The 54149-nt window shown below is 69.4% G+C and carries 60 protein-coding genes (2 of these 60 cut by a window edge); 42 read left to right on the top strand and 18 right to left on the bottom strand.

The features are described 5' to 3' along the window. From atpB to LY13_RS14270, 9 genes are all read left to right on the top strand, one after another. A protein-coding gene (atpB, locus tag LY13_RS14310; protein ID WP_253828917.1) for a F0F1 ATP synthase subunit A crosses the window boundary here: on the top strand, positions 1–747 show its 3' portion. It extends 36 nt beyond the left edge of the window; 747 of the gene's 783 nt are visible here — the last part of the coding sequence; its start codon lies off the left edge, out of view; its stop codon occupies positions 745–747. A 130-nt stretch (positions 748–877) separates the two neighbouring features. Next, on the top strand, positions 878–1114 hold the full coding sequence (locus LY13_RS14305; protein ID WP_308216334.1) for an ATP synthase subunit C-like protein: 237 nt from the start codon (positions 878–880) through the stop codon (positions 1112–1114). A 49-nt stretch (positions 1115–1163) separates the two neighbouring features. Continuing rightward, positions 1164–1703: a F0F1 ATP synthase subunit B gene (locus tag LY13_RS14300; RefSeq protein WP_253828916.1), complete on the top strand. Its 540-nt coding sequence runs from the start codon at positions 1164–1166 to the stop codon at positions 1701–1703. A gap of 12 nt (positions 1704–1715) precedes the next feature. Beyond that, entirely contained in the window at positions 1716–2537 is an 822-nt protein-coding gene (locus tag LY13_RS14295; RefSeq protein WP_253828915.1) for a F0F1 ATP synthase subunit delta, read from the top strand. A 61-nt stretch (positions 2538–2598) separates the two neighbouring features. Beyond that, positions 2599–4239 carry a F0F1 ATP synthase subunit alpha gene (gene atpA, locus LY13_RS14290; protein WP_253828914.1) on the top strand — a complete coding sequence of 547 codons (1641 nt, stop codon included), beginning with the start codon at positions 2599–2601 and terminating at the stop codon, positions 4237–4239. A gap of 12 nt (positions 4240–4251) precedes the next feature. After that, positions 4252–5163, top strand: a complete 912-nt coding sequence (locus LY13_RS14285; protein WP_253828913.1) for a F0F1 ATP synthase subunit gamma — start codon at positions 4252–4254, stop codon at positions 5161–5163. A 3-nt stretch (positions 5164–5166) separates the two neighbouring features. Further along, entirely contained in the window at positions 5167–6591 is a 1425-nt protein-coding gene (gene atpD / locus LY13_RS14280; protein ID WP_253828912.1) for a F0F1 ATP synthase subunit beta, read from the top strand. Between the two features lie 135 nt (positions 6592–6726). Beyond that, positions 6727–7092: a F0F1 ATP synthase subunit epsilon gene (locus LY13_RS14275; protein WP_183656760.1), complete on the top strand. Its 366-nt coding sequence runs from the start codon at positions 6727–6729 to the stop codon at positions 7090–7092. Positions 7093–7120: 28 nt separating this feature from the next. Then, entirely contained in the window at positions 7121–7555 is a 435-nt protein-coding gene (locus tag LY13_RS14270; RefSeq protein ID WP_253828911.1) for a DUF2550 domain-containing protein, read from the top strand. A 72-nt stretch (positions 7556–7627) separates the two neighbouring features. Here the strand turns inward: LY13_RS14270 and LY13_RS14265 are convergent, their stop codons facing one another. Next, entirely contained in the window at positions 7628–8200 is a 573-nt protein-coding gene (locus tag LY13_RS14265) for a cob(I)yrinic acid a,c-diamide adenosyltransferase (protein ID WP_253828910.1), read from the bottom strand. A 142-nt stretch (positions 8201–8342) separates the two neighbouring features. On the opposite strand from LY13_RS14265, the gene murA reads away from it, so the two are divergent. After that, the gene (gene murA / locus LY13_RS14260; protein WP_253828909.1) at positions 8343–9620 is read left to right on the top strand and encodes a UDP-N-acetylglucosamine 1-carboxyvinyltransferase; all 1278 of its coding nucleotides are present in this window, start codon (positions 8343–8345) and stop codon (positions 9618–9620) included. A 16-nt stretch (positions 9621–9636) separates the two neighbouring features. Here the strand turns inward: murA and LY13_RS14255 are convergent, their stop codons facing one another. Further along, positions 9637–10260: a LysE family translocator gene (locus LY13_RS14255; RefSeq protein WP_253828908.1), complete on the bottom strand. Its 624-nt coding sequence runs from the start codon at positions 10258–10260 to the stop codon at positions 9637–9639. A gap of 184 nt (positions 10261–10444) precedes the next feature. Here LY13_RS14255 and ehuA point away from each other — a divergent pair, with 184 nt between their 5' ends. Both ehuA and LY13_RS14245 read left to right on the top strand, forming a co-directional pair. Then, positions 10445–11215 carry an ectoine/hydroxyectoine ABC transporter ATP-binding protein EhuA gene (gene ehuA, locus LY13_RS14250; RefSeq protein WP_253828907.1) on the top strand — a complete coding sequence of 257 codons (771 nt, stop codon included), beginning with the start codon at positions 10445–10447 and terminating at the stop codon, positions 11213–11215. Positions 11216–11363: 148 nt separating this feature from the next. Beyond that, a complete protein-coding gene (locus LY13_RS14245; RefSeq protein ID WP_253828906.1) occupies positions 11364–12137 on the top strand; it encodes an enoyl-CoA hydratase-related protein in 774 nt (257 codons plus the stop codon). 7 nt (positions 12138–12144) lie between these two features. Here the strand turns inward: LY13_RS14245 and LY13_RS14240 are convergent, their stop codons facing one another. Beyond that, on the bottom strand, positions 12145–12687 hold the full coding sequence (locus LY13_RS14240; RefSeq protein ID WP_253828905.1) for an NUDIX domain-containing protein: 543 nt from the start codon (positions 12685–12687) through the stop codon (positions 12145–12147). Positions 12688–12759: 72 nt separating this feature from the next. Between LY13_RS14240 and ehuB the strand changes: the two genes are divergently transcribed. Then, entirely contained in the window at positions 12760–13662 is a 903-nt protein-coding gene (gene ehuB, locus LY13_RS14235) for an ectoine/hydroxyectoine ABC transporter substrate-binding protein EhuB (protein WP_253828904.1), read from the top strand. Between the two features lie 55 nt (positions 13663–13717). Here ehuB and ehuD read toward each other — a convergent pair whose 3' ends face one another. Together ehuD and LY13_RS14225 are read right to left on the bottom strand one after the other, a co-directional pair. Further along, entirely contained in the window at positions 13718–14374 is a 657-nt protein-coding gene (ehuD, locus tag LY13_RS14230) for an ectoine/hydroxyectoine ABC transporter permease subunit EhuD (protein WP_253828903.1), read from the bottom strand. Next, on the bottom strand, positions 14371–15135 hold the full coding sequence (locus tag LY13_RS14225; protein WP_253828902.1) for an amino acid ABC transporter permease: 765 nt from the start codon (positions 15133–15135) through the stop codon (positions 14371–14373). Before LY13_RS14225 ends, ehuD begins: the two co-directional genes overlap by 4 nt. A gap of 277 nt (positions 15136–15412) precedes the next feature. Here LY13_RS14225 and nucS point away from each other — a divergent pair, with 277 nt between their 5' ends. The 7 genes from nucS to LY13_RS14190 all read left to right on the top strand — a co-directional run bounded on the left by nucS (position 15413) and on the right by LY13_RS14190 (position 22142). Next, a complete protein-coding gene (nucS, locus tag LY13_RS14220) occupies positions 15413–16072 on the top strand; it encodes an endonuclease NucS (RefSeq protein ID WP_253828901.1) in 660 nt (219 codons plus the stop codon). A 252-nt stretch (positions 16073–16324) separates the two neighbouring features. Further along, complete coding sequence (locus LY13_RS14215; RefSeq protein ID WP_253828900.1) at positions 16325–18022, top strand: sodium:solute symporter family protein; 1698 nt, start codon at positions 16325–16327, stop codon at positions 18020–18022. Positions 18023–18031: 9 nt separating this feature from the next. Then, positions 18032–18316 (top strand): hypothetical protein, encoded by a 285-nt coding sequence (locus tag LY13_RS14210; RefSeq protein WP_253828899.1) that lies wholly within the window; start codon positions 18032–18034, stop codon positions 18314–18316. Between the two features lie 142 nt (positions 18317–18458). Beyond that, entirely contained in the window at positions 18459–19460 is a 1002-nt protein-coding gene (gene dhaK / locus LY13_RS14205; RefSeq protein WP_253828898.1) for a dihydroxyacetone kinase subunit DhaK, read from the top strand. Beyond that, entirely contained in the window at positions 19460–20089 is a 630-nt protein-coding gene (gene dhaL, locus LY13_RS14200) for a dihydroxyacetone kinase subunit DhaL (RefSeq protein WP_253828940.1), read from the top strand. The genes dhaK and dhaL overlap by 1 nt, the downstream gene beginning before the upstream one ends. After that, on the top strand, positions 20086–20835 hold the full coding sequence (dhaM, locus tag LY13_RS14195; protein ID WP_253828897.1) for a dihydroxyacetone kinase phosphoryl donor subunit DhaM: 750 nt from the start codon (positions 20086–20088) through the stop codon (positions 20833–20835). Before dhaL ends, dhaM begins: the two co-directional genes overlap by 4 nt. Before the next feature lie 176 nt (positions 20836–21011). Then, positions 21012–22142, top strand: coding sequence for an alkaline phosphatase family protein (locus tag LY13_RS14190; RefSeq protein WP_253828896.1), 1131 nt, complete (start codon positions 21012–21014; stop codon positions 22140–22142). A gap of 88 nt (positions 22143–22230) precedes the next feature. On the opposite strand, the gene soxR is transcribed toward LY13_RS14190, so the two are convergent. From soxR to LY13_RS14175, 3 genes are all read right to left on the bottom strand, one after another. After that, a complete protein-coding gene (gene soxR / locus LY13_RS14185) occupies positions 22231–22698 on the bottom strand; it encodes a redox-sensitive transcriptional activator SoxR (RefSeq protein ID WP_253828895.1) in 468 nt (155 codons plus the stop codon). 168 nt (positions 22699–22866) lie between these two features. Continuing rightward, the gene (locus LY13_RS14180) at positions 22867–23682 is read right to left on the bottom strand and encodes a sugar phosphate isomerase/epimerase family protein (RefSeq protein ID WP_253828894.1); all 816 of its coding nucleotides are present in this window, start codon (positions 23680–23682) and stop codon (positions 22867–22869) included. Further along, the gene (locus tag LY13_RS14175; protein ID WP_253828893.1) at positions 23679–24842 is read right to left on the bottom strand and encodes a DUF993 family protein; all 1164 of its coding nucleotides are present in this window, start codon (positions 24840–24842) and stop codon (positions 23679–23681) included. The genes LY13_RS14180 and LY13_RS14175 overlap by 4 nt, the downstream gene beginning before the upstream one ends. A 12-nt stretch (positions 24843–24854) precedes the next feature. Between LY13_RS14175 and LY13_RS25680 the strand changes: the two genes are divergently transcribed. Continuing rightward, a complete protein-coding gene (locus LY13_RS25680; RefSeq protein WP_301298950.1) occupies positions 24855–24983 on the top strand; it encodes a hypothetical protein in 129 nt (42 codons plus the stop codon). A 110-nt stretch (positions 24984–25093) separates the two neighbouring features. Here the strand turns inward: LY13_RS25680 and LY13_RS14170 are convergent, their stop codons facing one another. Beyond that, positions 25094–26131: a LacI family DNA-binding transcriptional regulator gene (locus tag LY13_RS14170; protein ID WP_253828892.1), complete on the bottom strand. Its 1038-nt coding sequence runs from the start codon at positions 26129–26131 to the stop codon at positions 25094–25096. 202 nt (positions 26132–26333) lie between these two features. Between LY13_RS14170 and LY13_RS14165 the strand changes: the two genes are divergently transcribed. From LY13_RS14165 to lpdA, 7 genes are all read left to right on the top strand, one after another. Beyond that, a complete protein-coding gene (locus tag LY13_RS14165; protein WP_253828891.1) occupies positions 26334–27215 on the top strand; it encodes an ABC transporter permease in 882 nt (293 codons plus the stop codon). Between the two features lie 39 nt (positions 27216–27254). Then, positions 27255–28277 carry an ABC transporter substrate-binding protein gene (locus LY13_RS14160; protein ID WP_253828890.1) on the top strand — a complete coding sequence of 341 codons (1023 nt, stop codon included), beginning with the start codon at positions 27255–27257 and terminating at the stop codon, positions 28275–28277. Positions 28278–28367: 90 nt separating this feature from the next. Beyond that, positions 28368–29144 (top strand): ABC transporter ATP-binding protein, encoded by a 777-nt coding sequence (locus LY13_RS14155; protein ID WP_253828889.1) that lies wholly within the window; start codon positions 28368–28370, stop codon positions 29142–29144. A 100-nt stretch (positions 29145–29244) separates the two neighbouring features. Then, positions 29245–30399 (top strand): Gfo/Idh/MocA family protein, encoded by a 1155-nt coding sequence (locus LY13_RS14150; protein ID WP_253828888.1) that lies wholly within the window; start codon positions 29245–29247, stop codon positions 30397–30399. 24 nt (positions 30400–30423) lie between these two features. After that, complete coding sequence (locus LY13_RS14145; protein WP_253828887.1) at positions 30424–31374, top strand: threonine ammonia-lyase; 951 nt, start codon at positions 30424–30426, stop codon at positions 31372–31374. A 51-nt stretch (positions 31375–31425) separates the two neighbouring features. Next, positions 31426–31830 carry a nitroreductase family deazaflavin-dependent oxidoreductase gene (locus LY13_RS14140; RefSeq protein WP_253828939.1) on the top strand — a complete coding sequence of 135 codons (405 nt, stop codon included), beginning with the start codon at positions 31426–31428 and terminating at the stop codon, positions 31828–31830. Positions 31831–31939: 109 nt separating this feature from the next. Continuing rightward, positions 31940–33340, top strand: coding sequence for a dihydrolipoyl dehydrogenase (lpdA, locus tag LY13_RS14135; RefSeq protein WP_253828886.1), 1401 nt, complete (start codon positions 31940–31942; stop codon positions 33338–33340). 230 nt (positions 33341–33570) lie between these two features. Here lpdA and LY13_RS14130 read toward each other — a convergent pair whose 3' ends face one another. Next, positions 33571–34011 (bottom strand): pyridoxamine 5'-phosphate oxidase family protein, encoded by a 441-nt coding sequence (locus LY13_RS14130; RefSeq protein WP_253828885.1) that lies wholly within the window; start codon positions 34009–34011, stop codon positions 33571–33573. Positions 34012–34093: 82 nt separating this feature from the next. On the opposite strand from LY13_RS14130, the gene LY13_RS14125 reads away from it, so the two are divergent. The 5 genes from LY13_RS14125 (at position 34094) to LY13_RS14105 (ending at position 40189) form a co-directional block, all read left to right on the top strand. Beyond that, positions 34094–35017, top strand: a complete 924-nt coding sequence (locus LY13_RS14125) for an AraC family transcriptional regulator (protein WP_253828884.1) — start codon at positions 34094–34096, stop codon at positions 35015–35017. Positions 35018–35399: 382 nt separating this feature from the next. Further along, on the top strand, positions 35400–37991 hold the full coding sequence (locus LY13_RS14120) for an ATP-dependent Clp protease ATP-binding subunit (RefSeq protein ID WP_253828883.1): 2592 nt from the start codon (positions 35400–35402) through the stop codon (positions 37989–37991). Positions 37992–38142: 151 nt separating this feature from the next. After that, the gene (locus LY13_RS14115) at positions 38143–38295 is read left to right on the top strand and encodes a hypothetical protein (RefSeq protein WP_253828882.1); all 153 of its coding nucleotides are present in this window, start codon (positions 38143–38145) and stop codon (positions 38293–38295) included. A 12-nt stretch (positions 38296–38307) separates the two neighbouring features. Continuing rightward, complete coding sequence (locus LY13_RS14110) at positions 38308–39543, top strand: aminotransferase-like domain-containing protein (RefSeq protein WP_253828881.1); 1236 nt, start codon at positions 38308–38310, stop codon at positions 39541–39543. A gap of 247 nt (positions 39544–39790) precedes the next feature. Further along, positions 39791–40189, top strand: coding sequence for a hypothetical protein (locus LY13_RS14105; protein WP_253828880.1), 399 nt, complete (start codon positions 39791–39793; stop codon positions 40187–40189). A gap of 56 nt (positions 40190–40245) precedes the next feature. Here the strand turns inward: LY13_RS14105 and LY13_RS14100 are convergent, their stop codons facing one another. Then, positions 40246–40548 carry a Rho termination factor N-terminal domain-containing protein gene (locus LY13_RS14100; RefSeq protein WP_253828879.1) on the bottom strand — a complete coding sequence of 101 codons (303 nt, stop codon included), beginning with the start codon at positions 40546–40548 and terminating at the stop codon, positions 40246–40248. Between the two features lie 197 nt (positions 40549–40745). After that, positions 40746–41186 (bottom strand): Hsp20/alpha crystallin family protein, encoded by a 441-nt coding sequence (locus tag LY13_RS14095; protein ID WP_253828878.1) that lies wholly within the window; start codon positions 41184–41186, stop codon positions 40746–40748. Between the two features lie 196 nt (positions 41187–41382). Between LY13_RS14095 and LY13_RS14090 the strand changes: the two genes are divergently transcribed. From LY13_RS14090 to LY13_RS14080, 3 genes are all read left to right on the top strand, one after another. Beyond that, positions 41383–41664: a metal-sensitive transcriptional regulator gene (locus LY13_RS14090; protein ID WP_183656871.1), complete on the top strand. Its 282-nt coding sequence runs from the start codon at positions 41383–41385 to the stop codon at positions 41662–41664. A 42-nt stretch (positions 41665–41706) separates the two neighbouring features. Further along, positions 41707–41913, top strand: a complete 207-nt coding sequence (locus LY13_RS14085) for a heavy-metal-associated domain-containing protein (RefSeq protein ID WP_253828877.1) — start codon at positions 41707–41709, stop codon at positions 41911–41913. 131 nt (positions 41914–42044) lie between these two features. Next, positions 42045–44258, top strand: a complete 2214-nt coding sequence (locus LY13_RS14080; RefSeq protein ID WP_253828938.1) for a heavy metal translocating P-type ATPase — start codon at positions 42045–42047, stop codon at positions 44256–44258. Between the two features lie 79 nt (positions 44259–44337). On the opposite strand, the gene LY13_RS14075 is transcribed toward LY13_RS14080, so the two are convergent. Further along, positions 44338–44955 carry a TetR family transcriptional regulator gene (locus LY13_RS14075; protein ID WP_253828876.1) on the bottom strand — a complete coding sequence of 206 codons (618 nt, stop codon included), beginning with the start codon at positions 44953–44955 and terminating at the stop codon, positions 44338–44340. Positions 44956–45078: 123 nt separating this feature from the next. Between LY13_RS14075 and LY13_RS14070 the strand changes: the two genes are divergently transcribed. The 5 genes from LY13_RS14070 (at position 45079) to LY13_RS14050 (ending at position 49296) form a co-directional block, all read left to right on the top strand. Further along, entirely contained in the window at positions 45079–46176 is a 1098-nt protein-coding gene (locus LY13_RS14070) for a ferredoxin reductase (RefSeq protein WP_253828875.1), read from the top strand. Positions 46177–46186: 10 nt separating this feature from the next. Further along, positions 46187–47305: a fatty acid desaturase family protein gene (locus tag LY13_RS14065; protein ID WP_253828874.1), complete on the top strand. Its 1119-nt coding sequence runs from the start codon at positions 46187–46189 to the stop codon at positions 47303–47305. Between the two features lie 30 nt (positions 47306–47335). Beyond that, positions 47336–47545: a hypothetical protein gene (locus tag LY13_RS14060; protein WP_253828873.1), complete on the top strand. Its 210-nt coding sequence runs from the start codon at positions 47336–47338 to the stop codon at positions 47543–47545. A gap of 128 nt (positions 47546–47673) precedes the next feature. Further along, complete coding sequence (rraA, locus tag LY13_RS14055) at positions 47674–48153, top strand: ribonuclease E activity regulator RraA (protein WP_253828872.1); 480 nt, start codon at positions 47674–47676, stop codon at positions 48151–48153. 93 nt (positions 48154–48246) lie between these two features. Then, positions 48247–49296 carry a zinc-dependent alcohol dehydrogenase family protein gene (locus LY13_RS14050; protein ID WP_253828871.1) on the top strand — a complete coding sequence of 350 codons (1050 nt, stop codon included), beginning with the start codon at positions 48247–48249 and terminating at the stop codon, positions 49294–49296. Positions 49297–49327: 31 nt separating this feature from the next. Here LY13_RS14050 and LY13_RS14045 read toward each other — a convergent pair whose 3' ends face one another. Next, a complete protein-coding gene (locus tag LY13_RS14045; protein ID WP_253828870.1) occupies positions 49328–49825 on the bottom strand; it encodes a winged helix-turn-helix transcriptional regulator in 498 nt (165 codons plus the stop codon). A gap of 97 nt (positions 49826–49922) precedes the next feature. Here LY13_RS14045 and LY13_RS14040 point away from each other — a divergent pair, with 97 nt between their 5' ends. Beyond that, the gene (locus LY13_RS14040; RefSeq protein ID WP_253828869.1) at positions 49923–50459 is read left to right on the top strand and encodes a pyridoxamine 5'-phosphate oxidase family protein; all 537 of its coding nucleotides are present in this window, start codon (positions 49923–49925) and stop codon (positions 50457–50459) included. A gap of 11 nt (positions 50460–50470) precedes the next feature. On the opposite strand, the gene LY13_RS14035 is transcribed toward LY13_RS14040, so the two are convergent. The 4 genes from LY13_RS14035 to LY13_RS14020 form a co-directional block, all read right to left on the bottom strand. Continuing rightward, positions 50471–51670 carry an acyl-CoA dehydrogenase family protein gene (locus LY13_RS14035; RefSeq protein WP_253828868.1) on the bottom strand — a complete coding sequence of 400 codons (1200 nt, stop codon included), beginning with the start codon at positions 51668–51670 and terminating at the stop codon, positions 50471–50473. Positions 51671–51761: 91 nt separating this feature from the next. Continuing rightward, positions 51762–52991, bottom strand: coding sequence for an acetyl-CoA C-acetyltransferase (locus tag LY13_RS14030; RefSeq protein ID WP_253828867.1), 1230 nt, complete (start codon positions 52989–52991; stop codon positions 51762–51764). After that, on the bottom strand, positions 52991–53731 hold the full coding sequence (fabG, locus tag LY13_RS14025) for a 3-oxoacyl-ACP reductase FabG (RefSeq protein ID WP_253828866.1): 741 nt from the start codon (positions 53729–53731) through the stop codon (positions 52991–52993). The genes LY13_RS14030 and fabG overlap by 1 nt, the downstream gene beginning before the upstream one ends. 41 nt (positions 53732–53772) lie before the next feature. After that, on the bottom strand, positions 53773–54149 hold the 3' portion of the coding sequence (locus LY13_RS14020) for a CoA transferase (protein ID WP_253828865.1). 850 nt of this gene lie beyond the right edge of the window; the window shows 377 of its 1227 coding nt (coding positions 851–1227); the start codon falls outside the window, past its right edge — the gene reads right to left on this strand; it ends in the stop codon at positions 53773–53775.

The following is a 54149-nucleotide window of genomic DNA, read 5'->3' as shown; positions in this document are numbered from 1 at the left end:
ACGCCGCCGACGGCCGAGGCGTTTAATCTGCCTCCCATTTTCGGCTGGGTCACCAAACCCATGCTGCTGATTGTGCTGTCGGTCGTCCTGATCATCGGGTTCTTCCTGCTCTCCAGCAGGAAGCTGAGCGTCGTGCCTGGCAAGGGACAGTTCCTGGTCGAGTCGTTCTACGACTTCGGGCGCAACAACATCGCCCGGGAGCAGATCGGTTCCAGGGACTTCCTGCGCTTTTTACCGCTGATTCTGGCTCTGTTCAGCTTCGTCCTCGTGAACAACCTGTTCGGGATCATTCCGATCCTGCAGTTCCCGACGATGTCGCACATCGGCTTCCCGCTCGCACTCTCCGTGCTGGTGGTCTACCCCGTGTACCACTACGCGGGCATCCGCCGGCACGGCCTCGGTGGCTACCTGAAGCACCAGCTGGTTCCGCCGGGTGCGCCGAAGCCGGTGTACCTCCTGCTGACACCGATCGAGTTCTTCACGAAGTTCATCATGAACCCGCTGACGCTCGCGATCCGAGTTTTCGCGGCGATGTTCGCGGGTCACCTGCTGATCATGCTGTTCGGCATCTCAGCGGAGTTCCTGCTGCTCCACGGTGACGGCATCACGAAGATCTTCTCCCTCTTCTCGTTCGGAGGAGCGCTCGCGATGACGTTCATCGAGGTCCTGATCATGTCGATCCAGGCCTTCATCTTCGCGCTGCTGTCCGCCAACTACATCGGCGCAGCGATGGCCGAAGAGCACTAGGAACGACCGCACCGACCCTCAGATCCCGGACGGCTCACGCGCGAGCGACGAGAACGTCCGTCCGAACCCACAGACAAGACATCCGTTACCGAATACGGACGAAGTTGGAAAGGGAAAACACGTGAGCTCCATTGTTCTCGCCCAGCAGGCCGCAGAGACCAGCATCAACTCGGGCCTCGCCGTCGTCGGCTACGGCCTCGGTGCCATCGGTGGTGGTATCGGCGTCGGCATGATCTTCTCCTCCGTCATCAGCGGCACCGCCCGCCAGCCGGAGGCCCAGGGCAAGCTGATGAACATCGGCTTCACCACCTTCGCCCTGGTCGAGGTTCTGGCGCTGCTCGGCTTCGTTCTCTTCTTCCTCGCCTGACGTCGGCGACCGCCGACGCCGGTAATGACAGGACGAAGTGGAGACGACGATGATTCTGGCGGCTGAAGAGTACAACCCGGTGATGCCGCACGTTGCCGAGGTCATCATCGGTCTGATCGCGTTCCTGCTTCTGCTGTGGGTGCTGCGCAAGTTCGTGGTGCCGCGCTTCGAGAAGCTGTACGAGGAGCGGACCGCGAAGATCGAAGGCGGCATCGAGAAGGCGGAGAAGGCTCAGGCCGAGGCCGAGCAGGCGCTGGAGCAGTACAAGGCGCAGCTGGCCGAAGCCCGCACCGAGGCCGCCAAGATCCGCGACGACGCACGGCTCGAAGCCGAGACGATCAAGGCGGAACTGCGTGCCGAGGCCGAGCAGGAGGCCGGCCGGATCGTCGCCCAGGGCGAGGCGCAGCTGCAGCAGCAGCGTGCGCAGCTCGTCGCTGAGCTGCGAGCCGACCTCGGCCGGAACTCGGTGGCGTTGGCCAGCCGGATCGTCGGTGAGTCGCTGGAGGACGAGGCCCGCAGGCGCGGCACCGTCGACCGGTTCCTCACCGAACTCGACGCCGGTGCCGACGGTGCCGGAGCCAGGAACTAGGAGTAGGCGCACATGACGCTGCATGCTGCGAGCCGGGACGCTCTTGGCTTCGCCGAGACCCGTCTCGACGAGGTGCTCGGCGATGCGGGCACGAATCCGTCCGCCGTCGGGGAAGAGCTGCTCTCCGTGGTGGAACTGCTCACCAGGGAGGTGGGGTTGCGGCGGGCCGTCGGCGACGGCTCGTCCGATCCCGAGGCCCGCAAGCGGCTCGTCAGGTCGTTGCTGCAAGGCAAGGTGTCCGAACCCGCCCTCGGCGTGCTCGACACCGTGGTGGGCAGCCGCTGGTCCAGCCCGCGTGAGCTGCTGGACGGCCTGGAGACCGTCGCCCGCAAGGCGCTGCTGGTCAGCGCCGACAAGGCCGGGAAGCTCGGCACGGTCGAGGGGGAACTGTTCCACCTCGCCCGTATCGTCGAGGCGGAACCGGAACTCGAGCGGGCCCTGGGTGACCAGGTCCGTCCCGCCTCCGGACGACGGTCGCTGTTGCGCGGTCTCGTCGGCGAGAAGGTCGACGCGGTCACGCTCGTGCTGGTCGAACAGGTCGTGGCCCGTCCCCGTGGACGTGGTGTCACGGCCGGTATCGACGCGCTGGTCGAGCAGGCCGCGGCGTACCGCTCGAAGTCGGTCGCGTACGTCAAGAGTGCGACCGAGCTGACCGGCGGTCAGCGTGACCAGCTGGCCGCGCGCCTCGAGCAGATCTACGGGCGCAGCCTGGCACTGCACGTCCAGGTCGACGACAAGGTGGGTGCCGGGCTCGTCATCCGGGTCGGTGACGAGGTCATCGACGGAAGCGTCGCGGGTCGGATCGAGGCGTTGCGCAGGCAGCTCGCGAGCTGACGACGCGCACCCAACACAAACTTTGCACAGTGGCAAGACACGAAGTGAGAGCGGGAACGACATGACGGAGCTGACGATCTCCTCGGATGAGATCCGCAGTGCGATCGAGAACTACGTCTCGAGTTACTCCCCGGAGGTAAACCGGGAAGAGGTCGGCGTCGTCGTCGACACCGGTGACGGTGTCGCCCACGTCGAGGGCCTGCCGTCGACCATGGCCAACGAGCTGCTGGAGTTCCCCGGCGGCGTCTACGGCGTTGCGCAGAACCTGGAGCCGCGTGAGATCGGCGTCGTGCTCCTCGGCGACTTCGAGAAGGTCGAGGAGGGCCAGGAGGTCAAGCGCACCGGGCGGATCCTGTCGGTGCCGGTCGGTGAGAACTTCCTCGGTCGCGTCATCGACCCGCTCGGCACCCCGATCGACGGCCTCGGTGACATCGAGTCGGACGAGCGTCGCGCGCTGGAACTGCAGGCCGCGTCGGTGGTCGAGCGCCAGCCGGTCGACGAGCCGCTGGCGACCGGCATCACCGCCATCGACGCGATGACGCCGATCGGCCGTGGTCAGCGTCAGCTGATCATCGGTGACCGCAAGACCGGTAAGACGGCGGTCTGCATCGACACGATCATCAACCAGAAGGCCAACTGGGAGAGCGGCGACCCGAACCAGCAGGTCCGCTGCATCTACGTCGCCATCGGCCAGAAGGGCTCGACGGTCGCCGCGGTGCGCAAGTCCCTCGAGGACGCGGGCGCCCTGGAGTACACGACCATCGTCGCCGCCCCGGCGTCCGACCCGGCCGGCTTCAAGTGGCTGGCGCCGTACTCCGGTTCCGCGCTCGGCCAGCACTGGATGTACCAGGGCAAGCACGTCCTGATCGTCTTCGACGACCTGACCAAGCAGGCCGAGGCCTACCGAGCGATCTCGCTGCTGCTGCGTCGTCCGCCGGGCCGCGAAGCGTTCCCCGGTGACGTCTTCTACTTGCACTCGCGCCTGCTCGAGCGCTGCGCCAAGCTCTCGGACGAGCTCGGCGGCGGTTCGCTGACGGGCCTGCCGGTCATCGAGACGAAGGCCAACGACATCTCGGCCTACATCCCGACGAACGTCATCTCGATCACCGACGGGCAGTGCTTCTTCCAGTCGGACAAGTTCAACTCGGGCCAGCGCCCCGCCGTCGACACGACGACCTCGGTGTCGCGAGTCGGTGGTGACGCGCAGACCAAGGCCATGAAGAAGGTCGCCGGTACGCTGCGTATCGACCTGTCGCAGTACGAGGAGCTGAAGGCGTTCTCCGCGTTCGCCTCGGACCTCGACGCGGCGTCGAAGGCCCAGCTGGACCGTGGTGTCCGCCTGTACGAGCTGCTCAAGCAGCCGCAGTACTCGCCGGTCCCGGTCGAGCAGCAGGTCGTCACCGTGTACCTCGGTACCAACGGGCACTTCGACGACATCCCGGTCGAGGACACCGCGCGGTTCAACACCGAGCTGCTCGAGAACATGCGTCACAAGCACGCGGACGTCCTGACGGAGATCCGCGAGACGGGCAAGTGGAGCGACGAGCTGGCCGAGAAGGTCGCCGCCGCGGCCACGGAGTTCAAGAAGGGCTTCACCACCTCGGAGGGCAAGCAGCTCGACGAGGCCGAGGCCGAACCGATGGACGCCGAGAAGGTCGGACAGGAATCCGTGAAGGTGAACCGTTCGGCTCCGAAGAAGTAGTGGGCGGTAGCCATGGCACAGCTTCGTGAGCTCCGGTCGAAGATCCGGTCAACCAAGAACATCGGCAAGATCACCAAGGCGATGGAGCTCATCGCCACCTCGCGCATCAGCAAGGCGCAGGCGAGGGTCGAGGCCGCGCGTCCGTACGCGTCGGAGATCACCGAGGTGCTCTCCGCGATGGCGACGGCCTCGTCGAACCTCGACCATCCGCTCCTGGTCGAGCGTGAGCAGGTTCGTCGGGTCGCGGTCCTCGTCGTGACCAGTGACAAGGGACTGTGCGGTGGCTACAACGCCAACGTTCTGCGGGCCACCGAGGAGCTCCTGTCGCTCCTGCGTGAGCAGGGCAAGGATCCGCAGCTCTACGTCATCGGCGGCAAGGGTATGAACTACTACTCGTTCCGCGGCCGGGAGCTGTCCGGCAGCTGGACCGGGTTCTCCCAGCAGCCGCACTACGAGAACGCCGCCGAGGTCGGCGAGACCCTGGTCGAGGCGTTCCTCGCGGGTGGCGAGGACACCACTTCGGACGGGGCGCTCGGGGTCGACGAACTCCACATCGTCTACACCGAGTTCCGGTCGATGCTGACGCAGACACCGGTCGCCAAGCGGATGGCCCCGCTGGAGGTCGAGTACACCGAGAGCGAGGTCGCACCGGCGTACGACTTCGAGCCGAACGCGGACACGCTGCTCGGTGCCCTGCTGCCGAAGTACATCAACACGCGGATCTTCGCGGCGTTGCTGGAATCGGCGGCCTCCGAGCTGGCCGCCCAGCGGAACGCGATGAAGGCGGCGTCGGACAACGCGAGTGAGCTGGTGGAGACCTACACCCGGCAGGCGAACCAGGCCCGCCAGGCCCAGATCACCCAGGAGATCAGCGAAATCGTCGGCGGAGTGGATGCGCTCGCCGCAGTAGGAAGTGATGACTGAGCTATGACTAGCACTGAAGCTGCCGTCAAGGGGCGCATCGTCTCGGTGACCGGTCCGGTCGTCGACGTGGAATTCCCGCGCGGCCACATCCCCGAGCTCAACAACGCGCTCAAGGTCGACATCGAGTTCGCCGCGCTCAGCAAGACGGTGACGCTCGAGGTCGCACAGCACCTGGGCGACAACCTGGTCCGTGCGATCTCGCTGGCCCCGCAGGACGGCCTCGTCCGCGGTGCCGAGGTCACCGACACCGGTGCGGCGATCTCCGTGCCGGTCGGCGACAAGGTCAAGGGCCACGTCTACAACGCGCTCGGTGAGTGCCTCGACGAGCCGGGCTACGGCTCGGACATGGAGCACTGGACCATCCACCGCAACCCGCCTGCGTTCGACCAGCTCGAAGGCCGTACGCAGGTGCTGCAGACGGGCCTGAAGGTCATCGACCTGCTCACCCCGTACGTGCAGGGTGGCAAGATCGGCCTGTTCGGCGGTGCCGGCGTCGGCAAGACGGTGCTGATCAAGGAGATGATCACCCGTATCGCCAAGAACTTCGGTGGTAGCTCGGTGTTCGCCGGTGTCGGCGAGCGCACGCGTGAGGGCACCGACATGTTCCTCGAGCTGAGCGAGGACGGCACCATCGACAACACGGCCCTCGTGTTCGGTCAGATGGACGAGCCGCCGGGCACCCGTATGCGGGTCGCGCTGTCCGCGCTGACGATGGCCGAGTACTTCCGCGACGTCCAGAACCAGGACGTGCTGCTGTTCATCGACAACATCTTCCGGTTCACGCAGGCGGGCCAGGAGGTCTCGACGCTGCTGGGCCGGATGCCCTCGGCCGTGGGTTACCAGCCCACGCTGGCCGACGAGATGGGTGTGCTGCAGGAGCGGATCACCTCGACCAAGGGCCGTTCGATCACCTCGATGCAGGCGGTCTACGTGCCGGCGGACGACTACACCGACCCGGCACCGGCGGCCACGTTCGCCCACCTCGACGCCACGACCGAGCTGTCGCGTGGCGTGTTCCAGAAGGGCATCTTCCCGGCGGTGGACCCGCTGGCGTCGAGCTCCACGATCCTCGACCCGGCGATCGTCGGTGAGGACCACTACCGCGTGGCCTCCGAGGTCATCCGGATCCTGCAGAAGTACAAGGAGCTGCAGGACATCATCGCGATCCTCGGTATGGACGAGCTGTCCGAAGAGGACAAGCTCACGGTGCAGCGGGCCCGCCGCATCGAGCGCTTCCTCTCGCAGAACATGCTCGTGGCCGAGGTCTTCACGGGGCAGCCCGGTTCGACCGTGCCTGTGACCGAGACCGTCGAGGCGTTCGACAAGATCGCGCAGGGCGAGTTCGACCACTACCCGGAGCAGGCGTTCCTGGGTATCGGTGGCCTCGAGGACCTCGAGAAGAAGTACCACGAGCTCACCGGCAAGTGACCGGCTGAACTCGAGTGACACATGCGGCAGTGACGGGACCGGGCCTCCCGGTCCCGTCACTGCCGTACTCACCCCCTGCCAAGGACAGCGTGGCGGTTACACTGGCGCCAGCGCTGATGGAGAAGGAGACCCCACGTGGCTGAGATGTCCGTCGAGTTGGTCGCCGTCGAACGGCGGCTGTGGTCCGGCCAGGCCTCGTTCGTCGTCGCGCAGACCACCGAAGGCGAGATCGGCATCATGCCGAGCCACGAACCGATGCTCGGCCAGCTGGTCGAAGGCGGCGTGGTCAAGGTGACGACGACGGCCGGTGACACCGTCACGGCCGCGGTACACGGCGGCTTCCTCTCGGTGACCGCCGAGCGCGTCAGCGTGCTCGCCGAATCCGCGGAGCTGGGCGAGGAGGTCGACGTCGCCGCCGCGCGTGCCGCGCTCACCGACGCCGACGAGGTCGAGCGCGAGAGAGCGACCGCGAAACTCCGCGCAGCCGGCCAGACGGTCTGACAGGCGAGACCAGCAGAGGCGGGTGGCCGTGGACGCAGCGATCGTGGTCTTCGCCCTCCTGCTGGTGCTGCTCGTCTTCGCGAGCTGGTACGGCCTGCGCTGGGTCGCGATGCGCCGCCGCGGCGGCGTGAGCGTGGCGCTGCGCTGGGACCCGGATCGCGAACGTTCCGGCTGGCACCTGGGGATCGCCCGCTACCACGGTGAGAAGTTCCTCTGGTACCGCGTGTGGAGCCTCCGTTCCGGCCCGGACCGCGTGCTCGGCAGGGACGGTCTCGAAATCGCGGATCGCCGTGAGCCCATCGGCACCGAGTCGTACGCCGTGCCGTCCGGTTCGACCGTGCTGCGCTGCCAACCGGCGCGCGGCGAACCCATCGAGGTGGCGATGGGGCCGGACGCGCTCACCGGATTCCTGTCCTGGCTCGAATCGGCACCTCCCGGCAGGCGCATGCGCCGCGCCTCCTGACCGAGCCCGTCCCACCGTGATGTCGAAGCCCCCTGCCGACGGCAGGGGGCTTCGACATGTTCGCGGCAGTGCTCAGCGGCCGCCGCCGGGTTGCCACAGGACGTCACCGTCCGGGTTGGCCAACCGGGCGAGGATGAACAGCAGGTCCGACAGGCGGTTCAGATACTTCACGGCGAGGGTGTTGGTGCGGTCCGGGTCCGCCTCCGCGAGCTCCCACGCCGACCGCTCCGCGCGCCGGGCGACGGTGCGTGCCTGGTGCAGCAGGGCCGCGCCCGCGGTGCCGCCGGGCAGGATGAACGATGTCAGCTTGCCGAGCCGCTCGTTGAACGCGTCGCACCAGCCTTCGAGCCGCTCGATGTAGGGCTCGGTGACGCGCAACGGCGGGTACTCGGGGTCGGCCACGATGGGCGAGCACAGGTCCGCGCCGACGTCGAACAGGTCGTTCTGCACGCCCCGGAGCACGTCGGCGATCTCGTCGGACAGGTCGCCGAGGGCGATCGCGACACCGATGACGGAGTTCGTCTCGTCGACGTCAGCGTACGCGCCGAGGCGGGGGTCGGTCTTGGCGACCCGCGATCCGTCGCCGAGAGCGGTGGTGCCGCTGTCGCCGACCTTGGTGTACACGCGGTTGATCCGGACAGACATGCGACGAGGCTACGTCAGGTCCCGGCGGCGCGGACATCGTCGGACGGAGATCGTGCGTTTCGGCCGTGGCCGAATTGTGACCACCCTTGCCGTAAGCATGCCCCTGCGTAGAGTGCGCGGATCGGACGGGCAAGATGTCCGCATGAGCGAGCACTTCGACGTACATGGCGGGGCGCGCCTCACCGGCGAGGTCGAGGTCGTCGGGGCCAAGAACAGCGTGCTGAAGCTGATGGCGGCGGCGTTGCTCGCCGAGGGCACCACGACGATCACGAACTGCCCCCGGATCCTCGACGTCCCGCTGATGGCCGATGTGCTGCGCAGCGTCGGCTGCCACGTCGAGATCGACGACGATGTGGTGCGGATCACCACGCCGGCGGAGCTGTCGCACGAGGCGTCGTCGAGCGCCATGAGCAAGCTGCGCGCGTCGGTGTGTGTGCTGGGCCCGCTGGTCGGCAAGCTGAAGAAGGCCGTCGTGGCCCTGCCCGGTGGCGACGCGATCGGCTCGCGGCCACTGGACATGCACCAGAACGGGTTGCGCAAGCTCGGCGCGACGAGCGCCATCGAACACGGCTGTGTCGTCGCCGAGGCCGACGGGCTGCACGGGGCGCAGATCTGGCTCGACTTCCCGAGCGTCGGCGCCACCGAGAACATCCTCATGGCCGCCGTCCTCGCCGAGGGCACGACGGTGATCGACAACGCCGCGCGGGAGCCGGAGATCGCCGACATCGCGGCGATGCTGGGCGAGATGGGCGCGAAGATCTCGGGGGTCGGCACGTCGACCCTCACCGTCGAGGGCGTGGCCGAGCTCAAGCCGACCGAACACCGGGTCATCGGTGACCGCATCGTCGGCGCGACCTGGGCGTTCGCCGCGGCCATGACCCGCGGCGACGTCACCGTCACGGGCGTCGACCCGCACCACCTCGAACTGGTGCTGGAGAAGCTGCGCCTGGCGGGCGCCGAGGTGACGACCTACGACGGCAAGGGCTTTCGCGTCCGGCAGCCCGAACGTCCGGAATCGGTCGACTTCGTCACCCTCCCGTACCCCGGTTTCGCAACCGATCTGCAGCCGTTCGCGGTGGCCCTGTCGTCGGTGTCCGACGGCACGTCGATGATCACGGAGAACGTCTACGAGGCGCGGTTCCGCTTCATCGAGGAGATGGTGCGGCTCGGCGCGGACGCGCGCACGGACGGCCATCACGCGGTCGTCCGGGGTGTGGAGGCACTGTCGAGCGCGCCCGTGTGGGCGTCCGACATCCGTGCGGGTGCGGGCCTCGTGCTCGCGGGACTGTGCGCCGACGGTGTGACCGAGGTGTGGGACGTCTTCCACATCGACCGCGGCTACCCGCACTTCGTGGAGAATCTCAACCGCCTGGGTGCGCGCATCGACCGGGTCGGCACCCCCGGCCCGGAAACCGACTGACGATCCGTGTCCGGCCTCAGCCGCCCGCCGCGAGCGACACGCCGAAGCCGATGAGCGTGCCGCCGGTGGCGACGTCCAGCCCGCGGCGTACGCGGCGTCGCTGCAGCCAGCCGCGGACGCGGTGCACGAACAGCAGGAGCAGCACCAGCCACAGCGCACCGAGGACGGCCACGGTGTACGCGAGCAGCAGTGCGTGCAGCGGCGTGCTCGTCACGGGGTCGAGGAACTGCGGCAGCACCGACAGGTACAGCGCCAGCACCTTGGGGTTGGTGACGTTGGAGATGAAACCCTCGCGCCACCGGCGGAACGCGCCGACGTCGGCTCCCTGCGCGTCCATGGCCGCGTAGTCACCGCGCCAGGCCGACCGCAGCGCCTGGATGCCCAGGTAGCAGAGGTAGACGACGCCTGCCCAGCGGATCGTCGTGAACACCGGCTGCGACTGGACGATGAGCGTGCCCAGGCCGAGTGCGACGAGCGTGCCCTGGACGAGGTTGCCGACGGCGATGCCGAAGGTGGCCGTCATGCCGCCCCGGAGTCCGCCCGCGAACGCGTTCTTGAGCGTCACGACCGTGTCGGGGCCGGGTGCGATCACGACCAGGATCGTCAGAACCAGATAGCTGCTGTAGGCACTCCACGTCACGACGTTCCACGGTAGGTCATGGCGGGGCCGTCGAGTACGTTGATCGGATCACCGTCATGAGCGTGACGGTTCGTGCGTGTGAGTTACCCTACGGCTTTGCTCGCCATGCCCTTGCTCGTCCGACTGTTGGAGCGTCGTTTTGTGCCCCCAGAGTGAGACATCGACCGGTCTTGGCTCGGATGTGATGATCAGGTTCGAGGATGTCGTCAAGAAGTTCGACGACAACGTCGTGCTGCGCGACCTGAGCTTCTCCGTGAGCCCCGGCGAGTTCGTCTCGCTGATCGGGCCCAGCGGGTCCGGGAAGACGACGATCCTGCGCCTGTTGATGACGTTGGAGCGCATCAACGGCGGCACGATCCAGGTCGGCGACGAGTACCTCAGCCACATGGAACGCGGCGGCAAACTCGTCCCCGCCGACGAGCGGCACCTGCGCCAGGTCCGCAAGCGCATCGGCATGGTGTTCCAGCAGTTCAACCTGTTCCCGAACATGAAGGTGCTGCAGAACATCACCGAGGCGCCGATCAGGGTGCTCGGCAAGTCGCGCGACGAAGCCGAGCAGCGCGGCAAGGAACTGCTGGACATGGTGGGCCTCTCCGACAAGGTCGATGAGCATCCCTCGCGCCTCTCGGGCGGCCAGCAGCAGCGCGTCGCGATCGCGCGGGCGCTGGCGATGGAGCCGGAGATCCTGCTGCTCGACGAGGTGACCTCGGCGCTGGACCCGGAACTGGTCGCGGGGGTGCTGGCGGTGCTGCGTGAGATCGCCCGAACCACCGACATCACGTTCCTGTGCGTCACGCACGAGATGCAGTTCGCGCGGGACGTCTCCGATCGCGTGATGATGTTCGACGCCGGCCAGATCGTGGAGGACGCGGCGCCGGACAAGCTGTTCACCGATCCCGACGAGGAACGTACGAAGGAGTTCCTGCACGCCGTCATCGACAGGGAAGCGTCGTAGCGCACCACGCCCCACGCCCACGCGCCCGATGCCGGACGCTCCCGCGGAGCGGCGACGCGCTCGGGCGTCGCGCCGGGTGAACAGGGAGTTGTGTTTCGTCGTCGCGCCGCCGCTTCCCCGAGCCGGTGAGGCGGGATACGGTCGCGTCATGGGTGAGTACCAGCACATCCTCGTCAAGCGCGACGGTGCGACGGTCACGATCACGATGAACCGCGCGAGCAGGCGCAACTCGTTGACCGAGGAGCACCTCCGGGAACTGCTCGCCGCGTTCACCGAGGTCGGAGAGTCGGACGCCACCGGGATCGTGTTGGCAGGGGCTGGGCCCGTGTTCTCGGCCGGACACGACTTCGGCGATGTCGCGGAGCGCGACCTCGTCGGCGTGCGCGAGCTGCTGCAGGTGTGCACCGAGCTGATGCACACGATGCAGTCGCTGCCGCAGGTCGTCGTCGCGCGGGTGCACGGGCTCGCGACGGCCGCAGGCTGTCAGCTCGTCGCGTCGTGCGACCTCGCCGTGGCGGCCGAATCGGCCGGGTTCGCACTGCCGGGTGGCAAGGGCGGCTGGTTCTGCCACACGCCCGCCGTGCCGGTGGCACGGACGGTCGGCCGCAAACGCCTCATGGAGATGGCCCTGACCGGCGACGTCGTGGACGCCGTGACCGCGCAGGACTGGGGCCTGGTCAATCGCGTCGTGCCGGACGCGGAGCTCGACGAGGCCGTCGCCGAGCTGCTCGGCAGGGCGACCCGCGGCAGTCGTGCGGCCAAGGCGCTGGGCAAGCAGACGCTGTACTCGCAGTTGGACCGGCCCGAGGACGACGCGTACCGCATCGCGGTCGAGGTCATGGCGGCGGCCTCGCAGTTGCCGGGCGCGCGAGAGGGAATGGCCGCGTTCCTGGAGAAGCGGACCCCGGACTGGCCGGACTAGGAGCTGCTCAGGACGTCGGGGCGCGCTTCTCCCACAGCTGGAGCTGGGCGTACGCCGCGACGGACTGTGCGTCGGTGATCTCGCCCGCCGTGATCATCGCCTCGAACTTCGCCCGTTCGAACCATGCCGCGCGCATGTCCTGCTCCTCGTGCTCGCGGTGCGGCTCACCGGGTGTGAGTCCGGTGGCGACGAAGACCCTGCCGCGCTGGCTGGACAAGCCGGGAGCCACGTCGAGCCGCCCGATCTCGACCAATTCGCTCGCCGCGAGCCCGGTCTCCTCGCGGAGCTCGCGCGCGGCCAGCTCGGCCGGTTCGACGTCGGCGCGATCGGGAGCCGTGCCCTGCGGGAATTCCCACCGCCGGATACCGAGCGGGTAACGAAATTGTTCGACGAGATGGAACCGGCCGTCCCGGTACGGGATGACGAGCGCGTAGTCGGGTTTGTCGACGACCCCGTACAGACCTGGGGATCCGTCGTCGCGCCGGATCGCATCCTCACGCACCGTCATCCAGTTGTTCGCGTACACCTGCCGCGAGCTCAGTTGTTCCATGGCGAAGATTCTGCCTCAGCCACTCGTTTGGGTTAGGGTCCGATGAACCGTTGTCTTTCGAACGGAGAGATTGTGTCGGAACCGAAGATGAACCGCCTTTCCCGCCGGGCCATGTTGCGGTACACCGCGACCGGTGCCGCAGCCGTCGGGGGCGGCTTGCTCCTCGGTGCGTGCCAGACGACCAACCCCGAGACGGGCCAGTCCGAGGACGGCCAGAGTCTGCAGCAGCGGGTGGACGCGGGTCAGGCGCTGCGCCTCGCGGTCGCGAACGAACCGCCGTACACCGTGCTCGAGAAGAACGGTGAGCTCACCGGTGCCGAACCCGACGTGGCGAAGGCCGTGTTGAAACGGATGGGCATCGACAACATCAAGGGTGTGCAGGCCGCCTACGACTCGATGATCCCGGGGCTGAATGCGAACCGCTGGGACATGGTGACGGCCGGGCTGTTCATGAACAAGACACGCTGCGCGAAGGTGCAGTATTCGGCGCCGGTACTGGTGTCGACGGAGTCGTTCGCCGTGCTGAACGGCAACCCGAAGGGGCTGAACACGCTCGACGACCTGAAGAACAAGGACGCCACGGTCGCCGTGCTGGAGGGCAGCTTCGAGCTGAAGACGGCGAAGTCGCTCGGAGTCGACGAGGCCAAGCTGCAGACCTACCCGTTGGCGCCCGACGCATTGCAGGGCATGAAGGACGGCCGGGTGGACGGAATCCTCCTGCCGACGCTGACCCTCGAGAAGCTGAAGGAGCAGAGGGGCAACTTCGAGATCACCGAGCCGCTCGACTCGTTCCCGACGACGGGTTCGGGCGCCGCGTTCCGGCCCGGTGACAAGGAGTTCTTCGGTAAATACAACCAGGAGCTTCAGAAGTTCAAGGAGAGCGCCGAGTTCGAGAAGTTGATGGACAAGTGGGGTTTCCCTGCCGAGGAGGCGCGGAAGGCCACCACCGAGGAACTCTGTGCCACGGAGGGCTGAGCAGCCGTGATCCGGGGGCGTGAGCGCGGCCGAGCGCTCACGCCCCCGGATCACGTCAGCGCGCTTCCAGCCTGCGTTCCAAGCGGCGCAGCAGCAGCGCCGTCGGGTAGCTCGCGGCGAGGAAGATGAGGCCCGCCAGTGCGAACGGCTCGACGTACTCGTAGGTGTTGGCGCCCGATTCCTGTGCTTGGTGGAGCAGTTCCGGCACCGTGATGAACGCCAGGAACGGCGTTTCCTTGAACATCGCGATCGCGTAGTTGCCGAGCGAGGGCAGCACGTTGCGGATCGCCTGGGGAAGCACGACCCGCTGCCAGGTCGCCAGGGGCGGGAGTTGCAGGGCGACGCTCGCTTCCCACTGTCCACGCGGGACGGCGTCGATGCCGGACCTGTAGACATCCGCCATATAGCACGCGTAATGGACGCCGAGTCCCGTCACCCCGGCCATCATGGGCGAGAGTGTGACGCCCATGCCCGGCAAGGCGTAGAAGAGGAAGAACAGCTGCACGAGCAGCGGTGTGCTGCGGACGAACTCGATGAACGCCGTCAGCAGCTGTGTCAGTATCGGGATCCGTAGCTGACGAATCACCGCGAACAGCAGGCCCAGTACAGCCGCTACCGCGATCCCGAGGAGCGTGGCGACCAAGGTGTACTGGACGAAGGCCATCAACAGGTCGGGCAGGATCTCGCCCGCGTAGTCCAGATCGAAGTTCATCGGACACCTCCCGGTCCGCCGGCCGCCGAGCTCGCGTCCACGAGCTTCGCCTCCTCCGCGGGTTTCGGCTTGCGGAAGGTGAACACGCTGCGCAGCCCGGCATGCTGACCGAGCCGGGTCTTGGCGAGCACCTCGGCCATGTTCGACAGCAACGTCACCGCGTAGGCCATGACGAAGTAGATCACCATCAGCGCCAGGTACATGAGCGTGGCGTCGCCGCCCGCCTTACGGAAGTCCTCCGCCTTCGTCATGATGTCGGCGAGCGAGATGGCATACAGCAGTGGCGTGCTCTTCAGCAGCTGGATGAACAGGTTGTTCATCGCCGGGATCATCAGAGGGATCGCCTGTGGCCAGATCACGTGGGTCATGCGTTGCCACGCCGACAGGTTCAATGCCGTCGCGGCCTCCCACTGCGGCTTCGGCACCGCGTTGATGGAACCGCGAACCACTTCGGAACCGTAGGCGCCGTAGTTCAGCCCGAACGCGATCACGCCGCAGGCCAGCGGATCGAACCGGATGCCCAGCAGTGGCAGGCCGAAGAACAGGAAGAACAGCTGGATCGGCAGCGACGTTCCGCGGAAGAACTCGATCACCACGCGTGCGACGCCCCGTACCGCGATCCGGTGGGAGCGGGCCATCAGTCCCAGCACGATGGCGATCGCGATCATCAGGAGCGTGCCGAGCACCGTGACCAGCAGGGTGATGCGTAAACCGTCGAGCAGGTTCCCCGTCCAGTCCCACACAGTCGGTATGTCGTTCATCTGCACCTCTCGTCGGTCGTTCGCTCGCCACACCTGCTGCGACAGGCGGTGACCAGCGCCGGCATCCGCCAGACACTAACGGGGGAGCGGCGTGTGCGCGCCGCGACTGCCCGAATGGATCTCCGACGAATGAGCGGACCGATACAGGATTGTCATATCGGTCGGTGGCGTAAAGTCGCATGTCCGGCTCCGCGAGTGGTGTCCACGCCGGCGACGTGACCGAACCATCGTCGGGCCCGTCGTCGGGTGCCATGGCAAGTCCCCTAATCTCTGGCGGGTGCGATTGGTCATTGCCCGGTGCCAGGTCGACTACGCCGGCCGTCTCACCGCCCACCTGCCCATGGCCACCCGGCTGCTGCTGGTCAAGTCGGACGGTTCGGTGTCGGTGCACTCCGACGACCGCGCCTACAAGCCGCTGAACTGGATGAGTCCACCGTGCTGGCTGATCGAGGACGGCAACCTGTGGATCGTCGAGAACAAGGCAGGCGAGAAGCTGGTCGTCACGATCGACCAGATCATCGAGGACGTCTCCCACGATCTCGGTGCCGAGCCGGGGTTGCAGAAGGACGGCGTCGAGGCGCACCTGCAGGAGCTGCTGGCCGAACACATCACCACGCTCGGCGACGGCTACTCGCTCGTGCGCCGCGAGTACCCGACGGCGATCGGGCCGGTCGACATCCTCGCGCGCGACGCGGCCGGGGCGTCGGTGGCGGTGGAGATCAAACGCCGCGGCGAGATCGACGGTGTCGAACAGCTGACGCGGTACCTGGAGTTGTTGAATCGTGATCCCCTCCTGGCGCCGGTGCAGGGTGTGTTCGCCGCCCAGCAGATCCGGCCTCAGGCGCGCACGCTCGCCGAGGATCGCGGGATCCGCTGCGTCACGCTGGACTACGACGCCCTCCGCGGCATCGAGCCGGACGAGTTCCGTCTCTTCTGACGCCGGAGGTGCGCAGCTGCGATCGTTCGGCGCGTAGCCGACGGCGCGGGCTCGCGCATCTGCCACCCGCGACGAGCACACCTGCGAGATCGTCCGATTTGCACCGTTGCCCGCTCACTGTCCGTAGGTGACCGGAGGCGGTGCGTGATTCAGCATGTGGGATTCAGGTGAGGATATGCGTGCGGTAATGTTCGCGCGCAGCTTGATCTGTGATCATTTCTGTTGACTACTGTTGATTCCGGAGGTGGGCCGATGACCGTCCTAGCCCAGGATCTACGGCTCGACGCGAACGCGATCGACTACGTGTTGCTCGCGTTCTACTTCGCCCTGGTGCTGGGTATCGGTTACCTGGCACGTAAACAGGTGTCGTCGAGCCTGGACTTCTTCCTTTCCGGCAGGTCGTTGCCCGCGTGGGTGACCGGCCTGGCGTTCGTCGCGGCCAACCTGGGCGCGATTGAAGTCATGGGCATGTCGGCGAACGGTGCTCAATACGGCCTGCCGACCGTGCACTACTTCTGGGTCGGCGCGATCCCGGCGATGCTGTTCCTCGCCATCGTGATGATGCCGTTCTACTACGGGTCGAAGGTGCGCAGTGTCCCGGAGTTCATGCTCCGGCGATTCGGCAAACCCGCGCACCTGGTGAACGGCATCAGCTTCGCGGCGGCGCAGATCCTCATCGCTGGCGCGAACCTGTTCCTGCTGGCCAGCGTCGTCAACCTGCTGCTGGGCTGGCCGCTGTGGCTGTCGATCATCCTCGCCGCGGTCATCGTGCTCGCCTACACCGCACTCGGCGGACTGTCGGCGGCGATCTACAACGAGGTGCTGCAGTTCTTCGTCATCGTCGCGGCCCTGCTGCCGCTGACGCTGGTCGGCCTGCACGAGGTCGGCGGCTGGGAAGGCCTCGTCGACAAGGTCGCCAGCGGCCCCGGCGGCGAGGAGCAGCTCAGCTCCTGGCCGGGTAACCAGCTCACCGGCTTCGGCGACAACTTCCTGTCGGTCCTCGGGCTCGTGTTCGGTCTCGGCTTCGTGCTGTCGTTCGGTTACTGGACGACGAACTTCGTCGAGGTGCAGCGCGCGATGGCCTCGAAGAGCATGTCGGCCGCGCAGCGCACGCCGATCATCGGTGCGTTCCCGAAGATGCTCGTCCCGTTCATCGTGATCATCCCCGGCATGATCGCCGGTGTCAGCGTCACGGAGCTGTCCGGCGAGAACAAGGCCGCACTGATGGCGGGCGAACCCGCGCCCAGTGGCGCGACCTTCAACGACGCGTTGCTGCTGTTGATGCGCGACCTGCTGCCGAACGGCATGCTCGGCATCGCGATCGCCGGTCTGCTGGCCTCGTTCATGGCCGGTATGGCGGCGAACCTGAGCGCCTTCAACACCGTCTTCACGTACGACATCTGGCAGTCCTACATCAAGAAGGACAAGCCCGACGGGTACTACCTGCGGGCGGGCCGGGTGGTCACGGCGTGCGCCACGATCCTCGCGATCGGCACGGCGTTCATCGCCTCCACCTACAGCAACCTGATGGACTACCTGCAGCAGCTGTTCTCGTTCTTCAACGCACCGCTGTTCGCGACGTTCATCCTCGGTATGTTCTGGAAGCGGATGACGGCCACCGCCGGTTGGACGGGTCTCGTCACCGGTACGGGCGCGGCGATCGGTGTGTTCCTGCTCGCCGAGACCGGGGTGTGGGACCTGCCCGGCCAGGGTGCGTCGTTCATCGGTGCCGGCGCGGCGTTCGTGGTGGACATCGTGGTCAGCGTCGTGGTCACCATGATGACCAAGCCGAAGCCGGAGGCGCAGCTCGTGGGCCTGGTCTACTCGCTGACGCCGAAGGAGAAGCTGCGGCGCTCGACGGTGGGCGAGGACGCGGGCTGGTACCGCAACCCGGGCCTGCTGGCGGGCATCGTCCTGGTCCTCACGATCGTCCTGAACATCTTCTTCTAGGAGGCGGCAATGGGCAGCGACACGCGCAAGCGCACCACCGGTGCGTTCGACGTCCGGCTGGTCATCGCACTGCTGACCGGCGTGTACGGAGCGGTGATCACCGTCCTCGGCATCGGGTTCGTCTCCGATGAGGATCTCGCCAAGGCCGGCGGCATGAACATCAACCTGATCGCGGGCATCGGCATGCTCGTGTTCACGGCGCTGTTCCTGCTGTGGGTGAAGCTCCGTCCGCTGACGGTGCCGGCACCCGAGGACGAGGAGGACGACGAGTCCGCCTCGGCGGAGCAGGGCTGAACGAACGAATCGACGAAGCAGGCCGGGCGTCGCTCGCGGGAGAACTCGCGTGGCGCCCGGCCTGCTTCTGTCGTTAGCGTTGCTCCAGCACGCGCCGCGTGCGTGGGGGCGAAGTCGACGGTGACAGGGAAAGTAGGACGTCGTGAAGAAGATCATCAACGATCCGGCGGCGGTGGTCGCCGAGTCGCTCAGAGGACTGGCAGCCGCGCACGCGGACCTGGTGCGGGTGGCCTACGACCCGGACCACGTGGTGCGTGCCGACGCGCCGGTGACCGACAAGGTGGCCGTGATCTCCGGCGGGGGCTCCGGGCACGAGCCGTTGCACACCGGATTCGTGGGTGCGGGCATGCTCGACGCCGCGGTTCCCGGTCCGGTGTTCACCTCGCCGACGCCGGACGCGGTGCAGGCGGCGATCTCGGCGACGACCGGTCAGCCCGGTGCGCTTCTGGTCGTGAAGAACTACACCGGCGACGTGCTGAACTTCGAGACGGCCGCCGAGCTCGCCGCCGCGGAGGACCTCGACGTGCGCAGCGTGGTGATCGACGACGACGTCGCCGTCGCTGACTCGACGTTCACCGCGGGCAGGCGCGGCGTCGGCGGCACGGTGCTGCTGGAGAAGCTCGTCGGCGCCGCGGCCGCCCGCGGGGACGGGCTGGACGCCGTGGAGACGGTGGCACGCCGCGTGGTCGGGCAGGTGCGGTCGATCGGCGTGGCGCTCTCGCCGCCGACGGTGCCGCACGCCGGTGAGCCGAGCTTCGACCTCGGCGCCAACGAGATCGAGTTCGGCATCGGCATTCACGGCGAACCGGGTCGCGAACGCATCCCGGCCGAGTCCGCCGACGCGCTCGTCGAGCGGATGGTCGCGGCCGTCGTCGACGACCTGCCGTTCGGCGAGGGCGACGACGTACTGCTGTTCACGAACTCGATGGGCGGCACCCCGCCGATGGAGACCTACCTGGCGCACGGCATCGCCGAGCGGCTGCTGGCCGACCGCGGCATCCGCGTGACGCGCAGGCTCGTCGGACCGTACATCACGAGCCTGGAGATGCAGGGCATCAGCCTGACGCTGCTGCGGATGGACGACGAACTGACGGAACTCTGGGACGCCCCGGTGCACACGCCGTCGCTGCGATGGGGGGTCTGATGGGCTGCAACGCCGAACGAGTGGCCGAGGTGCTCCGCGCGGGCGGGGCGACCGTCGCCGAGCACAAGGCCGAACTGATCGACCTGGACCGCGCCATCGGCGATGCCGACCACGGGGAGAACCTCGACCGCGGCTTCGCCGCGGTGCTCGCCGCGTTGGACGGCGGCCTGCCGGAGACGCCCGGTGCGGTGCTGAAGGTCGCGGCGACGACGTTGATCTCGAAGGTCGGCGGCGCCGCCGGGCCGCTGTACGGCACCGCGTTCCTGCGTGCGGCGACGACGCTGGGCGATGCGTCCGAACTGGACGCGGCCGCGGTCGCAACCGGATTGCGCGCCGCGCTGGACGGGGTGGTCGCCCGCGGCAAGGCCGAGGTCGGGGACGCCACGATGGTCGACGCCCTCGCCCCCGCGGTCGAGGCGGCCGAACGAGCCCAGGCCGACGGCGGGGATCCGGCGGCCGTGCTCGCGGCCGCGGCCGGCGCGGCGAAGGAGGGCGCCGACTCGACGGTGCCGCTGACCGCCAGGAAGGGACGCGCGTCGTACCTCGGCGAACGCAGCGTGGGCCACGCCGACCCCGGTGCGACATCGACGGCGCTGGTGCTGGGCGCGTTCGCGGAGGCGGCCCGATGAGCGGGGAGCTGGTCGGATTGGTGGTCGTGTCGCACAGCGGCCGCCTGGCCGACGGCGTCGCCGAGGTGGCCGCGCAGATGGCGCCCGACGTGACGGTCACGCCCGCGGGCGGACTGCCGGACGGCGGCGTCGGCACCGATTTCGAGGCCGTGCTCGCAGCGGTGACCGAGGCCGCCACGGGCGCGGGCGCGGTCGTGCTCTACGACCTCGGCAGCGCGCAGATGACTGCCGAGATGGCCGTGGAATCACTGCCGGAGCCGGACGCGGCCGTCATCGTCGACGCTCCGTTGGTCGAGGGCGCGATCGCGGCGGCGGTGTCGGCACAGGGTGGCGGCGACCGGTCCGCGGTGGCCGACGCGGCCCGCGCGGCGGCGGGCAGGCCCGAGGTCGCCGACACGGCCGACGCGGCGGGATCCGGTGCTGCCGCCTCATCGGGTGCTGCGGCGGACTCCGGTGCTGCGGCGGCCTCCGACGGTGCGGCCGGGGCGAGGGCGGAGATCACCCTCGCCAACGAGGTCGGACTGCACGCCCGGCCCGCGGCACTGCTGGCCCGGAGCATCGCCGACCTGGACGCGGACGTGCGGGTGTCGCTCGGTGCCACCGATGCGGACGCCAAGAGCGTGTTCTCCCTGATGTCCCTCACCGCCCGCAAGGGCGACACGGTCGTCGTGACGGCCACGGGGGCGCAGGCCGAGGACGCGGTCGCACGCGTCACCGCGCTGGCCGAACGCAACTTCGACGAGTAGCGGCTCGTCGGTCTCGCGACGTCGCGCCCGGCCGCGCCCCTATGGGTGCGTGCCGGGCGTGGCCGCGCTCCGGGTAGGTACCCGCGCGGGCGCCCGGCTGAGCACCGCCGGGCCGGGGAGTCGGATACGCGCACGGCGGACGGTTTATCGCTGGCGTGGTGGCCGGGGTGGCCGCGATGCTGGGCGGTATGGATCATCCGCACCTGTCCCGCGTCGTGCCGACCATGCTGGCCGCGTCGGGAGTACCCGGTTACGAGCGGTCGATCCCGGAGCTGCCGGACGCGTCACGGGCGTGCGTCCTGCTCATCGACGGCCTCGGCTGGGACCTCCTCCACGAGCACGCCGACTGCGCGCCGGTGCTCCGAGAGCTGTGCCGCAGGCCGTTGCGGGTCGGGTACCCGGCCACCACCGCGGCCGGTTTGGCCGCGATCGGCACAGGTGGCACCTCGGGTGAGCACGGCATGGCCGGGTACAGCTTCGAGGTTCCGGGCACGGGTGTGGTGAACGCGCTGCGCTGGTGCCGGCACCCCGGCGGGCCCGACCTGTCGGAGGAACTCGCCGCCGGGGACGTGCAGCCGCTGGCGACGACGTTCGAACGCGCCGCCGCGGCGGGTGTGACGACGAGCGTGGTCTCGGCGGCGCAGTTCGACGGCTCACCACTGACCCGGGCGGTGCTGCGGGGCGGCCGGTACGTCGGCGTGCACGCGCTGGGCGACCTCGCGATGCGGGTCACCGAGGCGCTGCGGCCCGAGCGCGCGTTCGTCTACGGCTATCACAGCGAACTCGACATGCTCGGCCATCTGTACGGGCCGGGGTCGGTGGCGTGGCGGATGCAGCTGCGCCAGGTCGACCGGCTGGTGGAGTCCGTGGTCGAAGGCCTGCCGCAGGGGGCCGTCCTCGCCGTCGTCGCCGACCACGGCATGGTGCGGATCGGGGAGACCGTGGACGTCGACGTGACTCCGGCCCTGCGGGACGGCGTCCGCGCACTCGGCGGGGAGGTGCGTGCCCGGCACGTGTACACCGAGCCCGGCGCGGCCGACGACGTGCTGGCGGCCTGGCGGGAGACCCTCGGCGAGCGTGCCTGGGTCGTGCCGCGGGACCAGGCCGTCGCCGACGGCTGGTTCGGACCACACGTCGACGACCGGGTGCGGCCACGGATCGGCGACGTCGTCGCGGCTGCCCGGGACCGCTACGGCATCGTCAGCGCAGCGGCAGAACCCGGCGAGACGTCGTTGACGGGCCACCACGGCTCGTTCACGGAGGCGGAACAACTCGTCCCGCTGGCCGTGGCCGACACGGTGGGATGACCCCGCTGACACGCACCCCGTGCGGCGAGGAGGGGCCGGACACAGAACCCGCGGCGCCGAGTGCAGGACATGCGCGGCGGGGTGAGGCCTACTCGATGCCGCCTTCGCCTGCGGGTTTCAACAACGGTGCTCCGGGGCCGAACTGGGCGAGCCGGTCGTCGACATTGTGGAGGCCACAGGTTTTCAGGGACAGGCAGCCGCACCCGACACAGCCCGTGAGCTGATCGCGGAGGCGCTGCAGGGCGTCGATGCGGGCGTCGAGCTCGTCGCGCCAGTCCCGGGACAGCCGTGCCCAGTCGGCCTTCGTCGGCGCGTGGTCGTGGGGCAGGGTGTCGAGCGCGGAGCCGATCTCGTCGAGACTGAGCCCGACCCGTTGCGCGGCGCGGATGAAGGCGATGCGGCGCAGGACCGACCGTGGGTACCGTCGTTGGTTGCCGCTGGATCGCTGCGACGTGATGAGTCCGCGGTCCTCGTAGAACCGCAGTGCGGTGTGCGGCACGCCGCTGCGCTGAGCGACCTGCCCGATCGTGAGATGATCGGCGAGCCTGGTGGTCACCCCGCCACGGTATCCGAACCCACGCCTCGACTTCCACCTAACTCGAAGTCGGCGCGTGGGTTCGGATACGGCGGCGGAGCCGCTCGCCCGAGTACGCGTGCCGCGACGACAGGCCGCCGCGGCACGCGTACCCCGCGGGGCACACCGGACCCCCGTGACGTCACGGCGTCACCGTGGGGCCACGTGTTCCTCGTAGGCGGTGATCACCTGCCGCAGCACCTCGTCGCCCGGCTGTTGCCACAGGTCGGCGTCGAACACCTCGACCTCGACGGGCCCGTCGTAGCCCGCGGCCTCGACGCAGGACCGGAGCCTGCGGTGGTCGATCGGCCCGGTGCCCGGCAGCGACCGGGCCATCAGCCCGTCGGTGATGGGAACCTGCTGGTCACAGACGTGGAAGCCGGCGATCCGCCCCGCGGCCTTCGCGATCGACTCCTCGACTCGGGGGTCCCACCACACGTGGAACTCGTCGACGATCACGCCGACCGCGTCGGACGGGTGTTCCTGGGCGATCTCCAGCGCCTGGTCGAGCGTCGACAGCACCGAGCGTTCGGCGCACTGCATGGGGTGCAGCGGCTCGAGCGCGAGCCGTACGCCGCGCTCCCTGGCGTACGGGGCGAGTTCGCCGACCGCATCGGCGACGCGCTGCCGGGAGGCGAGCAGGTCACCGCCCGCGATCCCGCCGACGACGAGCACCAGCACGTCCGCGCCGACGGTCGCGGTCTCGTCGATCGCCTCGCGGGTCATGCCGACGCCGTCCACCGCGGCTCCCTCCGGCGTCACGCCCGTGAAGAACCCGCCGCGGCACACCGACGAGGCGCGCACGCCGTGCTCGGCCAGCAGCCGCGCGGTCTCGGCGGCACCGACCTCGGCGATCTTGTCCCGCCACAGGCCGATCCATTCGACACCCTGGTCGGCGCAGCCGCGCACGGCCTCGGGGAGGGACCAGCGCTTCGTGGTGATCTGGTTCAGGCTGAGCCGGTTCATGCGTGCACCCCCGCGGCGGCGAGCAGCGAACGCATCCGGGAGACGGCGAGTTCGGGGTCGGCGAGGAGCCCGGCCCGGTCGGCGAGCCGCAGCACATCGGACAGGTGCGTGATCGAACGCGCCGATTCGAGGCCGCCGACCATGCGGAAATGGTCCTGGTGGCCGTTCAGGTAGGCCAGGAACACGACGCCGACCTTGTAGTGCGGGGTCGGGGCGCGGAAGATCTCGCGCGAGAGCGGCACGGTCGGTGCCAGCAGCTCGTGGAAGCGGGCCTGGTCGCCGTCGTCGAGTGCGGCCAGCGCCGCGCCCGCGACCGGGGCGATCGGGTCGAAGATGCCGAGCAGTGCCTCGCTGTGTCCCTGGGCGTCCCCGGCGATCAGCTCGGGATAGTTGAAGTCGTCGCCGGTGTAGCAGGCGACGCCCTCGGGCAGTGCGCGCCGGAACTCGCGCTCCACGTCGGCGTCCAGCACCGACACCTTCACGCCCGCGACGGTGGAGGAGTGTTCGGTGCACAGCGCGGCGAGTTCGCGGGCCGCGGCGCGCACGTCGGAGTGTCCCCAGTAGCCGGCCAGCGCGGGATCGAACGGTTCGCCCAGCCAGTGCAACAGCACGGGACCGTCCGCGGCGGACAGCAGCTTGCCGTAGGCGTCGCGGTACAGCTCCGGCCCGTCGGCCGCCGCGGCCAGGGCGCGGCTCGCCATGACGACCGGCACGGCACCTTCCCCCGCGACCAGGTCGAGCTGCTCCTGCCACGCGCCGACGATGTCGTCGGTCGTCGCCGGGCCGGCGGGCAACTGGTCGGTGCCGACCCCCGCGACCCACGGCCGGTTGCCTGCGCGCGCGGCCGCGCCCGTGCGGCGGATGAGTTCCTGCGTCGCCCGCCAGTCGAGGCCCATCCCGCGCTGGGCGGTGTCCATCGCCTCGGCCACCCCGAGTCCGCACGACCAGAGGTGCTCGCGGAAGGCGAGCGTCGTCTCCCAGTCGACGGCGACGACGTGCGTCGGGTCGTCGGGGGAGAAGGGGTCGGCCACGACGTGCGCGGCCGCGTAGGCGACCCGCGAGGTCGGCGGGGTCGCCGCGGCCGGTGGGCGGACCGGCGTCCCGGACGGGGACCACTGTTCGAGCGTGCGGTCGCGCGACGGAAGCAGCAACGAGCTCATGATCACTCCTTTGTGGCCGGACCTGGCCACGGATTCGACGCGGAAGGCTCCGGACTCGGGCACCCGGTGGACGAGTCCGGCGGTGCCGTGGTGGTCACCGCCGGGCCGGAGACCGTCGCGGTGACGCTCGCCGACCTGTGACGTCCGCTCGTCCGGGACGTCCGATCCCCTGTGATGCCTGCTGAAAGCGCTTGTAGAAAGCGTTTTCACACACCATAAACGCCGTCGCCGCACGCGACAAGACGGCCGCGTCAGGCGCAGTCGATCGGGCGGGTGCTCTCGCGAACCACGACCGTGCCCGGCATGCGCAGGATGCGGCTGCGCTTGCCGCGGTTGTCCCGGACCGCCAACTCCATGACCTTCTCGCCCAGCTCCTCGAGGGGCAGCGCGACGGTCGTGAGTGGCGGAGCGAGGTCGCGTACCACGGGAATGTCGTCGAAACCGGCCAGCGAGATGTCCTCGGGTACGGACCGGCCCGCCTCGCGCAGCGCGGCCAGCGCACCCATCGCCATCACGTCGGTCACCGCGAACACGCAGGTCGCGTCGAATCCTCGCGCGAGCAGTTCGGACATCGCGGCGTGTCCCCCGTCGCGGGTGAACGCCGCCTCGACGATGTCGTGCTCGGCGAGCTCGACACCCGCTTCCGCGAGACCCTCCCGGAAGCCGCGGATCCGGTCGACCACGGTGGTCAGGGCGCGCGGTCCGGCGAGCACGGCGAACCGTCGGTGCCCCTGCGCCGTGAGGGTCCGGGCCAGCTGGGCCGCGCCTTCCCGGTTCTCCGGCTGCACGCTGTCGACACGCAGCGTGCGGTGCCTGCTGACGACCGCGACCTGGCCGCCGCCGCGCTGGTACGGCTCGATCTCGGCCGCGAGTGCCCGCTCCCACTCCCTGTCCTCGAATCCCGAGCCGACCAGCAGGATCGCCGAGGCACGCTGGGCGCGGAGCATCGAGATGTAGGCGATCTCGCGCTGCGGGTCGCGGAAGGTGCTGGCCAGCATCACCAGCAGGCCCGCCTCGTCGGCGGCGCGCATGACGCCGCGGGAGATGCCGGCGAAGTAGGGGTCGCTGACGTCGTGACAGATGACGCCGACCGTGCGGTGGGCGCCGCCGGCGAGCGCCTGGGCGTGCGCGTTCGGCGTGTAGGCGAGCTGCTCGGCCGCTGCCAGCACGCGTTCCCGCAGGTCGGAGCGCACTTTCGTGGTGCCGTTCAGTGCGCGGGATGCGGTGGCGAGGGAGACCTGCGCCTCCCGTGCGACGTCCTCGAGCGTGACGTGCGGCCGATCGTCCATTCGCGACTCTCCCTGCTCGTTCCTTGAGCACCGATCAGGGTAGGCCCTCCGGTTCGGCGCTCGACGCTTGACCGGTTCTGTCCGATCTGCATACGCTGTCCACATCCTAGCGTGAAAGCGCATTCAGAAAGCGCATTCACACAACGTGTGCCGGGTCTCGATCAGGTTCTTGCACGACACGTTCGACGGTGAACGGAGGGTCATGGTCACGCACACACAGTCCGCACGGGCCGGGCAGCGGGAGCGAGCGGGCGAAGCCTCCGGCGTCGCCGAGCGCAGCGGTCCCGGCCTCGGGCAGCGGCTGGGCGGGTTCCTGGAACGCTCGTGGCGGCCGTTCGCCCTGCTCGCGGCGTTGTTCGTCGCGTGGTGGGGTGTCACGGCGGCCGAGTTGGTCGAGCCCTACCTCGTGCCGTCGCCGGGCAACACGTTCGACGCCATCGCGGTGCGCCCGGAGTACTTCTGGGAACACACCTGGACCACGACGTACGAGACGGTCCTCGGATTCGTCATCGCGATCGCGGTCGGCGTCATCGCGGCCGTGGCCATGGTGCAGTCGTCGACTCTCGAGAAGACGCTGTACCCGCTGCTGCTGTTCGCACAGGTCATCCCGAAGATCGCCATCGCGCCGCTGTTCGTCGTGTGGCTCGGATTCGGTCTCGGGCCGAAGATCCTCGTCGCCGTGCTGATGGCGTTCTTCCCCGTCGTCATCTCCATGGTCACGGGCCTGAAGTCCGTCGATCCGGAGATGCTGCAACTGTCGTCGACGATGGGGGCGAAGTCGGGCCAGACGTTCTGGAAGATCCGGTTCCCGGCGTCGCTGCCGCACCTGTTCTCGGGACTGAAGGTGGCCGCGACGATGGCCGTCACCGGTGCCGTCGTCGGCGAGTTCGTCGGTGCCGACGCCGGTCTCGGCTTCGTCATCCTGCAGGCCAACGGCAATCTCGACACCCCGGTGCTGTTCGCGGGCCTGCTGATCATGTCGCTGCTCGGCGTGCTGCTGTTCGTGATCGTGGAATGGCTGGAACAGCTGCTGCTGCCCTGGCACGCGAGCCGCCGCGACGAGGGCGCGAGCACGACCCTCTGACCCGTACCCACCCACAGCCCAGTGAGTCGAAGGAGAGCAATGAAGCTACGTGCACTCACCGCAGGCACCGCCGCCACAGCACTGCTGCTGGCCGCAGGCTGCGGCGGATCGGAAGGCGAGACGGTCACCAACGCCGAGGGCGAGCAGCTGGACAAGGTCACGCTCACCCTGAACTGGTACCCGTACGGCGAACACGCGCCGTTCTACTACGGCAAGCAGCAGGGGATCTACGAGGAACACGGGATCTCACTGGACATCCGCGCAGGCCAGGGGTCGCAGAAGACGGTGCAGGCCACCGCGGCCGGGCAGACCGACTTCGGGTGGGCGGACACGCCGGCCCTGCTGGCCGGTGTGTCGCAGGGACTCGACGTCAAGAGCATGGGCGTCTACCTGCAGACGACGCCGTCGTCGGTGCAGTTCTTCTCGGAGCAGAACATCTCCGAGCCCGCCGACCTCAAGGGCAAGACGGTGGCGAGCACCGCGGGCGACGCGTTGACGAACGTCTTCCCGTTGTTCCTCGAGGCGAACGGAATGTCCGAACAGGACGTCGAGGTGCAGAACACCGACGCCGCCGGGAAGATGGCCGCGGTGATGCAGGGGCAGACCGACGCGCTGCTCGGCTACGCCACCGACCAGGGTCCGACCATGCAGGAGAAGTCGGGCAAGGAGGTCTCGTACCTCCGCTGGGCCGAACACGGACTGAACTTCTACAGCAACGGCCTGCTCACCGCGCAGGAGGTGCTCGACGACCGCGGTGACCTCGCTCAGCGCATGGTGGCCGCGACCACCGAGGCGTGGGAGCAGGCGGGCGAGGACCGCGAGGCGGCCGTCGACGCCATGGAAGGTGCGTCCGAGCAGCTGCCGTCGAAGCAAGTGCTGACCGAGCAGTTCGGCGAAACGCTCGAGCTGCTGCACACCGACGCCACGGAAGGCGAGCGGCCCGGGGTCAACACGCCCGAGGACTGGAAGAAGACCATCGACATCTTCGCCGATGCGGGTGTGATCGAGGAGGCCGGCGAGCCCGGCGAGTACTGGAACAGCGACGTCGCGCCCAAGGAGTGACGGCGATGCGTGGCGGGCGCACACGACGCGCCCGCCACGCCCCGAGGACAACCGCCACCCGAGAACAGGTCCGAGGAGTGGGGAAGGCACATGGCTGGCTACGCGGTCGAGATCGACGACGTCACGGTGCGGTTCCGCAGTAAGAAGCGTGACGTGACGGCGCTGGCCGACGTGACGATGCACGTGGAACCGGGAGAGTTCGTCTCCATCGTCGGGCCGTCGGGATGCGGCAAGTCGACACTGCTCAAGCTGTCGTCGGGCCTGCTGCCGGCGTCGAAGGGCGACGTGCGGCTGTTCGGCGAACCGGTGAACGGGCCGCGCAAGGACATCGGCTACGTCTTCCAGAAGGCGGCGCTGCTCGAGTGGCGTTCGGCCCGCAAGAACATCCTGCTGCAGGCGGAGATGCGGAAGATGCCTGCCAAGGAGGCGGCCGCCCGCGCCGACGAGCTGATCGAGATGACCGGCCTGACGGGCTTCGAGGACGCGCTGCCGCACGAGCTGTCCGGCGGCATGCAGCAGCGCGTCGCGCTGTGCCGAGCGCTGCTGCACCGGCCGCCCGTGTTGCTGATGGACGAGCCGTTCGGCGCGCTCGACGCGCTCACCCGTGAGCAGATGAACGTCGAGCTGCGGCGCATCTGGCAGGAGACGGGAACGACCGTCCTGCTCGTGACGCACTCGATCGCCGAGGCGGTGTATCTGTCCGATCAGGTCGTGATGATCTCCGCGCGGCCGGGCACCGTCGCCGGTGTGGTCGACGTGAACCTGCCGGTGGAACGGGACTACGGCCCGACGATGGCCGAACCCGAGTTCGCCAAGGCGACCCGGCACATCCGCGACCATCTCGGCGCTGCCACCGCGGCCGAATAGCCGGTCCCCGCCGGGACATCCGAAGAAGCCTCGGGCGACCGCGGGCCGCGCGTGCGGCCGCGGGCGTTCGGCCCCGCACGTCAACCTCAGAAAGGGCGTCATGGTCAACGAACTGCGATCCGTCGGGATCGTGATGAACGGTGTCACGGGCCGGATGGGCTACCGCCAGCACCTCGTCCGGTCGATCCTGGCGATCCGCGAACAGGGCGGACTGTCCCTTCCGGACGGAACACTGCTGTGGCCGGAGCCGATCCTCGTGGGCAGGAGCGAGTCGAAACTCGCCGCCATCGCGAAGGAACACGGCCTCGACCGGTGGACGACCGATCTCGACGAGGCACTCCGCTCGGGTGCCGAGATCTACTTCGACGCGCAGGTCACCAGCAGGCGCGCCGAAGGCGTCCGCAAGGCCGTCGACGCGGGCATGCACATCTACACCGAGAAGCCGATCGCCGAGGACACCGAGGGCGCACTCGAACTGGGCAGACTGGCCAGGGATGCGGGCGTGAAGGTGGGTGTCGTGCAGGACAAGCTGTTCCTGCCCGGCCTGCGCAAGCTCAAGCGCCTCGTCGACGGCGGGTTCTTCGGCGAGATCCTGTCGGTGCGCGGCGAGTTCGGCTACTGGGTGTTCGAGGGCGACTGGCAGGAGGCCCAGCGTCCGTCGTGGAACTACCGGGCCGAGGACGGCGGCGGCATCATCGTCGACATGTTCTGCCACTGGCGTTACGTGTTGGAGGACATCATCGCGCCGGTGCGGTCGGTGCAGGCCCTTGCGGCCACGCACATCCCCAAGCGCGTGGACGAGCAGGGCAGGACGTACGAGGCGACCGCCGACGACGCGGCGTACGGCATCTTCGAGCTCGGCGGCGGCGTCGTGGCACAGCTGAACTCGTCGTGGACGACGCGGGTCTTCCGCGACGAACTGGTCGAGTTCCAGGTCGACGGCACCGAGGGCAGCGCCGTGGCAGGGCTGCGGCGCTGCCGCGTGCAGCACCGGGCGATGACGCCGAAGCCGGTGTGGAACCCGGACCTGCCCGCCACGGAGGACTTCCGCGGCCAGTGGCAGGAGGTGCCCGACAACGGCGAGTTCGACAACGGCTTCAAGGTGCAGTGGGAGATGTTCCTGCGGCACGTGGCCGGTGACGAGCCGTTCCCGTGGGACTTCCTCGCCGGTGCGCGGGGTGTCCAGCTCGCCGAGCTGGGCCTGCGGTCGGCACGCGAGGGCCGCCGGGTGGAGATCCCGACGCTGTCGCTGTAGCACCGGGCGGGCAGACTGCGGGGTATGCAGCTCGTTTCACTCGACGACATCCGAACCGCGGCCGACCGGGTGCGTGGTCAGGTCCTGCGTACCCCGCTTCTGCCCGCACCGTGGGCGGACGCGGATCGCCCGTTGTGGCTCAAGCCCGAGAACCTCCAGGCGACCGGCGCCTTCAAACTCCGCGGTGCCTCCAACGCGCTCGCGGCGCTGGACGAGCGCACCCGGCAGAAGGGCGTCGTCGCGTACTCGAGCGGCAACCACGCGCAGGCGGTGGCCCGCGCGGCGCAGCTGCTCGGCATGCCCGCGCACATTGTCATGCCCGACAGCACGCCGCAGGTGAAGGTCGACGGCACACGCCTGTACGGGGCCGAGGTCGTGCTGGTGCCGATCGCCGAGCGGGAGTCGACCGCCCATCGGCTGGTCGACGAGCTGGGGGCCGTGCTCGTGCCCCCGTTCGACCACCCCGACATCATCGCGGGCCAGGGGACCGCGGGCCTGGAGATCGCCGAGGACCTGCCGGACGTCGAACTCGTGCTCGTCCCGGTCAGCGGCGGCGGGCTCGCCTCCGGCATCGGGACGGCGGTGACGGCGCTGTGCCCGAACGCCACCGTGATCGGCGTCGAACCGGAGCTCGCCGCCGACACCGCCGACGGGCTGCGCGCGGGCCACATCGTCGAATGGCCCGTCGAGGACCGCGGCAGGACGATCGCCGACGGGCTGCGGGCGCAGCCCTCCGAGCTGACGTTCGCGCACCTGCAGACCGTCCTCGACGGCGTCGTCACCGTCTCCGACGACGAGATCCGTGAGGCCATGCGTGTCCTCGCCACGCGTGGCCGGCTGGTCGCCGAACCGTCCGGAGCGGTGCCGCTCGCCGCCTACCTCCACCGGTCGGGTGAGTTGCCGCGCGGTCGGACCGTCGTGGTCGTCTCCGGCGGCAACGTGGACCGCGCGACGCTCGCCGACGTCCTAGGCTGAGGAGGGAGCAGACCCAGCCGACGCATGACGAAGGGGCAGGCGATGAGTGACGTGCTGTTCGGTGACGAACACGTCCAGAAGTACGAGGAGACCGACGGCGAGGTCGGCCACGTGTGGCAGAACGGCGCACCGACGCTGGTCCTGACCACCACCGGGCGCAAGACCGGTGAGCCGCGCAAGTCGGCGCTGATCTACCAGACGCACGGGGAGTCGTACGTCGTCGTCGCCTCCAACGGCGGCGCGCCGGACAACCCCGGCTGGTACAAGAACCTCGTCGCGGACCCGAACGTGAAGGTGCAGGTCGGCGCCGAGAAGTTCGACGCCGTGGCCCGTACCGCGAGCGCCGACGAGAAGGCCGAGCTGTGGCCCGTGATGGCAGCCGTGTGGCCCTCCTACGACGACTACACCGCCAAGACCAACCGCGACATCCCCGTGGTACTGCTCGACCCCGCCTGACCTGTACGAACGCTCTGCCGGGTCTGCGGTCGGCCCGGCAGAGCGACCCACGTCACGCCCGCGGCCGGGGTGGCGGCGACGTGGTGTGGTCCGGGGCATAATCGCCGCCATGAGCGAACACTTCGACGTTGTGGTCCTGGGTGCCGGTCCCGGCGGGTACACCGCCGCCGTCCGAGCTGCCCAGCTCGGGTACGACACCGCCGTCATCGAGGAGCGCTACTGGGGCGGTGTGTGCCTGAACGTGGGCTGCATCCCGTCGAAGGCGCTGCTGCGGAACGCGGAGCTGGCGCACCTGTTCACGTCCGAGGCCAAGACCTTCGGCATCCAGACGACCGGCGAGGTCACCTTCGACTACGGCGCGGCCTACCAGCGCAGCCGCAAGGTCGCCGACGGCCGCGTCAAGGGCATTCACTACCTGATGAAGAAGAATGCCATCACCCAGTTCAACGGCCGCGGTTCGTTCACCGGCCCGAACTCCATCGACGTGCGGCGCGCGGACGGCGAGACCGACACGGTCACGTTCGACCACTGCATCATCGCCTCGGGTGCCAGCCCGAAGTTGCTCCCCGGCACGCAGCGCAGCCAGAACGTCGTCACCTACGAGGAACAGATCCTCGCCGAGGAGCTGCCGGACAGCATCGTCGTCGCCGGCGCCGGTGCGATCGGTGTCGAGTTCGCGTACGTGCTGCACAACTACGGCGTCAAGGTCACCATGGTCGAGTTCGCCGACCGCATGGTGCCCGGCGAGGACGAAGAGGTGTCGGCCGAGCTGGCGCGCCGGTACCGCAAGCTCGGCGTCGAGGTGCTGACGTCCACGAAGGTCGAGTCCATCGAGGACAACGGCACGGGCGTGCGGGTGACCGTGTCGAAGAATGGCCAGCAGCAGGTGCTCGAGGCCGACAAGGTGCTGCAGGCCATGGGCTTCGCACCGAACGTCGAGGGCTTCGGGCTGGAGAACGCCGGCGTGCAGCTCACCGAGCGCGGCGCGATCGACGTCGACGGCCGCGGCCGCACCAACGCGGGGCACATCTTCGCGATCGGTGACGTGACGGCGAAGCTCATGCTTGCCCACGCCGCCGAGTCGATGGCCATGATCGCCGCGGAGACCATCGCCGACGTCGAGACGATGGAACTCGACTTCCGCATGATCCCCCGCGCGACGTACTGCCAGCCGCAGATCGCCTCGTTCGGGCTCACCGAACAGCAGGCGCGCGACGCGGGCCACGACGTGCAGGTGCAGAAGTTCCCGTTCACCGCGAACGGCAAGGCGCACGGCCTCGCCGAACCGGTCGGGTTCGTCAAGGTGATCGCCGACTCCGCGTACGGCGAGCTCCTCGGCGCCCACCTGATCGGCCCGGAAGTCACCGAACTGCTGCCGGAACTGACCCTCGCGCAGCAGTGGGACCTGACGGTGCACGAGGTCGCCCGCAACGTGCACGCCCACCCGACGCTCGGCGAGGCCGTCAAGGAGGCCGTCCACGGCCTCGCCGGCCACATGATCAACATGTGACGGTCGCGAACCGCGGCCGGGTGCGCGAATGCCACCCGGCCGCGTGTCCTGCACCCGACCCCGCGTGTTGCAGTTCCAGGGGCCCGTGTTGCGCCTTCGCGGGCCCGTGTTGCGGTTTCCCGGGGCCGTGTTGCGCCTTCGGGGGACTGTGTTGCGTTCCGGGGAGCGAATATGCCCCGTCGACGGCCGTCGCTTCTCGCGGCGTGGGGTGCGGTTGCGCCCGGGAGTCGTCACCCGGCCACGCGGCGGACGGACGCGGGGTGGACCGCGATCCGCAACCAGTCCGCCGTGCGCATCTCGGCGAGCTGGGCGGCGCGCGCGGGGTCGTCGAGGTCCCAGTACCGGGCGGCGAGGCGTTCCAGCAGCGCGTGCGCGCCCTCGGACGCGAGCGTGACCGGGCCCGCCACCGACACCCAGTGTTCGGGCTCGCCCACCGGTGAGGCGACGACGATCGAGGCGCGTGGATCCTGCCGCAGTCGCCGTACCTTCGGTGCGTCCGGGTCGGTGAACAGCTGGATCGTGCCGTCGTCGGCCGCCTCGAACCACAGCGGTCGGGGCTGCGGTGGGAGTGGTCCGGCCGCAACGGTGAAGAACCCCTGCAGTGGGCGGCGGAGAAACGCCAGGTCGTCGGCCGTCAAAGACGATGCGGGTGACGCGGTGTCCATGCTCATGTACCCCAGTGAAGCCCAATCGTTCGGACGATCCCATAGATAGAACGCCGAATCGCCTGTGTATTCGTCTACTGTCGGCGGGGTGGATGTCTTCGACGATCTGATCCGCGGCGTGCGTGCACACGGATCGCTCTTCGGCAGCTCGGTCCTGACACCGCCGTGGTCGTTGCGGTTCGTGGACGGTGCACCGCTGACCTTGTGCACGGTGCTCGGCGGAGCGGGGTGGATCGTCCCGGACGGCGGGCGGCCGGTGCCGCTGCGTGATCGCGACACGGTCGTCGTCCGCGGTCCGGAGCCGTTCGGCTTCGTCGACGACGTCGACACCGGCGCCGAGCCGGTCGACTGCGGGCAGCATTGTGCAGTCCCCGGCGAGGGCGGAACACGGCATCGCCGCGGGTGGCACGACACCGGCGAGGGCGGCGTGACGTTGATCGTCGGCGCCTATCCGGTACATGGCGAGATCAGCCGCACGCTGCTGGAAACACTCCCCGACGTGTTGCGTGTGGACGGTGGCGGTACCGGGGACGGTGTGCTGGACCACGTCGCGGACGAGGTGTCGATCGACCGGCCGGGCCAGCAGGTCGTCCTCGACCGACTGCTCGACTGGATGCTGGTCTGCACGTTGCGCGAGTGGTTCGACCGGCCCGACACCGACCCGCCTGCGTGGTGGGCGGCGCAGCACGACCCGGTCGTCGGCGAGGCGCTGCGGTCGATCCACGCCGACCCTGTGGCGCCGTGGACGGTCGCCTCGCTGGCGGATCGCGCTCGCGTGTCGCGTTCGACCCTCGCACAGCGATTCGCCGACATCATGGGTGAACCGCCGTCGACGTACCTCACGCGGTGGCGGATGACGCTTGCCGCGGAGTTGTTGGTCGAGCGGAGTTCGGCGACGATCGCCGACGTTGCGCACGCGGTCGGCTATTCCGATCCGTTCGGGTTCAGTGCGGCGTTCAAGCGGGTCCGTGGCGTCAACCCCAGCGAGTTCCGGCGAGCGGCGACCGACTGACCCGTGGCGGCGCAGTGACGAGCGGTGGCGAGCAGGCCGACGTCCGTCCCGCCCGCGACGTCGCGTGCCGGGGTGCAGAACATGCGATGTTGGATGCAGGGCACGCGCACCCCGACGCCCTGTGAATCCGCAACACGCGCCCCGGGATCCGCAACACGGTCCCCGAGAGCACAACACGGCCCCCGAGAGCACAACATGGCCCCGTGAATCCGCAACACGGTCCCCGGAGAACGCAACACGCGCCCCGGAATCCGCAACACGGGCACCGGAACCTGCAACACGACGGGCCCCGGGGATCCGCAACACGCGGGCTGGTTGACACCTCGGCTCAGTGGGTAGCCGTGCCGGGCAGATTCCGCCATCGGTAAGGAGGAGGCTGTCGATGTCCGGCTTCTTCGGCGAACCCGGTCCGAGCCCGTTCGATCAGTTTCTCGCCCAGTTCTTCGGCGGGTCGAGTCGCGGCTCGGTCCCCGGCAGGCAGGCCCCGTTGGGCATCACGCGGTTGATGAGTGAACAGGCGCTGGCGCTGCTGTCGGCCGCGGTGCAGCAGGTCGGCAAGCAGGGCCGCGGCGAGCTCGACTCGACCCACCTGCTCTGGGGCGCGACCCAGGTGCCGAGCAGCCGCGAACTCGTCCAGCGTGCGGGTGGCGACCCCGACGCGCTCGCGACCCGGAGCGGTGACCAGGGCGTCGACGACCGGAGTCGGTCGCAGAGCGGCCCGGCGACCGCACCGATCCTCACGCCCGGTGCCAAACGGATCCTCATGGACGCCCACCAGATCTCCCGGCAGTTGCGCTCCAGCTACATCGGCCCCGAGCACGTGCTGCTGGCGCTCGTCGCGCACCAGGACTCCCCGGCGGGGCGGATGCTCGGCGACGCGGGCGTGACGCCCGAGACGATCCGTCGCGCGTTGGCGGGTCCCGATCCGGGCGGAGCCGCCACGACGTCGCAGCCCGGGCAGACGACCGCCCGCGGTGGCGGTTCCGGGGCGTCGAGCAGCGGCACCTCGGGAAACACGCCGACGCTCGACCAGTACGGCCGCGACCTCACGGCACTGGCCGCAGGCGGCGAACTCGACCCGGTGGTCGGCAGGGACACCGAGATCGAACAGACCATCGAGGTGCTGTCGCGCCGCACCAAGAACAACCCGGTGCTGATCGGCGAGGCGGGCGTCGGCAAGACCGCCATCGTGGAGGGCCTCGCCCAGCGCATCTCGGACCGGCAGGTGCCGGACATCCTCGGTGACCGCCGGGTGGTGCAGCTGGATCTCACGGCGATGGTCGCGGGCACGCGGTACCGCGGTGACTTCGAGGAGCGGATGACGGCACTGTTGGACGAGATCCGCGAACACCGCGACGAACTGATCGTGTTCATCGACGAGCTGCACATGGTCGTGGGCGCGGGGTCGTCGGAAGGATCCATGGGTGCGAGCAACATGCTCAAGCCCGCGCTGGCCAGGGGCGAGTTGCACATCGTCGGGGCGACGACGCTGGACGAGTACCGCACCAACATCGAGACCGATCCGGCGTTCGAACGCCGGTTCCAGCCGATCCTCGTGACGGAGCCGACGTGCGAGGACGCGCTGAAGATCCTGCACGGCCTGCGGGACCAGTACGAGGCGCATCACCAGGTGCGGTTCACCGACGAGGCGCTGGGCGCCGCGGTCACGATGTCCGACCGGTACGTCACCGACCGGCACCTGCCCGACAAGGCGATCGACCTCATCGACCAGGCGGGCGCGCGGGTGCGCATGCGCTCGGCGCGGCGCCCCGAAGGGCTGACGGAGATGCAGGACCGCCTCGACCAGTTGTCCCGCGACCGGGATCAGGCGGTGAGCGAGGAGCACTACGAGCGGGCGTCGTCGTTGCGGGACGAGATCAACGAACTGCGGGAACGCATCGAGCAGGCGCGCAACGAGGACCGGCCGTCGGGTGAGGCCGAGGTCGGCTCCGTCGACATCGCGGAGATCGTGTCACGACTGACCGGCATCCCGGTGGCGCAGCTGACCCAGGAGGAGCGCGAGCGACTGCTCAACCTGGAACAGCACCTGCACAGCCGCGTCATCGGCCAGGACGAGGCGGTGGAGGCGATCTCGGAGGCCGTCCGCCGCACCCGGGCGGGTCTGGCCGAACCCGATCGGCCGTCCGGCAGCTTCCTGTTTCTCGGGCCGACCGGTGTGGGCAAGACCGAGCTCGCCCGGGCCCTCGCCGAGGCGCTGTTCGGAGACGACGACCGCATGATCCGGCTCGACATGTCGGAGTACGGCGAACGGCACACCGTCTCCCGGCTGATCGGGGCCCCGCCGGGCTACGTCGGTTACGAGGAGGCGGGCCAGCTCACCGAGGCTGTCCGGCGCACGCCGTACTCGGTGGTGCTGCTCGACGAGATCGAGAAGGCCCACCCCGAGGTGTTCAACGTCCTGTTGCAGGTCCTCGACGACGGCAGGCTCACCGACGGCCGCGGCCGCACGGTGAACTTCACCAACACGGTGCTGATCATGACGAGCAACATCGGGTCGGAACTCGTGCTGAGCGGGACCCAGGGCGCCCTCGGGTTCGCGGCGGCCAGCGGGGACGACGGGGACGAGCCGCTCCGGGAACGGCTGATGCGCAGGCTGCGCGACAACTTCCGGCCGGAGTTCCTCAACCGGATCGACGAGATCATCGTCTTCCGCAAGCTCACCTCGGACCAGCTGGAGCAGGTGACCTCGTTGCTGCTGGAGGAGACGCGGCGCAAGGCGCGGGCGCAGGACGTCGAGGTGGACGTCACTCAGGAGGCCGTGCGCTGGCTGGCGGACGCCGGGTACCAGCCGGAGTACGGCGCCCGTCCGCTGCGGCGCACGATCCAGCGCGAGGTCGACAACGTGCTGTCCCGGATGCTGCTCGGCGGGGAGATCGCCGAGGGAGCGACGGTGCGTGTCGACGTCGGTGACGACGGTCTGACGTTCGACGTCGTCGAGCGCGCCGAGGTCTGAGCGGCGGTTTACGGTGACGGGGTGTCCGTCGCCGACGAGTACGTACACCTCATCGAGGAGGCGCGTGGTGGGCAGGTTGGCGGGGCGTGAGCCGGCCCACCTGCGTTTTCGGTACGTCAACCAATGCATCAGCCTCGGGAGGAGCAGCGGCGTGATCCAGGCCGTCGACGGCGATGACAGTCCACATCGGATGATCCTGACCGGGCGGGCGGCCGCGTCGTACAAGGATGCCGTCGTGCGGGGTGCGTCGTGGTTCTCGGCACACCCGGGGCCGTACCGCCCCGTGCGCGCCGTCGCGGTGTGAGCTCAGCGGCGGTTGCCGCCGCAGCGCCGGTTCGCGCGCGATCACGGCATCGCCGCTTCGACGGCGGCCCGCGTCTATGCGGAACTGACCCGACGCGGTCTCGTCGTCGGGGAGGTGGGCCGGGGCACGTTCGTCCGGGCGGCCGCGCCTGCCGTCGATCCGTCCGGCGGGGAGCCGGCGCGGGCGCGAGTGGATCTCGAACTGAACTTTCCGTCACTGCCCGGACAGTCGGAACTGCTGGCCCGTGGCCTGGCGGACGCGATCCGGCCCGCTGCGTTCGACGCGGCGTCGGCGCCGGTGCCCGTCGAGGGCACGGCGGAGGCGCGGCGGGCCGCCGCGGGCCTGCTCGGCGACATCGACCCGGAGGATGTGCTGTTCGCGGGCAACGGAAGGCAGGCGATCGCCGCCGCGATCGCGGCACTCGTGCCCACGGGTGGCCAGCTCGGGGTGGAGGCGCTGACGTACCCGGTCGTCCGTCGAATCGCGGCGAACCGCGGCGTCACACTCGTACCCCTCGACCTGGACGAGGAGGGCATCCGCCCCGACGTGCTCGAGCGGGCAGGTGTCGATGCCGTGTACGTCCAGCCCGCGCTGCAGAACCCGCTCGGATCGACCATGTCGCAGGAGCGGAAAACCGCGTTCGCCGAGGTGGTTCGGGACCGCGGGGTTCCGGTGATCGAGGACCGGGTGAACGCGTTTCTCTGTGACGAAGTGCGATTGGCCGACCACATTCCGGAGAACACGATCATCGTGGACAGTTTGTCGAAACGGATCGCGCCAGGGCTGACTCTCGGATTCGTCGCCGTGCCACGGGGCCGGTGGGACGACGTCGCACGGGCGCTGCGGTGCGGCGGGTGGGCTGCGAACGGATTCGCGCTGGACGCCGCCACGCGCTGGATCGTCGACGGCACGCTCGACCGGCTCGTGGCGGGAAAGCGCGCCGACGCGGTCCGGCGGCAGGAACTCGTGCGCTGTCGGCTGGACGGGTTCGCGATACGTTCCGATGCTCGCGCGTATCACTGCTGGTGGGAACTTCCCGCGGCGTGGCGGGCGGACACGTTCGTCGCCGCGGCGGCCCGGAGCGGCATCGCAGTCAGCCCCGCGGCATCGTTCACGGTCGGAGAGGGACATGCGCCGTCCGCGGTGCGGCTCGCACTGGCGGCGCCGCCGGAACCCGTGCTCACCGACGCACTCGACGTGCTCGCCCGGCTCGCCCGCGGTGGGCCCGACGACACGGTCCCGAGCTGATGCGAATCCGCGAACGGAGTCACGCGGTTTCCGCGGAATTCGATCTTCGTTCGTCGGTGGATCGGGCAGGAATCGGTGCCGACTGCCGAGTCCGGGCAAAACTTGAGCTTCGCCACATCGCGGCAGAAACCCTGGCTACTCGACGTTAACGTGGGCGGAAGCACGGATTTTCCGGAGGTTTTCCGGCCCCGATTCACGCTTGTTCGTGCCTTCACCGATCTTTGTGTCGAGACCGTAGGGAACAGTCATGACCGCATCCGGCAACGCCGACCAGACGAACGTGGGCGCCACGGCCGACCCCGGCGTGCTGGCCGCTCGCGCGGAGGACGCGACGCGCACCCTGCAGCAGTGGGCGGCGCGCCGCGGCAGCCACCCGCGCGCAGACCACGAGGCGGAACTGCACGAGGTGCTGGGGTCCCTGCGGCAGCTCGCGGAGAACCTGGCTCGGTTCCTCCCCGAGGCAGGCACGTGGCTCGAGCAGCAGCTGTGGTCGGGCAACGTCGGCGAGGACGCGGCCTACGGCGAGCTGGCGCAGTCGACGTTCGAGGCGGCCGCCGCACTGGCCCGCGCGCAGCGGATGGCGGCTCAGCTGGGCCGCGAACTCCACACCGCGGAACTGGCCAGTCGTTCGCTCATCACGCAGTGACGCCGTTCACCGTCCTGCGGTGACGGCCTCGGCGGGGCGGCGGGCCGAGCGGAACGTCAGGGGAACGTCCCCGCGGTCGGCCGCTGTTCGGCGCGGTGCTCCTCACTGCGGCGCTCGTGGGCGCGGTTCTCGCCCGGGTGTCGCCGGTCGGCCCGCAACACCGCGTTCGTCTCCTGTTGCTGCCTGATCGCCTCGATCAGTTCCGCCTTGTTCATGTGGGCCGTGGAGAGAATGCCGACGGCTCGCGCCGCCTCGGCGAGTTCGGCCATGCTTGCGTCGAAGTCGTTCTGCTGCTGTGGGATGTGCACCATGTTCGGCACGTACCCGGCGGCGTGGTTTCCAAACCGACCGCGTTCCATGGCCGTCCATTGACGGACGAAACGGGCGTCGTTGTCGTGAATGGCGGCACAACGTCGCCTTGAGTGAACGTCGTCACGAGTAAAAGTCGTAGGTGAACGTCGTCGTGAGTGCCGGCACAACACGGCCGAGCGTGAGCGGGGCCGGAATCCGAGTCACGGACTCCGGCCCCGCTCACGTGTGCCTCACGTGGTGTCGGTCACGTGATCTCGATCCGGCGCGGTGCGTTCTCGGCCCGCTTCGGCACGCGCACGGTCAGTACGCCGTCGGCGAGCTCGGCGCCCACCTGCTCGGTGTCGACCCCCTCGGGCAGGGTGGCCGCGTACCGGAACTGGCCCGTGCGGCGCGTGCGGCGCCGGAAGTGGCCGTCGCGCTCGGTGACCTCGCCGCTGACGGTCAGGACCCCGTCGGCCAGGTCGACCGCGATGTCGTCGCGCTTCACGCCCGGCACCTCGATCTCGACGACGTACTCCTCGTCGGTCTCGCGGACGTCGGCCGCGGGTGACCAGGCCTGCGTGGCGCTGTCGGTGCCGCCGGCCAGCAGCCGCTGGAGCTCGTCGAACTCACGCAGCGGGCTCCAGGCCGGGAACGTGGTGTGCAGCCGGCGTGGGGCGTGGGTGCGCAGAACCGGGAATGCCATGTCGCTCATCCCTTCTCGGGCTCGAGGCCCGCGGCTCGGGCCTGTCATCCCGTCCAACGACAGTTGCGCCTGTGTTTGTTCCCAAAGTTGAGTAGTGGTTGCTCAATTCAGTGTCTGAGCTGATCAGCGCCCCTGTAGTTGCCGTATAGGGGTAGGGGGTATATGGTCGTGGTGTCGGAAGCGAAGGAGAGACGTCATGCGGGGCTACAGCGGCGACAAGGACGCCTACCTGAAGCGGCTGCGCCGGATCGAAGGGCAGATCCGCGGGCTGCAACGGATGGTCGACGACGACGAATACTGCATCGACATCCTCACGCAGGTCTCGGCCGCGACGAAGGCGCTGCAGTCACTGTCGCTCGGCCTGCTGGACGAGCATCTGAAGCACTGCGTCGCGGAAGCCGTCGCCGAGGGCGGCGACGCCGCCGACGAGAAGGTGCGCGAGGCCAGTGAGGCGATCGCCCGCCTCGTGCGCTCGTGACCGTGACACCACAGGGAATTTCCACAGGAGGGATGAGTCGAGATGTTCGAGAAGACCTACACCGTGACGGGTATGACCTGCCAGCACTGCGTGGCATCGGTGACCGAGGAGGTCGGTGAGCTCGACGGTGTCCAGGGCGTGAACGTCGACCTCGAGACAGGGGCCGTGACGGTGAGCAGTGACGCCGAACTGTCCGACGACGCGGTGCGCTCCGCGGTGGAGGAAGCCGGGTACACGCTGACCGCGTGAGGCCGCGTGCCCGCGAGGGACGACCTGTGAAGGAGGCGGCGATGACGGCCGCATCTCGGGCGCCGGAGGGCGCCGCGGCCGCCGGGGAGGCCCCGGCGGCGGAACATCGGATCGAGCTCGCGATCGGCGGCATGACCTGTGCCTCCTGTGCGAACCGCATCGAACGCAAGCTGGGCAAGCTCGACGGCGTGACAGCGTCGGTCAACTACGCGACCGAGAAGGCGCGTGTCTCCTACCCCGACGGGGTATCGCCGGAGCGACTGGTCGAGACGATCGAGGCCGCGGGCTACCAGGCCGCGCTGCCGGCACCTCCACAGACGGAGGCCGCCGAGTCCGACGGTGGCCGGTCCGCGGCCGAGCCTGCGGACCGGGAAGCGGACACGCTGCGGCAGCGGCTCCTCGGCGCGATCGTGCTGTCGCTGCCGGTGATCGTGCTGGCGATGGCGCCGCCGCTGCAGTTCCCGAACTGGCAGTGGGCCTCGCTCGTGCTGGCGTCGCCGGTCGTCGTGTGGGCGGCGTGGCCGTTCCACCGCGCCGCGCTCGTCAACCTGCGGCACGGCGCGGCGACGATGGACACGCTCGTGTCGATGGGTGTGTCCGCGGCGTTCGCCTGGTCGCTGTACGCACTGTTCTTCGGCAGCGCCGGGATGCCCGGCATGACGCACGCCTTCGAGTTCACGATCGAGCGCGGCGACGGCAGTGCCAACATCTACCTCGAGGTCGCCGCCGGTGTCACCACGTTCCTGCTGGCGGGACGCTACTTCGAGGCGCGCGCCAAGCGGCGGGCCGGCGCGGCGCTGCGGGCGCTGCTCGACCTCGGCGCGAAGGACGTCGGCGTGCTGCGTGGTGGTCGCGAGGAGCGCATCCCCGTCGACCACCTCGGCGTCGGGGACCGGTTCGTCGTGCGACCGGGGGAGAAGATCGCCACCGACGGGGTCGTCGTCGACGGCGTCTCGGCGGTCGACGCGAGCATGCTCACCGGCGAGTCAGTGCCGGTCGAGGTCGCCGAGGGGGACACCGTCGTCGGCGCGACCGTCAACAAGGGCGGCAGGATCGTGGTCGAGGCGACCCGCGTCGGTGGGGACACCCGGCTGGCCCAGATGGCCAGGCTCGTCGAGGACGCCCAGGCGGGCAAGGCCGCCGTGCAACGGCTCGCCGACCGCATCTCCGGGGTGTTCGTGCCGATCGTCGTCGTGCTCGCCGTGGGCACACTCGTCGGCTGGCTGGTCGCAGGCGGCGCCGTCGAGGCGGCGTTCACCGCGGCGGTCGCGGTGCTGATCATCGCCTGCCCGTGTGCGCTGGGTCTGGCGACGCCGACCGCACTGCTCGTGGGAACGGGCCGCGGGGCCCAGCTCGGCATCCTCATCAAGGGCCCCGAGGTGCTCGAATCCACGCGGCGTGTCGACACGGTCGTGCTCGACAAGACCGGCACCGTCACCACCGGAACGATGAGTCTCGGCGCGGTGCACGTCGCGGAGGGCACCGACCGTGCGGAGGCGTTGCGGCTGGCGGGCGCCGTCGAGAACGCCTCGCAGCACCCCATCGCACGTGCGATCGCGGACGCGGCGACACGCGACGTCGGTGACCTACCGGAGGTGGGCGAGTTCGCCACGGCCGACGGACTCGGCGTACACGGTGTCGTCGACGGGCACGCGGTCGTCGTCGGCAGGGAGGCACTGGCACGGGAATGGAGCCTGACGCTGCCGGACGAGCTGGTGGCCGCCAAGGAGGCCGCGGAGCGTGACGGCGGCACCGCGGTGATCGCGGGATGGGACGGCGAGGCGCGTGCCGTGCTCGTCGTCACCGACGAGATCAAGGAGACCTCGGCCGAAGCGGTCCGCCGGATGCGGTCGCTGGGCCTGCGCCCGGTGCTGCTGACCGGTGACAACGAGGCGGTGGCGCGGGCCGTCGCCACGCGGGTGGGCATCGACGAGCCGGGTGACGTGATCGCCGAGGTGCTGCCCGAGGACAAGGTGGCCGTCGTGCAGCGGTTGCAGTCCGAGGGCCGTGTCGTCGCCATGGTCGGCGACGGGGTGAACGACGCGGCCGCGCTGGCCGGTGCCGACCTCGGGCTGGCGATGGGCACCGGCACGGACGTCGCGATCGAGGCGGGTGACCTGACGCTGGTGCGCGGCGACCTCACCGCGGCGGCCGACGCGATCCGGTTGTCGCGCCGGACCCTGCGCACCATCCAGGGCAATCTGTTCTGGGCGTTCGGTTACAACGTCGCGGCACTGCCGCTCGCGGCGGCCGGGCTGCTGAACCCGATGCTCGCGGGTGCGGCGATGGCGCTCAGCTCGGTGTTCGTGGTGACGAACAGCTTGCGCCTGCGCCGCTTCACCTGAGCGGCTCCTGCACGCCCCCAAGGGCACTTTGGTTGCACTCAATGCAACCAAAGTGCCCTTGGGGGCTTTTCGCGTGTTCTCAGGTGGTGCGCCAGTGCGGGACGCCGAGGAAGATCAGGCGCAGCTGCCGCTCGGCTTCGGCCGTGATCTCCGCCGTCGCGCCGGGGGGCGCCTCCAGCAGTTCGAGCGCGGTCGCGAGCATCGCGGACACGATGAGGTCGGCCAGCATGTGCAGGTCTTCGGTGGACCAGTCGCGCAGACGGTCGAACCGCGCGAGATCCACGGCCAGCTCTCCGGCCAGGAGTTTCAGCTCCACGCCGATGGTTTGGCGCACGGCGCCGGTGCCGCCGTAGCGTTCCCGCACCAGGAACCAGTAGTGCTCCTCGTGTGAACGCACGTGCTCCGAGAGCGTCCGGACCGACGCGCGGATGAGGTCTGCCGAACCGTCGGGGGTGTTGCGTGCACCGCGGATCATTGTCCGCAGCGTGCGCATCGACTCCTCGACGAGCGTGACGCCGAGTTCGTCCATCGACTCGAAATGGCGGTAGAACGCCGTCGGCACGACCCCGGCCTGCTTGGTGATCTCCCGCAGGCTCAGTCCGGCGAATCCCCGCTCGGACGCCAGCCCCAGTGCGGCGTCGAGCAGCGCGCGGCGCGTCCGTTCCTTGCGCTCGTTGCGGGTCTCCGGTGCCGTCATGGCCTTCGAGCATACGTCGGCCCGCGCTGTAACCCCGTTCACATCGGCCCTGTCCACCTTGCGCCTCCCGGTGATCGTCTCCAATATTGAGTGTACAGTCGTTCACTGAATCGGAGGCGTGACATGGCGATACGCGCAGCGGTGCGGCGTGCGGCGGCCCGGTCGGGAACGCAGGCCTCCTCGCTCGCGTCGCTGGCGGAGCGGCTGCTGACCCCGCACGGGGTCGACCGCTACCTCGAGCTGATCGATCCGATGCTGGTGCGCAGGGAGATCCGCGGCGAGGTTGTCGCCCTGCGCAGGCCGACGAGGGACTCGATCACGCTCACGGTGCGCCCGAGTCGGGCATGGCAGGGGTTCGCCGCCGGGCAGTTCGTGCGCGTCACCGTCGACATCGACGGCGTGCGGCGCACACGGTGCTACTCGCCGGCCGGCAGTGCGCACCGCGACGGTGAGCTGGAGTTCACCGTCAAGGCTCACGAGGGCGGACTGGTCTCACGCCACCTGCACGAACACGGCCACGTGGGCATGGTGCTCGGGCTCTCGCATGCCGACGGCACGTTCGCACTGCCCGAGCAGCGGCCGGACTCGATCGTGCTCATCGCGGGAGGCAGCGGCATCACACCGGTGCTGTCGATGCTGCGGACGCTGGTTGACGAACGGTATCCGGGCGAGGTGTCACTGCTGTACTACGCGCGGACGCCGGCCGACATGCCGTACGCGGAGGAGCTGGACGAGCTCGCGTCGCGGCGTGGGGTGCGCATTCACGTGCGGCACACGGCGGCCGACGGCCACTTCACCGCGGACCATCTCCGCCGCGTCGCACCGTGGTTCGCCCGCGCCACCACGTATCTCTGCGGCCCACCGCCGCTGATGGAGGCCGTGCGCACGCTCTACGCCGATGCCGGGATCGCCGGGCAGCTGCACACCGAGGAGTTCACGCCGCCGGTACTGACGGTCGCCGCGTCCGAGGCGGGCGGTCGTATCCGCTTCACACGCAGTGGGGTGGACGTGGCGAACGACGGCAGGACGCTGCTTGAACAGGCGGAGGACGCCGGACTGTCGCCCGACCACGGCTGCCGCATGGGCATCTGCTTCTCGTGTACTCAACGCAAGGTCTCCGGGGTCGTGCGCACCGCGTCGGGCGGGGAGTCCGCCGAGGACGACGAGGAAATCCAGCTGTGCGTCACCGCCGCGGCCGGTGACGTCGACATCGACTGTTAGGAGCCACCCCATGACGGGCTTGCAGGACCGGCTGACGCCGGAACAGGTCGAGGAGTTCGGCCGCGAGATGGACGAGCTGCGCGCTCGGATCGTCGCCGACCTCGGTGCCGCCGACGTCGAGTACATCCACAACGTCATCAAGACCCAGCGCGGCCTCGAGGTCACCGGCAGGGCGCTGATGTACGCCGGGTTCTTCCCGCCCGCCTGGCTCGCGGGTGTGGGCGCACTGTCGCTGGCGAAGATCCTCGACAACATGGAGATCGGCCACAACGTCATGCACGGTCAGTACGACTGGACGCGTGACCCGGCACTGAGCTCGCAGCGGTTCGAATGGGACAACGTGGCGCCCGCCGAGAACTGGCGGCACTCCCACAACTACATCCACCACACCTACACCAACATCGTCGACAAGGATCGCGACGTCGGTTACGGCATCCTGCGTATCGATCCGGCGCAGCGGTGGCACCCGTACTACCTCGGCAACCCGGTGTACGCGACGCTGCTGGCGATCTTCTTCCAGTGGGGCGTCATGCTGCACGACCTCGAGGTCGACCGGGTCGTCAAGGGCGAGCGCAAGTGGTCCGAGTTCCGCGAGGAGCGCCGCCGCATCGGCCGCAAGATGGGCACGCAGATCGGCAAGGACTACGTGCTGTTCCCGCTGCTGACCGGGCCGCTGGCGCCGCTGACGTTCGCGGGCAACGCCGCGGCCAACCTGACGCGCAACCTGTGGGCCTTCGGCATCATCTTCTGCGGGCACTTCCCGGCCGACGTCGAGAGCTTCTCCGAGGAGGAGACCGAGCACGAGACCAGGGGGCAGTGGTACCTGCGGCAGATCCTCGGTTCGGCCAACATCACCGGCGGCGCGCTGTTCCACGTCCTGTCCGGGAACCTTTCGCACCAGATCGAGCACCACCTGTTCCCGGACATCCCGGCGCGGCGGTATCCGCAGATCGCCGGTGAGGTGCGGGCGATCTGCGAGAAGTACGGCCTGCCGTACCACACCGGTCCGTTGCGCAAACAGTTGTGGTCCGTGGCGAAGAAGATCGTCAAGTTCGCGCTTCCCGGCAGCGGGGACTCCACGCCGGAACCGGCTACAGTCGAGCGCGACCGGACACCTGCTGCGGCGTGAGGCCCGCAGGCACGACGAAGGAGCGGTGACATGGTCGGCCGATTCGAAGCGGGCAAGGACACGGTGCAGGTGCTGACCGAGCAGGCGGCGTCGCACGTCGGCAACATCGCCGGGATCATCACGGGCGCCGTGCGCGACGTCGCACGCGAGACGGGCGACTGGGTGACCGAGCTGATCGAGATGCGCGAGGCGTCGGGGAAGGCCGTCGCCGACGACGAGCGGGACACCGCGGAGCACTGACGACACCGCTGAGTGCCGCCGACGCCCGGCCCGGTGACACCGTGGAGGGCGCGGCCCGCCGTGGGCTGCGTGTGGCGTGCGCCTCCCCGGGCGGACCGGACGTGCGGGCGGTGGTCATGATGTCCCGCGTGAGTGACGTGAGGAGTACGGCAGACCTCGTCGACGAGTACGGCGAGGCGCTGCGCGTGTGCGATACGCAGTTCCGGCAGTTCGGCTCGCACCGGGAGTTCTCGGGCAGGGTGCGAACGGTGTCGTGTCACCAGGACAACGGCCTGGTCAAGCAGCTGCTGAACTCGGACGGTGAGGGCTGCGTGCTCGTCGTCGACGGCCGTGGGTCGCTGCACACGGCGTTGACGGGTGACTTGATCGCCGGCGCGGCCGTGCGCAACGGCTGGGCGGGCCTGATCGTCAACGGCGCGGTGCGGGATTCGGCGGTGCTGGGCGGGTTGCCGCTGGGCGTCAAGGCGCTCGGCACGAATCCGCGCAAGAGCAGCAAGGACGGTGTCGGGGAGGTCGACATTCCGGTCGGCTTCGGCGGCGTCACCTTCCACCCCGGCGACACGCTGTACGCCGACGACGACGGCGTGGTGCTGCTGCCGCGGTCCTGATCGGCCGTGTGCTCGGTGCCGGGTCGCGTGATCCGGCGCCCTGCCGGGTGGGCCGCGCGCGAGGTGGCGTGGCGGTGCGGTCAGACTGGCGGCATGCAGGCCGTCGTCTACGCCGGTTACGGCGAACCGCCCGTGCTCTCCGACGTCCCGGAGCCGGAGTGCCCGCCGGACGGTGTGGTGGTCGCCGTGCGTGCCACCGGGGTGTGCCGGTCGGACTGGCACGCCTGGAAGGGTCACGAGCAGGTGCCGCTGCCGCAGATTCCCGGTCACGAACTGGCCGGAGTGGTCACGGAGGTCGGCCCGGAGGTCACCCGGTGGCAGCCCGGAGCGCGCGTGACGGTGCCGTTCGTGTGCGGTTGCGGCCGGTGCGAGTACTGCGCCGCGGGCGAGGCGCAGGTGTGCCCGCACCAGACGCAGCCGGGGTTCACCGGGCCGGGGTCCTACGCCGAGCGGGTGGTGCTGCACGCCGCGGATCTGAACCTCGTGGAGCTGCCCGACGCCGTCGGCTTCACGGCGGCGGCCTCGCTCGGTTGCCGGTTCGCGACGGCCTTCCGCGCCGTGACGGCCCACGGCGGGGTCGGGCCGGGGGAGTGGCTGGCGGTACACGGCTGTGGCGGCGTGGGCCTGTCCGCGGTGCAGATCGGGGTCGCGCTGGGCGCGCGGGTGCTCGCCGTCGACGTCGCCGATGCGCCCCTCGAGGCCGCCAGGAGCCTCGGCGCGCAGGCGGTCGTCGACTCGTCGGCGTCCGGACCCGCCGAGACCGCGGCGGCCGTTCGTGAACTCACCGGCGGCGGCGCGCACGTGTCGCTCGACGCCTTCGGTTCGGCCGGCACCTGCCTCTCGTCGGTGCGCGGCCTGCGCCGCCGGGGCAGGCACGTGCAGGTCGGCCTGTTGTTCGGCGAGGGTGCGACGCCTCCGATCCCGATGGACGTCGTCACCGCGCAGGAACTGGAGATCTACGGTTCGCACGGCATGCCCGCACGCGACTATCCGCAGCTGCTGGGCATGCTCGCCGACGGCCGGTTGCGGCCCGAGGACCTGATTGGCCGGACCATCGGCCTGGCCGAGGCGCCCGCCGCGCTGGCCGCCATGGACGCGCCGACCACGGGCACGGGGATGACCGTCGTCGAACTGCCCGGCTGAATCATCCGCGCGCCGGTGCTGTCGCGGTGGTTCAGGCTTCGGGTGCGGCGGTGGCCTGTTCGACGGCGAGCGCGAACGACGGCCCGTGGCCGGGGTCATGGTGACGGGCCGCGGCGCCGAGGTGTGTTTCGCGGAGGTCGTCCATGAAGCTCTCCCACAGTGCGGGTCCGCCGCGGTCGAGGACGTCGGCGTAGAGGCTCAGGTCCTCGTCGGCGTCGAGATGCCGCCTGCCCCAGACCCCGATCTGGACGAGCGCCGGTACCAGGTCGATGGCGCGTTCGGTGAGACTGTAGATCGCCTTCTGCTTGTGGCCGGGGTCGTCGGCGCGGGTGAGGAGTCCGTGGTGCAGGAGCGTCTTCAGTCGGTCGGCCAGGATGTTGGTGGAAATGCCTTCGTCGCAGGTGAGCAACTCGCGATAGTGGCGCTTGCCCGCGAAGACGATGTCGCGCAGCACCAGCAGGGTCCACCGGTCCCCGAAGATCTCCAGGGACAGGTTGATGGGGCAGTGGGAGCGCGGGGCCGTGGTCATCGACTGCGAACCTCCAACCGGTTGTGTTTCCGCATCGGTTCCCACTAGTCTACGACTGCTTGCAAAAATGCAGCGGTATGTAACCCGAGGAGGATCGATGCAGGCGCCACCCATCGTCGACACGATTCCGACCGTCGGACGCGGGACGGAACTGCCCGACACCCAGGTCGAGCTCGAACCGTTGCCCTGGCACGGGGCCGAGCGCCGACTCAACACCGACGCGTTCTGCTGGCTCGCCACCGTGCGCCCCGACGGCACGCCGCACCTGGCGCCGCTGTTCGCGGTGTGCTCGGAGGGGCGACTGTTCATCTGCTCGAAGGACACCGCACGCAAGAGTCGGAACCTCGTGGCGGACAGTCGGTGTGTGGTCAGCACCGACGTCGATGCGGCGCACGTGGTCGTCGAGGGCCACGGCACGCGAGTGTCCGATCAGGACATCCTCCGGCGCGCATCGGAGGTGTTCGCGGATGTCTACGGCTGGCCGACGACCGTGACCGGTGACGTGCTGGACGCTCCGTTCGGTGCGCCGACGTCCGGCGGGCCGCCGTACGCGGTGTTCGAGGTCGTTCCGGAGACGGCCTTCGCGTTCCCCCTGGAGGGCACGTTCCTGCCGACCCGGTGGCGCTTTCCCTGACGTCCCGCCGGTCAGCTGCGCAGCCGGTACTCCTCGAGCAGCCCCTTGCTGATGATCGTCTTCTGGATCTCGCTCGTGCCCTCGCCGATGAGCAGGAACGGTGCCTCGCGCATGAGGCGTTCGATCTCGTACTCCGTGGAGTAGCCGTAGCCGCCGTGGATGCGGAACGCCTCCTGGGTGACCTCGGCGCAGTACTCGCTGGCGATGAGCTTGGCCATCCCCGCTTCGACATCGTTGCGCGTGCCGGAGTCCTTGAGTCGCGCCGCGTTGACCATCATCTGGTGAGCGGCTTCGACCTTCGTCGCCATGTCGGCGAGTTTGAAGGCGATCGCCTGGTGCTCGGCAATGGGTTTGCCGAACGTCTCGCGCTGCTGGGCGTACTCGATCGCCAGCTCGAAGGCGCGGATCGCGATGCCGCAGGCGCGTGCCGCGACATTGACCCGGCCGACCTCGATGCCGTCCATCATGTACGAGAAACCCCGGCCGGGCGTCTCACCGAGGACCGTGTAGGCACCGATACGGAAGCCGTCGAACACCGCCTCGGTGGTGTCGACGCCCTTGTAGCCCATCTTGTCGAGCTTGCCGGGAATCGTCAGCCCTGGCAGCACCTCGCCGTAGCCCTCGGGTTTCTCGACCAGGAACGTCGTCAGGTTCCGGTGTGGACCGTCGGCGCCCTCGTCGGTGCGTGCCAGCAGGGCGACCAGCGTCGACGTGCCGCCGTTGGTGAGCCACATCTTGGTGCCGTCGACGACGTAGTCTCCGCCGCCGTCGCGGGTGGCCTTCGTGCTGATCGCCGCCACGTCGGAGCCGAGACCGGGTTCGGACATCGAGAACGCGCCCCGGACCTCACCGGTCGCCATGCGCGGCAGGAAGTGGCGCTTCTGCGCTTCGGTGCCGTGCCGGGCGATCATGTGCGCGACGATGAAGTGGGTGTTGATCACCCCGGACACGCTCATCCAGCCGCGCGCGATCTCCTCGACCACGAGTGCGTAGGTCAGCAGCGACTCGCCCAGGCCGCCGTACTCCTCGGGGATGGTGATGCCGAACAGCCCCATCTCCTTCATGCCCTCGACGATCTCGGCCGGGTACGTGTCGCCGTGTTCGAGTTCCTGCGCCTTCGGGATGATCTCCTTGTCGACGAATTCCCTGACGGTGGCCAGGATCTCGGACTGCACATCGGACAGTCCTGCGGTCTGTGCCAGGCGGGCCATGGCGTTCCTCTCCGAGCGTGGGGCGGGTTCGTGCGCGTGCTGTGGCAGGCGGCCGCGGCACGTCAGGGTGCGCGGCCGCCTGCCACCGTCGTCAGCCGGTCGCACGTTCGACGACCGCGGCCAGGCCCTGCCCGCCGCCGATGCACATCGTCTCCAGTCCGTAGCGCACCTCTCGGCGGTCCATCTCGCGGGCGAGCGTGGTGAGGATGCGCGTACCGGTCGCGCCGACGGGGTGGCCGAGCGAGATGCCGGACCCGTGGACGTTGAGCCGGTCGAAGTCGCCGTCGCCGAACTTCCACTCGCGCGTGCACGCGAGCACCTGTGCGGCGAAGGCCTCGTTGAGTTCGATGAGGTCCATGTCGGACATCGCGAGCCCGGCGCGGTCCAGTGCCTGCTGCGAGGCCGGGACGGGGCCGATGCCCATCGTCTCCGGCGGCACCCCGGCGACGGCCCAGGACACGATGCGTACCAGTGGCCGCAGGCCCAGTTCGGCGGCCTTGTCGGGGTGCGTGACGAGGCACATCGCGGCCGCGTCGTTCTGCCCGCTCGCATTGCCCGCGGTGACGGTCGCGTCCGGGTCCTGTTCACCGAGGACGGGTTTCAGCCCGCCCAACGTGTCGGGGGAGGCGTCGGCACGAGGGTGCTCGTCGGTATCCACGACGGACTCGCTCTTGCGCGTGCGGACGGTCACCGGAACGATCTCCTCGGCGAACACACCCGATCGTTGTGCCGCCACGGCTCGTCGGTGGGAGGTCAGCGCAAGCCGGTCCTGTTCCTCCCGCGGGATGGCGTACTCGCGGCGCAGGTTCTCGGCGGTCTCCAGCATGCCGCCCGGCACGGGGTGATTCCGGCCGCCCGCGGTGATGCGGCCTCGTGCGAGCCCGTCCTCCAGCATCACGCCGGATCCCCTGACGCCCCAGCGCATCTCGGTGGAGTAGAACGCCACGTTGCTCATGCTCTCGGCGCCGCCGGCCACGACCACCTCGCTCGCACCGCTCTGCACCTGCATCGCGGCCTGCAGCACCGACTGCAGACCGGAGCCGCAGCGGCGGTCGACCTGCATGCCGCCGGTCGAGATCGGCAGTCCCGCGTTGAGCGCGACCACGCGGCCGATGGCGGGTGCCTCGCTCGTCGGGTAGCAGTGCCCCAGCACGACGTCGTCGATCGCCTCCGGAGAGACCCCGCTGCGGTCCAGCAGGCCTCGCAGGGCGGTTTCGCCGAGGTCGGCGGCGCTCACCGGTCGCAGGGAACCGCCGAACCGGCCGATCGGAGTGCGGACCGGTTCGCAGACCACGGCCTCACGCGCCGTTCCGGTGCTCATCACATGAACCTCCCGCCGGTGACCTCGAGGACGGCCCCGGTCATGTAGGACGACAGGTCGGAGGCGAGGAACAGGGCCACACTCGCCACCTCGGACACCTCGCCGGGCCGCTGCATGGGGATCTCGGCCATCTTCCCCTCCCACACGTGCTCGGGCATGGCGTCCGTCATCGCCGAGCGGATCAGCCCCGGCTGGATCGCGTTGACGCGCACGCCGTGATGGGCCATTTCCTTGCCCGCAGCCTTGCTCATGCCGACGATGCCGGCCTTGGCCGCGGAGTAGTTGGTCTGGCCCGCCATGCCGACCTTGCCGGACAGCGACGAGATGTTGACGATCGCGCCGCGCTGCTGGGCGCGCATGATCGCGGACGCCTTCCGCAGGCCGTTCCACGTGCCCTTCAGGTGGACGTCGATGACCTGGTCGAACTGCTCCTCGGTCATCGTCCGCATCGTGGCGTCGCGGGTGATGCCCGCGTTGTTGACCAGCACGTCGAGTGCGCCGAAGCGCTCGGTGGCGGTGGCGAGGAGTGCGCCGGTGTCGTCGGCCGACGTGACGTCGCAGCGCACGCCCACGGCGACGGCGGAGCCGCCGAGTTTCTCCGCCGCGGTCGTGGCCGCGGCCTCGTCGATGTCGCCGACGACCACGCGCGCGCCGTCGGCGACGAACCGTTCGGCGATGGCGAAACCGATGCCCTGTGCGGCGCCGGTGATCACGGCGACCTTTCCCTCGAGCAGACCCATGTGGTGACGATGTCCCTTCTGTTCGGGTGGTGGCGCGGCGTTCATGCGGGGCCCGCGACGATTCCGGCGTCGCGGAGCCTGCCGATCTCGGCGGAGCCCAGGCCGAGACGTTCGCTCAGCACGGCCTCGGTGTCGGCTCCAAGAGCCGGTGCCGGGTGCGGCGGCGCGGGTTCACCGCCGGTGCGGACGGGGCCGGCCGTGGCGGCCATCGGGCCGACGCCGGGCTGGTCGATCTCCCGCACGACCGACGAGGGGTCGTCGAGCGCCAGCCGGGCGGCCTCGGCCATGTCGCGGTACGGGCCCCACAGCACGCGGGCCTCGTCCAGCAGGCGGGCGACCTCGTCGTACGGGCGCGCGGCGAACCACGGCCGCAGGATCGCCTCGATCGTCTCGCGGAACCGGTAGCGGTCGGACTCGT

Origin of the sequence: Prauserella aidingensis (assembly GCF_024171865.1) — a bacterium.
Classification (GTDB): Bacteria; Actinomycetota; Actinomycetes; order Mycobacteriales; family Pseudonocardiaceae; genus Prauserella; species Prauserella aidingensis.
The sequence above is the reverse complement of the archived record's forward strand: the minus strand, read 5'-3'. Positions and strand labels throughout refer to the sequence as shown.

What these genes read in the sequence shown, in the direction of transcription:
- LY13_RS14240 (WP_253828905.1), bottom strand. Translation starts at nt 12,687, where the DNA reads ATGGAACAACTGAGCTCGCGGCAGGTGTACGCGAACAACTGGATGACG.
- LY13_RS14265 (WP_253828910.1), bottom strand. Translation starts at nt 8,200, where the DNA reads ATGTCTGTCCGGATCAACCGCGTGTACACCAAGGTCGGCGACAGCGGC.
- LY13_RS14225 (WP_253828902.1), bottom strand. Translation starts at nt 15,135, where the DNA reads ATGAACGACATACCGACTGTGTGGGACTGGACGGGGAACCTGCTCGAC.
- murA (WP_253828909.1), top strand. Translation starts at nt 8,343, where the DNA reads ATGAGCGAGCACTTCGACGTACATGGCGGGGCGCGCCTCACCGGCGAG.
- LY13_RS14105 (WP_253828880.1), top strand. Translation starts at nt 39,791, where the DNA reads ATGACCGCATCCGGCAACGCCGACCAGACGAACGTGGGCGCCACGGCC.
- LY13_RS14245 (WP_253828906.1), top strand. Translation starts at nt 11,364, where the DNA reads ATGGGTGAGTACCAGCACATCCTCGTCAAGCGCGACGGTGCGACGGTC.
- LY13_RS14130 (WP_253828885.1), bottom strand. Translation starts at nt 34,011, where the DNA reads ATGAGCATGGACACCGCGTCACCCGCATCGTCTTTGACGGCCGACGAC.
- dhaM (WP_253828897.1), top strand. Translation starts at nt 20,086, where the DNA reads ATGAGCGGGGAGCTGGTCGGATTGGTGGTCGTGTCGCACAGCGGCCGC.
- atpA (WP_253828914.1), top strand. Translation starts at nt 2,599, where the DNA reads ATGACGGAGCTGACGATCTCCTCGGATGAGATCCGCAGTGCGATCGAG.
- LY13_RS14075 (WP_253828876.1), bottom strand. Translation starts at nt 44,955, where the DNA reads ATGACGGCACCGGAGACCCGCAACGAGCGCAAGGAACGGACGCGCCGC.
- LY13_RS14180 (WP_253828894.1), bottom strand. Translation starts at nt 23,682, where the DNA reads ATGAACCGGCTCAGCCTGAACCAGATCACCACGAAGCGCTGGTCCCTC.
- LY13_RS14150 (WP_253828888.1), top strand. Translation starts at nt 29,245, where the DNA reads ATGGTCAACGAACTGCGATCCGTCGGGATCGTGATGAACGGTGTCACG.
- LY13_RS14155 (WP_253828889.1), top strand. Translation starts at nt 28,368, where the DNA reads ATGGCTGGCTACGCGGTCGAGATCGACGACGTCACGGTGCGGTTCCGC.
- ehuD (WP_253828903.1), bottom strand. Translation starts at nt 14,374, where the DNA reads ATGAACTTCGATCTGGACTACGCGGGCGAGATCCTGCCCGACCTGTTG.
- LY13_RS14030 (WP_253828867.1), bottom strand. Translation starts at nt 52,991, where the DNA reads ATGAGCACCGGAACGGCGCGTGAGGCCGTGGTCTGCGAACCGGTCCGC.
- LY13_RS14170 (WP_253828892.1), bottom strand. Translation starts at nt 26,131, where the DNA reads ATGGACGATCGGCCGCACGTCACGCTCGAGGACGTCGCACGGGAGGCG.
- LY13_RS14090 (WP_183656871.1), top strand. Translation starts at nt 41,383, where the DNA reads ATGCGGGGCTACAGCGGCGACAAGGACGCCTACCTGAAGCGGCTGCGC.
- dhaL (WP_253828940.1), top strand. Translation starts at nt 19,460, where the DNA reads ATGGGCTGCAACGCCGAACGAGTGGCCGAGGTGCTCCGCGCGGGCGGG.
- LY13_RS14100 (WP_253828879.1), bottom strand. Translation starts at nt 40,548, where the DNA reads ATGGAACGCGGTCGGTTTGGAAACCACGCCGCCGGGTACGTGCCGAAC.
- LY13_RS14065 (WP_253828874.1), top strand. Translation starts at nt 46,187, where the DNA reads ATGACGGGCTTGCAGGACCGGCTGACGCCGGAACAGGTCGAGGAGTTC.
- fabG (WP_253828866.1), bottom strand. Translation starts at nt 53,731, where the DNA reads ATGGGTCTGCTCGAGGGAAAGGTCGCCGTGATCACCGGCGCCGCACAG.
- LY13_RS14120 (WP_253828883.1), top strand. Translation starts at nt 35,400, where the DNA reads ATGTCCGGCTTCTTCGGCGAACCCGGTCCGAGCCCGTTCGATCAGTTT.
- LY13_RS14050 (WP_253828871.1), top strand. Translation starts at nt 48,247, where the DNA reads ATGCAGGCCGTCGTCTACGCCGGTTACGGCGAACCGCCCGTGCTCTCC.
- LY13_RS14295 (WP_253828915.1), top strand. Translation starts at nt 1,716, where the DNA reads ATGACGCTGCATGCTGCGAGCCGGGACGCTCTTGGCTTCGCCGAGACC.
- LY13_RS14165 (WP_253828891.1), top strand. Translation starts at nt 26,334, where the DNA reads ATGGTCACGCACACACAGTCCGCACGGGCCGGGCAGCGGGAGCGAGCG.
- LY13_RS14040 (WP_253828869.1), top strand. Translation starts at nt 49,923, where the DNA reads ATGCAGGCGCCACCCATCGTCGACACGATTCCGACCGTCGGACGCGGG.
- LY13_RS14035 (WP_253828868.1), bottom strand. Translation starts at nt 51,670, where the DNA reads ATGGCCCGCCTGGCACAGACCGCAGGACTGTCCGATGTGCAGTCCGAG.
- LY13_RS14160 (WP_253828890.1), top strand. Translation starts at nt 27,255, where the DNA reads ATGAAGCTACGTGCACTCACCGCAGGCACCGCCGCCACAGCACTGCTG.
- LY13_RS14175 (WP_253828893.1), bottom strand. Translation starts at nt 24,842, where the DNA reads ATGAGCTCGTTGCTGCTTCCGTCGCGCGACCGCACGCTCGAACAGTGG.
- LY13_RS14045 (WP_253828870.1), bottom strand. Translation starts at nt 49,825, where the DNA reads ATGACCACGGCCCCGCGCTCCCACTGCCCCATCAACCTGTCCCTGGAG.
- LY13_RS14285 (WP_253828913.1), top strand. Translation starts at nt 4,252, where the DNA reads ATGGCACAGCTTCGTGAGCTCCGGTCGAAGATCCGGTCAACCAAGAAC.
- atpD (WP_253828912.1), top strand. Translation starts at nt 5,167, where the DNA reads ATGACTAGCACTGAAGCTGCCGTCAAGGGGCGCATCGTCTCGGTGACC.
- LY13_RS14300 (WP_253828916.1), top strand. Translation starts at nt 1,164, where the DNA reads ATGATTCTGGCGGCTGAAGAGTACAACCCGGTGATGCCGCACGTTGCC.
- LY13_RS14210 (WP_253828899.1), top strand. Translation starts at nt 18,032, where the DNA reads ATGGGCAGCGACACGCGCAAGCGCACCACCGGTGCGTTCGACGTCCGG.
- ehuA (WP_253828907.1), top strand. Translation starts at nt 10,445, where the DNA reads ATGATCAGGTTCGAGGATGTCGTCAAGAAGTTCGACGACAACGTCGTG.
- LY13_RS14095 (WP_253828878.1), bottom strand. Translation starts at nt 41,186, where the DNA reads ATGGCATTCCCGGTTCTGCGCACCCACGCCCCACGCCGGCTGCACACC.
- lpdA (WP_253828886.1), top strand. Translation starts at nt 31,940, where the DNA reads ATGAGCGAACACTTCGACGTTGTGGTCCTGGGTGCCGGTCCCGGCGGG.
- LY13_RS14215 (WP_253828900.1), top strand. Translation starts at nt 16,325, where the DNA reads ATGACCGTCCTAGCCCAGGATCTACGGCTCGACGCGAACGCGATCGAC.
- LY13_RS14145 (WP_253828887.1), top strand. Translation starts at nt 30,424, where the DNA reads ATGCAGCTCGTTTCACTCGACGACATCCGAACCGCGGCCGACCGGGTG.
- LY13_RS14070 (WP_253828875.1), top strand. Translation starts at nt 45,079, where the DNA reads ATGGCGATACGCGCAGCGGTGCGGCGTGCGGCGGCCCGGTCGGGAACG.
- LY13_RS14080 (WP_253828938.1), top strand. Translation starts at nt 42,045, where the DNA reads ATGACCTGTGCCTCCTGTGCGAACCGCATCGAACGCAAGCTGGGCAAG.
- LY13_RS14060 (WP_253828873.1), top strand. Translation starts at nt 47,336, where the DNA reads ATGGTCGGCCGATTCGAAGCGGGCAAGGACACGGTGCAGGTGCTGACC.
- LY13_RS14190 (WP_253828896.1), top strand. Translation starts at nt 21,012, where the DNA reads ATGCTGGGCGGTATGGATCATCCGCACCTGTCCCGCGTCGTGCCGACC.
- LY13_RS14085 (WP_253828877.1), top strand. Translation starts at nt 41,707, where the DNA reads ATGTTCGAGAAGACCTACACCGTGACGGGTATGACCTGCCAGCACTGC.